The following is a 42,144-nucleotide window of genomic DNA, read 5'->3' as shown; positions in this document are numbered from 1 at the left end:
GGCACCTGCGAGTTCCTGGTCGGGCAGGACGGCACGATCTCCTTCCTGGAGGTCAACACCCGTCTGCAGGTCGAGCACCCGGTGACCGAGGAGGTCGCCGGGATCGACCTGGTCCGCGAGATGTTCCGGATCGCCGACGGCGAACCACTCGGTTACGGCGACCCGGAGCTGCGCGGTCATTCCTTCGAGTTCCGGATCAACGGGGAGGACCCGGGCCGGGGCTTCCTGCCCGCTCCGGGCACCGTCACCCGCTTCGACGCGCCCTCGGGTCCCGGTGTCCGCCTGGACGCGGGCGTGGAGGCCGGCAGCGTGATCGGCCCCGCCTGGGACTCCCTGCTGGCCAAGCTGGTCGTCACCGGCCGCACCCGCGCCGAAGCGCTCCAGCGGGCCGCCCGTGCGCTGGACGAGTTCCAGGTCGAGGGCATGGCCACCGCGATCCCCTTCCACCGCGTCGTCGTCCGCGACCCGGCGTTCGCTCCCGAGCTGACCGGCTCCGAGGACCCCTTCACGGTCCACACCCGCTGGATCGAGACCGGGTTCGTCAACGAGATCAAGCCCTTCGCCGCCCCGGCCGACGCCGAGGCCGAGGAGGACAAGGACCGCGAGACGATCGTCGTCGAGGTCGGCGGCAAGCGCCTGGAGGTCTCCCTCCCGGCCGCCCTGGGCATGACCCTGGCCCGCACCGGCCTCGCCGCCGGCGCCAAGCCGAAGCGCCGCGCCGCCAAGAAGTCCGGCCCGGCCGCCTCCGGCGACACCCTCGCCTCGCCGATGCAGGGCACGATCGTCAAGGTCGCGGTCGAGGAGGGCCAGGAGGTCAAGGAGGGCGACCTGATCGTCGTCCTGGAGGCCATGAAGATGGAACAGCCCCTCAACGCCCACAAGGCCGGCACCGTCAAGGGCCTCGCCGCCGAGGTCGGCGCGTCCCTCACCTCCGGCGCCGTGATCTGCGAGATCAAGGACTGACGCCACCCCGCATCGCATCGCCCGGCGAACGTCAACCGACCGTTCGCCGGGCGCCCGACTTTCTGGAACGCCTATGCGCGCCGACGCCCGCCGCAACCACGACCGGCTGCTGGCCGAGGCCCGCGCCGTGTTCGCCGAGCACGGCACGGACGCCTCGCTGGAGGATGTGGCCCGGCGGGCCGGCGTGGGCATCGGCACCCTCTACCGCCACTTCCCGGACCGGCACGCCCTGATGAGCGCGGTCTTCGAGGACGCGGTGGACGAACTCCTTGCCAGGGCCGACGCGTTGCAGACGGCCGCGCACCCGTGCCAGGCCCTGCTGACCTGGCTGCACGAGGTGGTCGTCCACGCGGCGGCCTACCGGGGCCTGTCGAGGGCCCTGATGTCGGCCTCCCCGGCCTCGGCCCTCTCCCGCTGCGGCACCCCGATACGGGAGGCGGGCGCGGCCCTGCTGACCCGGGCTCAGAAAACGGGCACGGTACGCCCGGACGTACAGATCACCGATCTCCTCCGACTCACCCACGCCATCGCCCTGGCGGCGGAGGAGTCACCGGAAGACCCGGCCCTGGCGGACCGCTTGCTGACCCTGACTCTGAACGGACTCAAGCCGGAGAAACCCAGGGGCGCGGGGAACGGCGCGACCAGCCACAGTGGACCGGCACCCGCGCAACGACCGAACCCCCACGGCGCTTAGGCGCTGAAGCCCCTCACCGCCGCCGCATGTCAGCAACCCGCCCCCGCTCGGCCCCCGTCGGCGGCTCCCCCTGGAGCATCGACGCCGAGCGCAGTCCCGACGCCCCCGGCCCCTGACTCCGGCGCGGCCCCGGCAGGGCGACGTCCCGACGCTGGTGATGCTGTTGCCGCGCCGGGACCTGGTCACCCCCCGGGCTTCCCGACGCCCCGGCCACGGCGATCTGCACCCCCTGATCGGCAAGGGCCTGCAGCTCGGTGAGGGCACGGTCGTCGTGGCCCGGCGGCTCGTCCGTGACCAGCCGGGTGATGACATCGGTCGGCACGGTCTGGAACATGGTGTCCGTACCGAGCTTGGTGTGGTCGGCGAGGATCACGACCTCCGCGGCGGCCTGCACCAGCGCCCGGTCGACGGACGCCGACAGCATGTTGGACGTGGACAGCCCCCGCTCGGCCGTCAGGCCGCTCCCGGACAGGAAGGCCTTCGACACGCGCAGCCCCTGGAGGGACTGCTCCGCACCGGAGCCGACGAGCGCGTAGTTGGAGCCCCGCAGGGTCCCGCCGGTCATCACGACCTCGACCCGGTTGGCATGGGCCAAGGCCTGCGCCACCAGCAGTGAGTTGGTGACGACGGTGAGGCCGGGCACTCTGGCCAGCCGGCGGGCGAGCTCCTGGGTGGTGGTACCCGCACCGACCACGATGGCCTCGCCCTCTTCGACGAGGCCCGCGGCGAGATCGGCGATGGCCGTCTTCTCGGCGGTCGCGAGATGAGACTTCTGCGGAAAGCCGGACTCCCGCGTGAACCCGCCCGGCAGTACCGCACCGCCATGCCGGCGGTCGAGGAGTCCTTCTGCCTCCAGCGCGCGCACGTCCCGCCGTACGGTCACTTCGGAGGTCTGGACGACGCGGGCGAGCTCACGGAGCGACACGGCCCCGTTCGCTCGCACCATTTCGAGGATCAATTGGCGACGTTCTGCAGCGAACACGAAACTGACAGTAACCCCAACGACCGTCTGCTTTCAGCAGTTTGCGCCGAATAGCAGAAGTTGTTCGCACAGCAGGGTCAGGAGTGGTATAGGGCCCATCCCGCCCGACTATGCCGCTCGCATGTCCGACAACTCCCCGTGACCAGCGGGGAGTCGGTTCCGGCCGTCAGAGTTCGCTGCCGGTCTTCCGGGTGTGCAACTGCCGCGCCACCTCCGCGATCGACCCCGAAAGAGAGGGATACACCGTGAAGGCGTTCGCGATCTGTTCGACCGTCAGATTGTTGTCGACGGCGATCGAGATCGGATGGATCAGCTCCGAGGCCCGCGGCGAGACCACCACACCGCCCACCACGATCCCCGTCCCCGGCCGGCAGAACATCTTCACGAAGCCGTCCCGGATGCCCTGCATCTTGGCGCGCGGGTTCCGCAGCAGCGGCAGCTTCACCACCCGGGCGTCGATCTTCCCGGCATCCACGTCCGCCTGCGTGTACCCCACGGTGGCGATCTCCGGATCGGTGAAGACGTTCGAGGACACCGTCTTCAGGTTCAGCGGGGCCACCGCGTCACCCAGGAAGTGGTACATCGCGATCCGCCCCTGCATGGCGGCCACCGACGCCAGCGCGAACACGCCCGTCACGTCACCGGCGGCGTACACCCCCGGAGCCGTCGTCCGCGACACCTTGTCGGTCCAGATGTGCCCGGAGTCGCGCACCTTGACGCCCGCCTCCTCCAGCCCGAGCCCCGCGCTGTTCGGAATGGCGCCCACGGCCATCAGACAGTGCGACCCGCTGATGACCCGCCCGTCCGCGAGCGTGACCTCGACCCGGTCCCCCACCCGCTTGGCCGCGGCCGCCCGCGACCGCGCCATGACATTCATCCCACGCCGCCGGAAGACGTCCTCCAGCACAGCCGCCGCGTCCGGGTCCTCACCGGGCAGCACCCGGTCCCGCGACGACACCAGCGTGACCTTCGAGCCCAGCGCCTGGTACGCCCCCGCGAACTCGGCACCGGTCACACCCGACCCGACCACGATGAGTTCCTCGGGCAGCTCGGTCAGGTCGTACACCTGGGTCCAGTTCAGGATGCGCTCGCCGTCCGGCTGGGCGTCGGGCACCTCCCGCGGATGACCACCGGTGGCGATGAGCACCGCGTCCGCGACGAGAGTCTCCTCACTCCCGTCCGCCGCGCTGACCACGACCTTCCGCGACCCGTCCAGGGCCTGCATGCCCTCCAGCCGCCCCCGCCCCCGCATGACCCGCGCACCCGCACGCGTCACCGAGGCGGTGATGTCGTGCGACTGGGCGAGCGCGAGCCGCTTCACCCGCCGGTTGACCTTCCCCAGATCGACGCCGACCACCCGCGCGGCCTGCTCCAGCGGCGGGGTGTCGTCGGCGACGATGATCCCCAGTTCCTCGTACGACGAATCGAAGGTCGTCATGACCTCGGCCGTAGCGATAAGGGTCTTCGACGGCACGCAGTCGGTCAGCACCGACGCTCCGCCCAGACCGTCGCAGTCGACGACGGTCACCTCCGCGCCGAGCTGCGCGCCCACCAGCGCCGCTTCATAGCCGCCGGGTCCGCCACCGATGATCACGATCCGAGTCACGTACTCCATTGTCCCGCACGCTTCAAGGTGCTACTGCCCGGGGGCGCCACCCGGTGCTCCCCGGGACGGGAGTGACCACCGTGACGCCTGCCGTACCCTCTCTCCATGTCGTCGCTCTACGCCGCGTACGCCGGCAATCTCGACGCGCGGCTGATGTCCCGCCGCGCCCCGCACTCGCCCCTGCGCGCCACCGGCTGGCTGAACGGCTGGCGGCTGACCTTCGGCGGCGAGCAGATGGGCTGGGAGGGCTCCCTGGCGACGATCGTCGAGGACCCGATGTCCCAGGTCTTCGTCGGGCTCTACGACCTCGCCCCGATGGACGAGGAGTCCATGGACCGCTGGGAGGGCGTCGCGCTGGGCATCTACCGCCGCGCCAAGGTCCGCGTGCACACCCTGGAGGGCGAGGAGACCGCCTGGCTCTACGTCCTCGACGGCTACGAGGGCGGTCTGCCGTCCGCCCGCTACCTGGGCGAGATCGCCGACGCGGCCGAGTCCGCGGGCGCCCCGCACGACTACGTGATGGAACTCCGCAAGCGCCCCTGCTGAGCCCCAAGACGCACAGACCACCCACAGCCCGCCCAAAAGTAACCCGCGTCACACCCCTTCATCGGAAACGACAAGACAACGATCGCAATCCCATGAGCTCCGTCATCTACGCGCGTAGGCCCAGACCGGCTACTCTCATGCGCGTGAACGCATCTCTCCTTCCGGACGACATCCAGGGCGACCCCCACGCCGCCGCCGACGCGGCCGCCGCCCGCCTGCGCGAGCTCACGGGCGCCGAGACCCACGACGTCGCCCTCGTGATGGGCTCCGGCTGGGCTCCGGCCGTCGACGCCCTGGGCGCGCCCGACGCCGAGTTCCAGGTCACCGAGCTGCCCGGCTTCCCGCCGCCGGCCGTGGAGGGACACGGCGGCACGATCCGCTCGTACTCCTCCGGTGACAAGCGCGCGCTGGTCTTCCTGGGCCGTACGCACTACTACGAGGGCCGGGGCGTCGCCTCCGTGGCCCACGGCGTGCGCACCGCCGTGGCCGCCGGCTGCAAGACGATCATCCTCACTAACGGCTGCGGCGGCCTGCGCGAGGGCATGCGCCCCGGCCAGCCGGTCCTCATCAGCGACCACATCAACCTGACGGCGACCTCCCCCATCATCGGCGCCAACTTCGTCGACCTCACCGACCTCTACTCGCCCCGCCTGCGCGCCCTGTGCAAGGAGATCGACCCCAGCCTCGAAGAGGGCGTCTACGCGCAGTTCCCCGGCCCGCACTACGAGACCCCGGCCGAGATCCGCATGGCCCGCGTCATCGGCGCGGACCTGGTGGGCATGTCGACGGTCCTCGAAGCGATCGCTGCGCGCGAGGCGGGGGCCGAGGTCCTGGGCATCTCCCTGGTGACGAACCTCGCCGCGGGCATGACCGGCGAGCCCCTCAACCACGAGGAGGTCCTCCAGGCGGGCCGCGACTCTGCGGCACGCATGGGCGAACTGCTGGCGCAGGTACTGGGCAGGCTCTGAGGCCGCCATCCGGGTTGCCGCGCGCGGTCCGAGTGCGTCCGCGGGTCCGCCGCGGCTGGTCGCGCAGTTCCCCGCGCCCCTCACGGGGCGCTGCAGTCACCCAAGCCGGAACCGCGACGGAGTGCTGCAACCACCCGCGCCACGCCCGCCACGGAACGACGCTCCGCCACCCGCGCCACAGCCTGGACGGGACGAAGCACCGCAGTCACCCGTGCCAGGATCGGGACGGCCGCCGAAGCCGCCGTCCGTCGCGAGTGATCGCGAGTGATCGCGAGTGATCGCAAGGGGACGGGGCGGGGAGTTTCCGCCCGCAGTGGCCGGCGTTCGTCGGCCTGGACCGTACGAGAGACAGCGCCGCCGGTCCGAGGACGGAGACTCCCCGCCCCGGCACCGACCCACCCCGAACCGTAGGCGCCACGCGCACCCCCACCGAAGCCGCGCATGCGCCGCAGGCACACCACGAGAGGTTGGACGACGACCGTGCACGACGATCTCATCGCCCGGGCCAGGACCTGGCTCGCCGAGGACCCGGACCCGGACACCCGCGACGAGCTGGCCAAGCTGATCGACGCCGGCGACCTCCCCGAACTGTCGGCCCGCTTCAGCGGCACCCTCCAGTTCGGCACCGCCGGCCTGCGCGGCGAACTCGGCGCCGGCCCGATGCGCATGAACCGCTCCGTCGTCATCCGCGCCGCCGCCGGCCTCGCCGCGTACCTGAAGAACCACGGCCACGCCACCGGCACCGTCGTCGTCGGCTACGACGCCCGCCACAAGTCCGCCGACTTCGCCCGCGACACCGCCGCCGTGATGACCGGCGCCGGCCTCCGCGCCGTCGTACTCCCCCGCCCCCTCCCCACCCCCGTCCTGGCCTTCGCCATACGGCACCTGGGCGCGGTCGCCGGCGTGGAGGTCACCGCCAGCCACAACCCGCCCCGCGACAACGGCTACAAGGTCTACCTCGGCGACGGCTCCCAGATCGTCCCGCCCGCCGACGCGGAGATCGCCGCCGAGATCCAGGCAGTCACCACCCTGCACGACGTCCCCCGCCCCGACACCGGCTGGGAAACCCTCGACGACACCGTCCTGGACGCCTACCTGGCCCGTACGGACGCCGTCCTCTCCCCCGCCTCCCCGCGCACCGCCCGCACGGTCTACACGGCCATGCACGGCGTCGGCAAGGACACCCTCCTCGCCGCCTTCGCCCGCGCCGGCTTCCCCGCCCCCGTCCTCGTCACCGAACAGGCCGACCCCGACCCCGACTTCCCGACCGTCGCCTTCCCCAACCCGGAAGAGCCCGGCGCGATGGACCTCGCCTTCGCGAAGGCCCGCGAGACGGACCCCGACCTGATCATCGCCAACGACCCGGACGCCGACCGCTGTGCGGCGGCCGTCAAGGACAACGGCGCCTGGCGCATGCTCCGCGGCGACGAGGTCGGCTCCCTCCTCGCCGCCCACCTGGTCCGCCGCGGCGCGCGGGGCGTCTTCGCCGAGTCGATCGTCTCCTCCTCCCTCCTCGGCCGTATCGCCGAGAAGGCGAACCTCCCCTACGAGGAGACCCTCACCGGCTTCAAGTGGATCGCCCGCGTCGACGGCCTGCGCTACGGCTACGAGGAGGCCCTCGGCTACTGCGTCGACCCCGACGGCGTCCGCGACAAGGACGGCATCACCGCGGCCCTTCTGATCACCGAACTGGCCTCGGTCCTCAAGGAGGAGGGCCGCACCCTCCTCGACCTCCTCGACGACCTCGCCGTGGAGCACGGCCTGCACGCCACCGACCAGCTCTCGGTCCGCGTCGAGGATCTCTCCGTCATCGCCGACGCGATGCGGCGCCTCCGCGAGCACCCCCCGACCGAACTCGCCGGCCTCCCCGTCACCAGGGCCGAGGACCTCACCCGGGGCACGGACCGGCTGCCCCCCACCGACGGCCTCCGCTACACCCTCACCGGCGCCCGCGTCATCGTCCGCCCCAGCGGCACCGAGCCCAAACTGAAGTGCTACCTGGAAGTGGTGGTCCCGGTGACCGACCACACCGGCCTGCCCACGGCCCGCACCACCGCGACCACCCTGCTCACCGCGATCAAGCGGGACCTGTCGGCGGCGGCCGGCATCTGACCGCGCCGAGGGGTGCCCCCGTTCCCCGGGGCACCCCCACCCACGGCCAGCCCACCCTGCACGCGACCGCGAACCGGTCCACCTCCGCCCCCGAGGCCGCCGGAGGCCGCCGGAGACCGGCAGCGGCCGGCGAATACCGACTGGACCAAACCTTTTCGTTGACCCATGTACGGGTCCGTGGCACCCCATCGGGTGATTTACCGACCGCAGTTGACGCGGGCTCCATGCGCCACCCCGGCGGCCGGGCAACGGTGAACGGGTAACACCCGCCGAAACAGCCGTCGTACTGGAGCCGCCGCCGTGTCCTCGACCGCCCCCGACACCGCTCCCCGCGGGCACATCCCGGGCACCCGACGACCCCACCACCCCACCGCGACCGCCGCCCCCCGGCACGCCCTGCGCCGGGCGGCTCCCGCGCTCGCCGCGTACCTCGCCGTACGGCTCACCGGGCTGGTGTTCCTCGCGGTGTGGGCGCACCGGCGGCACCACGGGGTGTGGCCGATGCTGGCGACGCAGTGGGACTCCCGCTGGTACCTGGGCATCGCCGACCACGGCTACACCCACACCCTCGGCATCGCCTACGACCACAACAACCTGGCGTTCTTCCCGCTGTATCCGCTCCTGGTCAAAGCGGTCGCGGTGCTGACCCCGGGCACCCGGGCCAGCACCGGCCTGGCGCTCGCCTGGCTGGCGTCGCTGGTCGCGGCCTGGGGCGTGTTCGCGGTGGGCGACCGGCTGGCCGGCCGCCGGGTCGGCGTCCTGCTCACCGTGCTGTGGGCGGCGTACCCGGTCGGACTCGTCCAATGGATGGGCTACACCGAATCCCTGTTCACGGCGTTCGCCGCGTGGACGCTGTACGCGGTGCTGACCGAGCGCTGGCTGTCCGCTGCGGCCGGCTCGGTACTGGCCGGGCTGACCCGCCCGACAGGCATCGCCCTGGCCGCCGCCGTGACGGTCACCGCGCTGCTCGCCCTGCGCATCCGCCGCTCGCCCCGCGTCCTGACGGCGGCTCTGGTGGCCCCCCTCGGCTGGTGCGCGTACGTCGGCTGGGTGGGCGTCAGACTGGGCCGCTGGGACGGCTACTTCGCCGTGCAGCGGATGTGGCACAACGAACTGGACGGCGGCGCGGAGACCCTGCGCTGGCTACGGCACCTGTTCGGACAGGTCTCGCGGCCGGAGCTGTTCCTGGTGGTGGTGAGCCTGACGATGCTGGTCTCCGTCGTCCTGTTCGGGCTCTCCGCGGCGGACCGCCAACCGCTTCCGCTCCTGGTGTTCAGCGCGGTCCTGCTCCTGATCGTGACGGCCAGCGGCGGCGTCTACTTCCCCCGGGCCCGGTTCCTCCTGCCCGGCTTCCCGCTGCTGCTGCCGGTCGCCGGGTACCTCGCCCGAGCCTCGGCACGCGTCCGCGTCCTCGCCCTGACGGCGGCGATCGCGGGCTCGGCGTACTTCGGGGCGTACATGCTGCTGGTGTGGCCGAGCGCGCCGTGAGCGGTCAGTCCCGCACGAGGTAGCTGAACCCCGTGTCCGGCCCCACGCACGACTGCAGGGTGAGGTCGCCCCAGTAGAGCCCGGCGGCCGGCGCGCCGCGGCCCGGTGTGACGTAGTGGGCGTACACGGTGTACGACCAGGTGCCGCGCGGGGTGCCGACGGTGACCCGGGTGCCGACACGAAGGGTGGCGAACAGGTCGAAGCCGCAGTAGTCGTGGCCGACGATCACGACGGTCCGCATCGCGTAGCCGTCCTCGGTGCCGATGTCGGGTCCCGCCCACTGCACGGCGTCCTGACAGGCGTCCACCTCGTCCTGCCCGCCGCGGATGACGCCCGCGGACCAGCCACCGATCCGGATGGTGGTGCCGGCCGACCGCTGGACCGCACCCGCGGCGGCCCTCGGTGCGGGGGACACGGCGGTGGCGGAAGTGCTCGGACGGCGGGACGACGTGACCGGCACCCGGCGGGACAGGTCCGGCCCGGGCACCCGGCCGCCGTCCGCGCTCACGGACGGGCTTGCCCTGCCGGGCCGTGCGGTACGGCGTACGGGCGGCGCGAGGGAGGCCGGCACGGCGGCGGACGTCGCGGGAGCCGCAGGAGCCGAGGGAGCCGCCTGCGACGACGGCGACGACGTCACCGGGGCCGGATCCCCCGGTGTCCGGTCCGCGGTGTCCGACGCCCCCGCTCCGGCCCCGCACCCGGCGACGAGCAGCACCGCCACCAGCGCCCCCGCGCCCCGGCCGACAGCCGGCCACCGCCGCGCCGTCACCCGAAGCGTCCGTTCACGTAGTCCGAAGTCCTCTCGTCCTGGGGCGAGTTGAACATGGCATGGGTGCCACCGTGCTCGACGATCACACCGGGTGTGCCGTGCGCGGCGAGGAAGAAGGCGCAGTTGTCGGAGACCCGGGCGGCCTGCTGCATGTTGTGGGTGACGATGACGATCGTCACCTCGTCCCTGAGGTCGTGGATGGTCTCCTCGATACGGCGGGTGGACGTCGGGTCGAGCGCCGAGCACGGCTCGTCCATCAGCAGCACCCGCGGCCGTACCGCGAGCGAGCGCGCGATGCACAGCCGCTGCTGCTGACCGCCCGACAGCGCCCCGCCGGGCTGCCGGAGCCGGTCCCGGACCTCCTTCCACAGGCCCGCCTTGGTGAGGCACTCCTCGACCAGGTCGTCCTTGCCCTCGCGGCCGGTCCTGATGGCGTTGAGCCTGAGACCGGCGACGACGTTGTCGTAGATGGACATGGCCGGGAAGGGGTTGGGCTTCTGGAAGACCATGCCGATCTCGCGGCGGGCGTGGGTGATGCGCCGCCCGCGGTCGTAGATGTCGACCTCGTCGAGCAGCACCCGCCCGGCCAGCGAGGCCGAGCCGATCAGTTCGTGCATCCGGTTGAGGATGCGCAGGAAGGTCGACTTGCCGCAGCCGGAGGGGCCGATGAGCGCGGTGACCTGGCGGGCGGGCATGGTGAGCGAGACCCGGTCGAGGACCTTGTGGTCGCCGAACCAGGCGGAGACGGCGTCGGCGCGCAGGGTGGCGGGGCCGTCGCCGAAGCGGGGTCCGCCGCCCCGGCCGTCCTCGACGGGCGGCTGGACGGCGGTGTCGACGAGATCGGTGTTCTCGGACATGCGGTGGGTCAACTCCGTTGGGTGGCCGGTGGTGCGGAGCGGGTTCAGAGCAGGTTCGGCAGCAGTGCCGTGAGGGACTGGGAGTCGGCGAGGCCCAGCGCGAGCAGCAGCGGGCCGGCGCAGATCCAGGTCTGCCAGCGGCCCCAGACGCGGAAGGAGACCACCGTGAGCAGCGCGGCGAGCAGCAGGCCCTGGGTCCACAGGAAGACGCCGAGCCAGGCGCCGGAGTCGGTGCCGAGGGCCTGCTCGGAGTCGGCGATCCAGCCCGCCCGCAGGTCCCGCGGCGGGTTGGGCTGCACGGCCGTGACCAGCCTGGCGTCGACCCGGAGCACCCCGTTCGGGGTGTACGGCGCACCGGTCGCGGTGATGAGGGTGAGTCGGCCCTGTCCCGCGGCGACCGGGGCGGGCAGTTCGTCGCCGGCCCGGCGGATACCGGTGACCTCGTAGACCGCCCTGCCCTGGCCGGTGGTGATCTCGACGCGGCTGCCGACGGGCAGCAGGCGCAGGTCGTGGAAGGGGCTGCCGTACCCCCACTGCCGGCCCATGATCACCGCGGTGCCGGCCTGACCGGGCAGCGGGGTGTCCCTCCGGTGCCCCGGTCCCGCCATGAGCACCTCGGGGGTGGTTCCCTCGGCGACGACCTCCTTGAGGCCGAGGGCGGGGATGCGCAGCAGGGCGACGGGCGCGCCCGGCCCGAGCAGCTTGCCCTCGTAGTCCCGCTGGCCCACGGGGGCGGTGCCCAGGGCGAGTTCCTTGCGCAGTTCGTCGTAGGCGGTCTGCTGGTCGCGGGCGTGCTGGAGGTGGCCGACGACGGTGAGGTTCGCGGCGAAGCCGAGGAGCACGGCGGCGAGAACGCACAGGGCCGCCCCGGCGAGTGCGAGCCCGGGGCGGGCGGGGGGCCGCGGGGTCTCGCGGCGCGGCTCGGTGGTCGGCGGGGGCGGTGGCGGTGGCGGGGCGGGCGGTCCGCCGACGGGCGCCGACGCGCCGGCCGAGGGCGGGGCGAGGGTGGTCACGGGGTGCGCTCCTCGAAGCGGAGGGTTCTCTACGGCTTCCTGCGGGGACGGGGCGGGCCCGGGGGCACGTCGGCGTGCGCCCCGGGCGGCCCGTCGGCCGATCGGTCCGGGCGGCCGGACCGGCCGCCCGGCCGGTCAGTGGTGCTGCGGGGTGTCGCCGCCGAAGGTCAGCAGGCCCTTGCGGCGCATGTGGAGCACGAGCGCGCCGCCTGCGGACAGGAAGGCGAGCGAGGCCAGGCCGAGGGCGCCGATCCGGGCGCCGGTGGCGGCCATGGAGCCGCCGGTGCCGGACCCGCCGGTGCCGCCGCCGGTGGTACCGCCGTCGTCCGAGCCGCCGCTGCCGGTGCCGCCCGTGTCCGTGCCGCCGCTGTCCGAGGCGGAGGCGCTGGGCTCGGGGGACTGGCTGGGGTCGTCGGAGCCGGTCGTGAACGCGAAGTCCACGCTGTGCCCGTCGGTCCTGTCCTCGGCCAGCGTCAGCGTGTGGTCGCCGTCCGCGAGGTCCTTCGGGACCGTGAACGCGTACTTCTGCACGGTGCCGTCGGAGTCCGCCTCGGCGTCGTCGAACTTCGCGTCGCTGCCGGCGAGGGCGACCTTGACCGCGGCGCCCGCGGTGTAGCCACGGGCGGTGATCCTGACCTTCTGGCCGGGTTCGAGGTTCGGGTCGGCGTCGAGGGTGTTGCCGTCCTCGTCGGTGACGGTGAGGTCGGGGTTGTCGGACGGGCTGGGGCTGGAGGTGTCCTCGTCGGTGCTGACGAAGGCGAACTCCGCGCGCGAGCCGGAGACCGTGAAGAAGAGGCTGTGCGCGTCGTTGCTCAACGCGTCGGGCACGGTGAACGAGTAGTCCGCGACGGTGCCGTCGGTGTCCGCGCTCACGTCGGCGAAGGTCGTGTTGGACCCGGAGACGCTGACCTGCGCCGTGGCCCCCGCCGCGAAGCCGTCGGCCGTCACCTTCACGGTCTGGCCCAGATGCAGGGTGGGCTTGTCGGCGAGGACGTTCCCGTCGGCGTCCTTGGCGGAGACGACGTAGGCGATGGCCGTGGGCGCGGTGGCCTCGGACGCGGCGTAGGCGTCGGCGTCGGCCGGGGTGAAGACGGCGTCGTAGGTCGTGTTGCCGGCGATCGCCGGTGCCTTGACGGTGAGTTGGGCCGAGCCGTTCGTGACCTGCGCCGTGCCGAGCGAGGTGTCGCCGTGCCTGAACTCCACGGAGCCGGCCGCGGCGGGGGTCACCGTGGCCGTCAGCTTGAGGTCGCCGCCCACGGCGACGCCCGTGTCCGCGGTCAGGGCGAGCGTGGTGGGCTGCTGTTCGAGCAGGGACCAGGTGTCGCCGGTGACCCGGACCTTGGCGAGGAAGACCGGCACGTCGGTACCGCCGCCGCAGCCCAGACCCAGGGTGTAGGTGCCGTCCAGGGATCCGTCGGGGATCCAGGTGCGCAGCCGCGTCTCCAGGCTCTTCGCGGCGGCCAGGGTCGTGATGTCCATGGTGAAGGGGCCCGAGCCGGCCACGATCTTGGTGGCGCCCTGGCCGAGGGTGGCCTGCGTGGTGTCGCTCGTGGGGTTGAACACCTTGAGGACGGCCGCCTTGCCCGCGGTGTCGTCCGGGCAGCCGGCGGTCGTCGTCACCGATGTGATCATGGGGTAGGTCGAGATGCTGCCCGTGGTGGGCGTGATCGTGAACTTGCCGAGCTGGGTGGCGGCATGGGCCCGGCCGGAGAAGGCGAGGACCCCGGCCAGGGCGGCGCACAGCAGGGCGACGCCGGTCAGCAGCGCCACCGGTGATCTGAGTGGTGCGAGACGGATGTTCATAGGGTGGTCCCCCCGCGGGGTCTCGGTCGTGGATGAATACGCCGACAGGGCCGGACACCCGTGGGGTGCCCGGCCGTTGCACGGCTATGGGACGGTGATCAGCTCTCGCCCTTGAGGGTCGTGCTGCCGCAGTCGCTGCCGAGGGTGCCGAAGCCGTAGTCGGTGATGGTGCCGGTGTTCGTGCAGACCTTCGAGCCGGTGCCCACGAAGGTGCTCGCGATCAGCGAGTCCGACAGCTTGGCGGTCGGGACCACGTTGTAGACGTTGCGCAGGTAGGGGAAGGAGAGGTTCAGCGAGAGGTCGTCCTCGTTGCGCGGGACCTGGCCGTTCACCGAGCCGAGCACGGCGTCACCGCGGCGGTCGTCCACCACGGAGGTCTCCTGGGCGGTGTACTGGGCCACGGAGTACGGGAAGACGTCGCCCGCGCTGTCGACGATCGAGCCGTCGTTCTCCTGGACGGTGGAGTCCGAGGTGACGCAGGAGCCGGGGGTCGTCACGCCGATGGAGCTGAGGAAGAAGGCGCGGGTACCGGAGGCCGACTGCGGCAGGATCGGCGTGATCGTGACACCGTTGAGCGAGGTCAGGGTGCACTCGTAGATGGCCTTGAGCTGGGCCGTGGTCAGGTCGTCCGGCAGGGCGCTGCCGTCCTGCTTCACCCAGGACACCGCGTCCTTGGCGTACGGGATGAAGGTCAGGTCCGTGGTGGTGGTGTTGTTCGGGCCACGCGAGGAACGGGCGAAGTCCACACAGCCGGTGGAGCCGTCCAGGGCGGTGTTCAGCGCGGTGATGCCGGCGCCGGAGCCGTCGGGGCGGGTGATCGTGCAGCTGCCGGTGGCCTTGGTCGTGATCGGGCCGGCACCCGTGGCGTTCCAGGAGGCGATGACCTTGCCGTTGCTGTTCGTGATCGCGTTGCCCAGAGCGTTCATCACGTCCTGGGTCGTGTCGGAGCCGACACCGGCCAGCTGACGGTAGTCGGTGGCCGAGCTCGGGTCGGCGTGGGCGGCGGGGGCGGCCAGGGCACCGAGGCCCAGGGCGGCCGTACCGACAGCGGCACCGATACGCACGCGGGACTTGACGTTCACTTGATTTCTCCTCCGTTGAAACGGATCAAGCAATGGACGTGCAAGAAATCCGGATTCCGTTTTCGCCACCGACCCGTCGACCGGCCACGCAGAACAATTCCGCAGAGCCGCACCCCCGGCCACTAATTCCGGCCGGTCATCAGGTTACGAATCTCTTACCTAGGTGAATCCAAGGGAACCCACCCGGCGGTGCGCGAATTCCCGGGGCCCGAATACACCCCGACAACGGGAATCCGGCGATTACTCGATTTCTCCGCCATGGACATGCGTCGAGGCCGCCCCGCGCACCGAGAACCGCAGCATCACCGGCCCCGCGAGCGCGGCGGCTCCGCCGGCGACGAGGACCCCGAGCAGCACCCAGCGGATCAGCCCGAGCACCTCCGACGGGGTGTGGCCGCCGGACTGGGCCACGTTCTGCCCGGCCGGGTCGGTCCCGCTCGGGGCGGCGGACGGCTTGGGGGTGTCCGACGCGCCGGTACCACCGGCCGCGGCGCCCGACGTCCCGGCGGAGCCGCCGCCGGTCGCGCCGGTGCCGCCCGACACGCCGCCGCCCGCCGCGCCGCCGCTGCCGGTGCCGCTCAGGTCGTCGCCGCCCGAGGACGTGCCGCCGGGGGACCCGTCGCCGGCCGACGCGCCCTTCTCCAGCCGGTCGGCGGCCTGCCTGGCCTGCGTACGCATCGCGGCGGGCAAGGGGGCGTAGCCGTAGGGCAGTTCACCCTTCGCGGTGCCCTGGGTCTGCCCCGCGCCGGCCGCGTAGCGCATCACCTTGGCGTAGTCCTGGCGGGCGGCCTCGGCCTGGTCGAGCGAGGAGGCCGCGTAGACCACGGCGGTCAGCGGATAGGCACCGTCCTTCATCTTCGCCGGGGCGGGCGCCTTGACACCGGCCACGTCCGAGTCGGGCATCTCGGCGACGGCCTTGAGCAGGGACCCCTCGGTCGGCGTGACGTAGTCGCCGTCGGCGTTCGCCAAGGCGGCGGCGCCCAGTTGGTAACGCACCGCGGACGCGTTGTCCACGACACCGAACTGGCGCTGCCTGGTCGGAATCGGACGGCCCAGCGGTGCCAGTTTCGCCATGTTGTCGACGACGACGCAGTCATACGCGGTGCCGATGTCACCACGGCGCACCTTCAGCGCCCCGTCGTGCATGTCGTTGACATAGGGAACCACGTCCAGCCCGGTGTACGTGGTGGTGACGGTGCTGCCGCCCCCGCAGTCCGGCGTCCTGGGCGCGATGTCCGCCTTGGGGAAGAAATCCAGGGAATCCGAGACGACCCCGTCCTCGTACGCGGGGTTGACCTTCATTCCCCAGGGATCCGCCTTCCCCTCGATGAACTCCCGCGCGTCGGTGTTCGCCAGAATGTATTTCCACACGATGTTGGCGGAGTCCGTGTTTGCCAGGCTCACGGCCAGACCCAAGGGGGCATTGCCGGCCGCCTGTCCCGCGAGATCCGGATTGAGCCGCAGGAATTCAGGGTCCTTGACGAGGGAGTCCGGGTTGCCGGAGAGGTAGTCGGGCACCTTGTCGGCCGGCTTGACGACGCTGAAGGGGTAGGACTGCGTGAGCGCCTTGGCCAGCAGTCTCTGGTTGAGCCTGAGCTTCGTCAGCGGTCGGGTGCCGTCCGTCGCGTCGTACATCCAGACGAAGCCGATCGTCAGCCCCGTCACCGCCACGGGCGCGTGCACCACCTGGGCCGCCCCGGCGACCGGTTCGACGGGATCCACCGTCATGGCCAGCCCCGCCAGCGCGTCACCCGAGGTCACGGCGGACCGGGCCTGCTGCTCACCGGACTGGGTGAAGTTGAACCGGTAGGTTCCGGTCCTGCACAGGGCGCTCTGCCAGGACGTGATCGCGTCGGTGGCCAGCTCGGACCCCATGATCCCGCGCTCGGGCTTGTCCGCGTCGCAGTTGTCCGTGACCGGCGCGAAGCCGAGCCGGAACACGATGCGCTGGTCCCAGTTGGACCGGCTGATCGAGGAGGTGACCTGGGCGCCCCCGGTGTGTGCCTGCCCGTTGGGGTCGTGGGTACCGCGGGGCACGACCACCAGCCAGCACGGCTGGATCTCGCCGGCCGACGTGGTGCGGGCGCCGCAGCCCAGAGCGGGTTGTTCCACGGCGGACTTCAGCTCGAACGAGATGTCGCCACCGCCGTCCCCGTCGTTCGGCATGAACGGGTCGGCGTTGGTGTCCCCATCGGTGAAGTACGTGGTGTCGGTGGGGCCCGCGGTGGCGTCCCCCTGCCCCTCGACCGGCCGGAACGGCACATAGTGGGTGCCGTTCTTGTCGACCGGGGTCGAGGAGTCGGCTTCCAGCGGGTCATGGCCCGAGGTGTCACCCCGGTACACGGCCCGGCCGTCCCCCTTCTGCCCGCCCGCCGCCAGCCCGAACTCGCACTGCGTACGGTCCGGTCCGGAGTCCGCGTCCCCCCAGCACTGCATGATCGACAGGAAGTTCGTCTCGTCGTTGCCGGACGGCACCCCGCCCGTCCATGTCACCCGCACGCCCTGCCCGGTCAGGTCCTTCGTCTGATGCACCGTGACCTCGAGATGCGAGAAGTCGTCCCCGTACACCCCCTTCGCCCCGCTCCTGGTCACCGCCGAGCTCCCGGCCGTGGCCGCCCGCGCCTGATCCGCGCCCCGGGGCAACGGCAGCACCGCCAGCACCAGGGCGGACAGCAGGCACCCCACCCCGGCGGTGACCCGGCGCCGGCCGGGTGACATCCGCACCCTCATCGACCGTCCCGTCACAGCTCCCCCTTACGACGACGCGGGCGTCCCGCGAGGAGCCGCGCGGTGAGCGGTGGCCCGACGACCACCGCGACGAGCAGGACGGCCGACAGGGCCATCAGGGCGCCGCGCATCCCGAGACCGTTGTCGGAGGCGAGGGCGACGGGGTTGGCGGCCACGTTCGTGTCTCCGGTGCCCGCCCCGTCACCGCTGACCACCTCGCCGGTGTCGGGGTCGACGGTGCCCCCCGAGGTACCGCCTGCGGCGGCACCGGCGCTCGCGTCGGGCTTCCCGTCACCGTTCGTGTCCGTGCCGCCCGTGCCGCTGCCGCCCGTGGCGGAGGAACCGCCGGACGACGAACCGCCGGACGAGGACCCGGAGCCGCCCGAGGAGCTGCCGCCCGTCGCGCCCGGCTTCACCGGGGTGTCGGTGCCCGCGGCACCCGCCGTGCCGGTGGTGCACTGCGTCGGCCCCTTCTTGTCACAGGACTTGGGGTACGGGGCGTTCTTGATCAGGGTGTTGACCCCGCCGGAGAAGGTGGGGTTGCGGCAGGTGTTGATGTCGATGGAACTGGTGGGTGCGCCGGGGACCTTGCGGAGCTGGTCGAAGCCCGCCTGGACGAGGTTCTTGGGCAGCGGCGAGTAGCCGAGGTCGTCCGCCTGTTGCTGGCCGTCGCAGAGGAAGTAACGGCCGAACGTGCCCAGCGAGTTGCCCTTGGCCGTGGTGAAGCCCGACTCCACCTTCGTCGGCAGGATCATGTAGCTGTAGCTGGACAGCGGGTAGGTGCGGGCGTCGGCGTTGGTGTAGACGCCGTCGAGGATCTGGGTGAGGTAGTTGACCGACGACGCGTTCTCGTTGATCGCGGCCTTGGTCAGCGCCACCGCGACGCTCGCGGCGGTCGGCTCGACGTAGTAGCCGTCCTTGTTGAGCACCTTGGCCACCGGGAAGCCGGTGTTCTTGGCATAGGAGTACTCGACGTAGGTGATGGCGCCCTCGCCGGAGGGCTGGCGGACATGGCCGGAGACGCCGAGCGAGCCGGACTTGGCGATCATCGTGGAGCCGCTGAGCAGTGGGTAGTTGGAGGTCATGCCGCAGTTGCCGCTGCCGCGGCCGGTGCGGGAGCAGTAGTCGGCCCACAGGGCGCCGTACTGCTTCGACATCCACAGGGTGAACTGGGCGCTGGTGCCGGAGCCGTCGGAGCGGACGACCGGGACGATCGCGCGAGCGGGCATGTTCAGGCCCGGGTTGTCGGCGGCGATCGCGGGGTCGTTCCAGCGGGTGATCCTCCCGGTGAAGATCTTGGTGACGACGTCCCCGGAGAGCCGTAGGTTGGTCACCGACCTTCCGTTGATCTTGAGGTTGTACATGAACGCCGTACCGCCGGCCACGATCGGCATGTAGGCGTAACCGCGGCTCGGCGGCGTGTCGGTGACGCCCTGTTCCTTGAGGCCGTAGGGGATCTCGGAGACCGCGAAGTCGACGGTGTTGTTCTTGAACTGCTCGCGGCCCTGGGAGGAGCCGTTGGCCGTGAAGTTGACCGTCATGCCGTAGTTGGCCTTGACGTTGCGGACCCACTGCTGGACGGCGTTGGAGCTCCAGGTCGAACCGGAGCCGGTGATCTTGGCGTAGGAGGCCGCCGCGGCGGGCGGCTGGACGGCGAGCAGCGCGCACAGCAGTGACAGCACGGTGGCCGCCAGACGGAAACGAGTGGCGGGTTTCACGACGAACTCCCCGATTCGGATTCGGATTCGGATTCGGATTCGGATTCGGCAGGGATGGTGACGAGGTCGGCCGTCCGGCGGCGCTCGGCGAATCGACGCGCGTCGCGCCGGGACGCGAGGACGCGCCGGTGTTCCTGACGGCGCGTGAGGTGGCCGGGGCCGCGGCCGCCGAGGATGCGGGCGGCGACGAACAGCAGCAGCACCAGCGCCATGAGCAGGGCCGCCGTGCCGAAACCGTGCGAGATCATGTTCGGCTCCGGCGACTTGACGAACTCGAAGGTGACCAGCGGCAGCGAGACCATCGGGTCGTGGAGGGGGTTGAGGTTCAGCTCGTTGGTGAAGCCCGCGGTCAGCAGGACCGGGGAGGTCTCGCCGATGCCCCGCGCGGTGCCGAGGATGACGGCGGTCGTGAGACCCGAGCGACAGGTCGGCAGGACCACGTGCCAGACGGTCCGCCAACGGCTCGTGCCCATCGCGTAACTGGCCTCGCGCAGGGTGCCGGGCACCAGCCGGATGACGACGTCGGCGGCCCTGATGATGATCGGCAGCATCATCACCGAGAGGGCGAGACCGGCGGCGAGACCGGACTGGTCCAGGCCCAGGCCCAGGATCACGGTGGCGTAGATGAACAGACCGGCGACGACCGACGGCAAGGCGGTCATCGCCTCGACGATGGTGCGCACGAACCGGGCGTAGGCGCCGGGCACCTCGTTCAGGAACACCGCGCAGACCAGGCCGGCCGGCACGGTGATCAGCAGCGCGATGGTGATCATGATCAGGGTGCCGGCCGCCGCGTGCAGGGCGCCGCCCACGCCGAGCGGCTGCAGCGGGCCGGCCAGCTCCATGCTCTGGGTGAAGAAGTTCAGGTGGACCAGTGCCTTGCGGCCCTGGACGAGCGCGTAGACCACGACGAACGCGAGGATCACCACGAGCAGCAGACCCATCGACCGTACGACCGCCGCCGCGATCCGGTCGACGATCGCGGGCCCGTCCTCGTCGAAGGAGACCAGCAGGGCGTACACCAGCAGGAAGAGGCCGTACGCGATGACGACGAAGCCGACGGCGCCGTTGAAGGGCAGCAGCCGGCGGAAGAGCAGCCACGTCATCGAGAGCGCGGCGGTGGCGGCGCCGACCATGGCGTACACGTCGGTGGCGTGCAGCCGCGTCAGGGCGCGGCGGCGCTCACCGGCCGGGTCGGCGCCGCGGGCCGGCAGCGTGGTGCCCGGTCGTCCGGTCGCCTGACGCGCGCCGGGCGCTTCGGGGGCAACGGTCATGGTCGCTCATTCCTGTGTGGCGTACCTGTGTGGCGTACCTGTGTGGCGTGGCGGGCTTGCGGGCGCCGTGGAGGGGGCGGCGACACCGGGAACGAAGGGCTCGTCAGGCGTCGCTCGTCGCGCCCGAGCGGGAGCGGGCGACGATGGACGAGGCGGCGAAGTTGACGATCAGCGTCATCACGAACAGCGAGAATCCGGCCGCCATCAGCGCGGACATGCTGAACTCGCCGGCCTCGCCGTAGCGCAGGGCGATCAGTGAGGAGACCGAGCTGGTGCCGGACTGCAGGATGTGCCACTGGACCTGGAAGGTCACCGAGATGATCATGAAGACGGCGATCGTCTCGCCCAGGGCGCGGCCGAGCCCCAGCATCGTGCCGCCGATCATCCCGCCGCGCCCGAAGGGCAGCACCACGCTGCGGATCACGCCCCAGCGGGTGGCGCCGAGCGCGTAGGCGCCCTCGCGCTCACCGGCGGGGGCCTGCGAGAAGACCTCGCGCATGATCGAGCAGATGATGGGCGCGATCATCATGCCGACGACGAGTCCCGCGATGAACGTCGAGGAGGTGTAGATGCTCTCGGGCGCGAGCGGGTCGCCGGGGTCGGCGCCCTGGACGTCGAGGACGGGGATCCAGCCGAGGTAGGTGGAGATCCAGCGGGCGACCGGCAGCACCTTGTCCTGGAGGAAGAAGACGCCCCACAGGCCGTACACCACGGACGGCACGGCGGCCATCAGGTCGACGACGCTGATCAGCGTCCGGCGCAGCCGGGGCGAGGCGTACTCGGAGATGTACAGCGCGGCGCCGGTGGCGAGCGGCACGGCCACGAGCACCGCGACGGTCGCGATGAGTATCGTCCCGACGATGACGGCCGCGATGCCGAACTTCCCACTGCCGGGCTCCCATGCGGCGGTGGTCAGGAACGACCAGCCTGCCCGATCCAGCGCCAGCCAGGCGCGGTAGAGCAGGAAGCCGCCGACGAGCAGCATCACGGCCAGCACGAGACCGCCGCCGGAGCGCAGCACCGCGCGGAACACCCGGTCGGGCAGACCGGGGTCGGCGTACAGCCGTCTCCGCACGTCGGCGTCACCGACGTCGGTTTCGGCGGAGCCGACGCCCGCGATCACGGGCTGCGGCTGTCTGGTTCTTCTCAGCGAGGGCACGGTCCCGACACTCCGTGTCATCGGTTGACATGCACATCCTGAGGTGTGAACTACGCGTTCCCTAAGGGCAACATCGGCCCCCGCCGCACAGGCACGCCTCACCCCCGGCGCGGGCCGCCGCCGCCCAGGCCGGCCCGGGGCTCAGTCCATCCTCACTCGCCCCATAACTCCGGCCCGGCATATACCAGTTCGGCGATCGTCGCGCGGAACCGGTCGTAGGACGCACGGCAGGTGGCATGCCTCTCGTACGTCCGCGCCGAGCCCGCCAGATGACGGCCGGACTCGTCCCAGACCACCCACACCCAGCCGCCGCCGTCGGAGCCGTGCTGCACCCCGCCCCCGGTACGGGAGTGCAACGCGCACATGCGGTGGAACGCGGCGCGACACCGGGCATGGCTGTCGTGCGAGGTGAGCGACACCGCGACCGATCTCCCGTTCGGCGCCACCAGACGCCAGCCGAACCTGCCCTGCCCGTCGATGTCCACCTGGCATCTCATGCCCGCTGCCCCGGCGGCAGGTCTTGCCGCCCTCTCGGACCGCTCCATGTCCCCACCCCCGCCGCCCAATAGGTAAGTAAAATCCGCAGGTACGGCAGTCTGGGGCGGCAGCAGCAATCTACTGAGACGTGGGTGACACCGCCCGGACAAAACTGCCTGCCGCGGCCACGCTTCACGTAGAGGTATCCCCTAGGTAACCCGTAGGCAAGACACAGGGAAAGCGCTCCCACCCGGACCGGGACAACGTTGCCAATTGGGACGCCGGTGCAACTTGCCGCGTCACGCGCCCGCTTCGGACCAGAGCAGCTTTCCGGCCCCGCGATCCAGCGCGGCTCACCGGAGGGGCGGCGAGGCACGGACGACCGTCCCGGGCCCCGGTACGCGGACACGACTCCAGGAACCCGACCGCTCCCCACCTTTCGCGCACGGCTCCGGCCCCGGCGGCTCCTTCAGGCCCTGGACGCCGTGGATCCCACGAGGTCACTGCCCAGCCAGTCGCGCCAGCCACGGATGCACGGGATCCAGGCGCGCCAGCCACCCGCCGAGAGCGTCCCGCCGGGCCCGGCTCAGCAGCGGCAGGATCCCGTCGAAGTCGGCGTGGTCCTTGGGCCGTGTCCCCTTCGCCTTGAACAGCAGCACCAGTTCCGGCACCAGGTAGGGGATGCCGCCCGCGGTTCTGTCGATGATCGTGTCGTACGGCAGCCGCAGGCTCTCGTCCAGGCGGCAGATCCAGGTCCCGCCCTCGTGGGGCTCGCGAAAGACGTCGAAGAGGAACCGACCGCTCGCCGGATCCCGCACCCACGTCTGGCGCGTCGCCGCGAGCACCTCGTCCCCGGCTCCTGGCCAGACACGCCCCGAGCCCACCGCGTCGAACACGTACTCGGGGAAGCAGTCGCGAACCTCCGTGAACCCCGCCACGGGCACGGCGATCTCCAGATCACCGTGCGGCCGCGACTGCCCGCCGCGGAACAGGTCCAGCGCCCACCCCGCCACGACGCACCAGGGCACCCCGACCCTGCCCAACCGCTCCGCGACCTGCTCCGGCCGCCAGGCGTCCGCCCAGCGGGCGGTCAGCTCGTCCGGGTCGAGAACCACGCCGTCGTGCTCGTGCTCGGCGAGCAGGACGGAGCCCTCCTCCAGGAACGCGGAGACCGCCTCGGTGAACGCCTCCGGTGCCGTGCGGTGGATCAGGTGTCCGACCGGGACGGTGACCACCCGGCCGCCGGGGACGCGACGGGCGAGTTCGGCGACGCCGTCCTGGGGGACATGGCTCCGTGGGCCGCCGGCGAGTACGAGGGTCTCGGCGGTGATCCGGCCCAGCCGCTCCAGCCACCTGGGATCGGGCCGGTCGATCTGCCGCCTGACGGCCGCCACCACCTCCCAGTCGAAGGTCAGGACGCCGTCCGGCCGGGCCGGGACACCCGGCTCCCGGGGACGGGGGACCGGCACGTCCTCCAGGACGAGCCGGCTCACCCGCTGCGGATGGTCCGCCGCGAGCAGGTAGGCCACGACCCCGCCCATGGAGTGCCCGATCAGGTCAACCGGTCCGAGTCCCAGTACGTCCAGGAACCGGAGCACATCGGCCCGCATGAGTTCGAGTGAGTAGTCCCCCGGCCAGTCGCTCCGGCCGTGACCGCGAAGATCGAGGGCGTACACCCTTCGGCTCCGGGCCAGGGCGGGCAGAACCGCCTCCCAGTCGGTGGCGTCCTCGCCCAGCGCGTGCAGCAGGACCAGCGGCGGGGCATCCGCAGGACCCGACGTCCGATAAGCCAGCCGGATGCCGCCGACGTCGACCGAGCGTGGCTCAACCATGTCCGGAGGATATGCGGACGGGTCCTGCCCCGGCTCGGCGTTCACCGGTTGCCGAATCACCGGACGTGTCCCCGAACCGGGCGCCGCACACCCCACCCCGTCCACTCGGACGGCAGTACCTCCCGCTTTCTGGACTTGCCGGTCCGTTTTCCCCGGCGCGCAGTGGACCACTGCTCCGGAGCTCAGCCGGCGAAGAGGGTGCTGGCCAGCGCCACGCTGACGACGGTGCCGGCGATGATGCTCAGCAGGGCGTTGCGGCGCCACAGGTGCAGCCCGACGGTGACGGCCAGCGCGGCCAGCGGCGCGGTGACGCGGGGCTCGGCCAGCGGCAGGTCGCGCAGGCAGTACACGAACAGGATGACCATCACACCGGCGGGCATCCGGGCGCCGAGATAGCGCACGGTCCCGCTGGCCCGCAGCGAGGCCAGCACGGTGAAGGGCAGGGCGCGCAGCGCCCAGGTGACGGCGGCCGAGACGGCGACGGCCGACAGCAGGTAACGGGTGTCAGGCACGGGACCTCTCCTTGCGGCTGCGGATCAGCAGCGCGGCGGTGAACAGCGTGAACGCGGCCAGCAGCAGCTGGCCGGGCAGGACCAGCCGCGCGACCAGGGCGCTCAGCAGCGCGAGCGCCGGGGTGGGCAGGTCGCCGCGGCGCTCCCGGACGGCGTCCAGGGCGAGTACGGCGAACAGGGCGGTCATCGCGAAGTCCAGCCCGGCGACGCTGTCGGGCACCGCCGAGCCGAGCAGGGCACCGGCGGTGGCGCCGCCGACCCAGTACGACTGCATGAACAGTTGCAGCCACAGGATGCGGGCACCGGACCAGGACCGGGCCCGGCCACCCGCGGTCAGGGCGTACGCCTCGTCGGTCAGCGCGAACGTGGCGTACGCCTTGCCGAGCGGTCCCCGGACGCGGTCGAGCGGGAAGGACAGCGCGTAGAACACGTGCCGGACGTTGACCAGGAACGCGGTGAGCGCGACCGTCGCCAGCGGGGTGACCGCGACGGCCAGGCCGACCAGCAGGAACTCGAACGAGCCGGCGTAGATGACGGCGGTGAACAGGCTCGCGCACCACCAGGGCAGACCGGCGTGGGTGATGACCACCCCGAAGGCCAGGCCCAGCGGGAGCAGACCGAGCCCCACGGAGGCGGAGTCCTTGAGGGCGGCGAGAGCCTCCGACCGGGGGGAGGCCGAGGGCGGCGCGACCAGAACCGTATGCATGCTGAAATTTTAGGAGGTTTGTCGCTACATATGGTTTCCAATAATTCCCATAAGCTGATGCCATGGGCAATGAAATGCACCTGGACGCCATCGATCGGGAAATTCTGTTCCACCTGCGCCAGGACGGCCGTCTGACCAACGTCGAGCTGGCCAAGCGGGTCGGTCTCACCCCGCCGCCGTGCCTGCGCCGGCTGAAGCGGCTGGAGGACGCCGGGGTCATCGCCGGCTACCGCGCCGTCATCGACCCGAAGGCCGTCGGCCGGGGCCTGGAAGTCATGATCGACATCGAGGTCTCCGCGAACGACCTCAAAACCATCGAGAACCTGGAGAAGACCCTCGCCTCCTACGACGAGGTCATCGAATTCCGCCGGATGTACGGCCGCCCCGACTACTTCCTCCGCGTCGCCGTCGCCGACGACGCCGCGTACAACACCTTCCTCACCGGCAGACTCACCGGCCTCCCCGGCATCCTGCGCGTCGAGTCCCACCTCACCATGAAGAAGATCAAAACCGACGACTGACAGCGACAGACGCCCCCCCCCACACGCCCAAAACCCTCCAGCGCACAGCCCCGACACCCCCCTCACGCACACCCAGAACTCTCCAGCGCACGGCCCCAGCAACCCCCCAGGGGCGCGGGGAACTGCGCAAACAACCCACCCACCCGCACCCGCACAACCACCCGCGCCCCCTCCCAACGGCCCTACCCCACCACCAGCAAAATCGCCAGCAACACCGCCCCCGCCACCGCCGGCGCAGCCACCTCGTACGCCCATCGCACCGTGATCTCGCCCTGTGCCGACTCCGCCGGCCCCCGGCTCTCCAGCATCTCCCGCAGGTCGTCCATGACCTTGTCCGTCTCCGCGCGCACCGGCCCGGCCGCCGCGTGGTCGGGCGCGATCTGCCCACCGAACCCACCGAACCCACCGAGCCCGCGCCCGGCACCCCCCGGCCGCCCGCCCCGCGCGTCCGCCTGCGCCTTCGCCTGCCGACGGGCCGCCTTCTTGCGGCTCCGCAGGGACACCGGGATCGCCCACAGCTGGTACTTCGCGCCGGACTTGACGATCACCTCGTTCGAGTAACCCGACCGCAGGGAGGCGATCTCCCCCCACGGCAGCGTGATCACCCGGAACGGGTTCCGCACCCGCAGCCGGTCCTCGCCCGCGAACACCGCGGGGCGCAGGGTGAACGCGACGGCCAGCGGCACGATCAGGATGAGCGCGGCGAGGGCCAGCCAGGGGGTACGGCCGTGCCCCCGGAACAGCGCGTCGATGCCGAGCCAGCCGACGATGGCGAGGAGCAGTACGCCGCCGATCAGCGCCTGGGGCGAGCGGTAGATTCGGTCCTTGACGAGGGGCGTGGTCATGCGCCGATTCTGCCTCAGCCGTGCGCCCCGGCGCCGTGGGGGCCGACCGGCGTGCGCGAGCGCAAGCCGTACAGGGCCGGGCCGCGCGCTTGCCCACGCTCCGTACAGGGCCGAGCCGCCCGCTTGCCCACGCTCCGTTCAGGGGCGCGGCGCCACCGCCCGCCAGAAGAAGCACTCCCTCGGGGTGTACAGCCGCTACGCGCGTAGATATGCTCGGCTGGTGACCATGCCCACCACCGCACCCCACGCACTTGCTGACGTCACCGCGTCCGACAGCACGCTGCGCCGCTTCCTCCACGGGCTGCCCGGCGTCGACGCGGTCGGCCTGGAGGCGCGTGCCGCCTCGCTCGGCACCCGTTCCATCAAGACCACCGCGAAGGCGTACGCCATCGACCTCGCCATCTCGATGGTCGACCTGACGACGCTGGAAGGCGCGGACACCCCGGGCAAGGTCCGGGCGCTCGGCGCCAAGGCGGTCCACCCGGACCCGACGGACCGTACGACCCCCGCCACGGCCGCCGTCTGCGTCTACCCCGACATGGTGGCCACCGCGAAGGAGGCCGTCGCCGGCTCGTCCGTCAAGGTCGCCTCGGTCGCCACCGCCTTCCCGGCCGGCCGCGCCGCGCTCGACGTCAAGCTGGCCGACGTACGCGACGCCGTGAGCGCCGGCGCCGACGAGATCGACATGGTCATCGACCGCGGCGCGTTCCTCGCGGGGAACTACCTGAAGGTGTACGACGAGATCACCGCCGTGAAGGAGGCCTCGGGCGCCGCCCGTCTCAAGGTCATCTTCGAGACCGGCGAGCTGTCCACGTACGACAACATCCGCCGGGCGTCCTGGCTGGGCATGCTCGCGGGCGCCGACTTCATCAAGACGTCGACCGGCAAGGTGGCGGTGAACGCCACCCCGGCGAACACCCTCCTGATGCTGGAGGCCGTGCGCGACTTCCGTGCGCAGACCGGTGTCCAGGTCGGCGTGAAGCCGGCCGGCGGCATCCGGACCAGCAAGGACGCGATCAAGTTCCTCGTCCTGGTGAACGAGACCGCGGGGACGGACTGGCTGGACAACCACTGGTTCCGGTTCGGCGCCTCCTCGCTCCTGAACGACCTGCTGATGCAGCGTCAGAAGCTGGCCACCGGCCGCTACTCCGGCCCCGACTACGTGACGGTGGACTGATCACCATGGCCAAGGAAAAGATGACCACCGCATTCGAGTACGCGCCGGCGCCCGAGTCCCGCTCCGTCGTCGACATCGCCCCCTCCTACGGCCTCTTCATCGACGGCGAGTTCACCGACGCCGCCGACGGCAAGGTCTTCAAGACCGTCAGCCCGAGCACCGAGGAGGTCCTCTCCGAGGTCGCCCGAGCCGGTGCCGAGGACGTCGACCGGGCCGTGCGGGCCGCCCGCAAGGCCTTCGAGAAGTGGTCCGCGCTGCCGGGCTCCGAGCGCGCCAAGTACCTGTTCCGGATCGCCCGGATCATCCAGGAGCGCAGCCGTGAGCTGGCCGTCCTGGAGACCCTGGACAACGGCAAGCCGATCAAGGAGACCCGCGACGCCGACCTCCCCCTGGTCGCCGCGCACTTCTTCTACTACGCGGGCTGGGCCGACAAGCTCGACCACGCCGGCTACGGCGCGAACCCGCGGCCGCTCGGCGTGGCCGGCCAGGTCATCCCCTGGAACTTCCCGCTCCTGATGCTGGCCTGGAAGATCGCCCCGGCGCTCGCCACCGGCAACACGGTGGTCCTCAAGCCCGCAGAGACGACCCCGCTGTCCGCCCTCTTCTTCGCGGACATCTGCCGCCAGGCGGGTCTCCCCAAGGGCGTCGTCAACATCCTCCCCGGCTACGGCGACGCGGGCGCCGCGCTCGTCGCCCACCCCGACGTGAACAAGGTCGCCTTCACCGGTTCCACCGCCGTCGGCAAGGAGATCGCGCGCACGGTCGCGGGCACCCGCAAGAAGCTCACCCTGGAACTGGGCGGCAAGGGCGCCAACATCGTCTTCGACGACGCCCCGATCGACCAGGCCGTGGAGGGGATCGTCACCGGCATCTTCTTCAACCAGGGCCAGGTGTGCTGCGCGGGCTCCCGCCTCCTCGTCCAGGAGTCGATCCACGACGAGTTGCTGGACTCCCTGAAGCGCCGGCTGTCCACGCTCCGCCTCGGCGACCCGCTGGACAAGAACACCGACATCGGCGCGATCAACTCCGCCGAGCAGCTGGCCCGCATCACCACGCTCGCCGACCGGGGTGCGGCGGAGGGCGCCGAGCGCTGGTCCCCGGCCTGTGAACTCCCCTCCGCCGGCTACTGGTTCGCCCCGACTCTCTTCACGAACGTCACCCAGGCGCACACCATCGCCCGCGACGAGATCTTCGGCCCCGTGCTGTCGGTCCTGACCTTCCGCACCCCGGACGAGGCGGTGGCGAAGGCCAACAACACCCAGTACGGCCTCTCCGCCGGCATCTGGACCGAGAAGGGGTCGAGGATCCTGGCCGTCGCGAACAAGCTGCGCGCCGGCGTCGTCTGGTCCAACACGTTCAACAAGTTCGACCCGACCTCGCCGTTCGGCGGGTACAAGGAGTCGGGCTTCGGCCGCGAGGGCGGTCGCCACGGCCTGGAGGCGTACCTCGATGTCTGATCGCAGCACTGACCGTCTGAGCGTCTTCAAGACCTACAAGCTGTACGTCGGCGGGAAGTTCCCGCGTTCCGAGAGCGGCCGGGTGTACGAGGTGACGGACTCGAAGGGCAACTGGCTCGCCAACGCGCCGCAGTCGAGCCGCAAGGACGCCCGGGACGCGGTCGTGGCCGCGCGCAAGGCGTTCGGCGGCTGGTCCGGGGCCACGGCCTACAACCGCGGGCAGGTCCTCTACCGCGTGGCGGAGATGCTGGAGGGCCGCCGGGACCAGTTCGTGCGCGAGGTCGCGGAGGCCGAGGGCCTCGGCAGGTCCAAGGCCGCCGCGGTCGTGGACGCGACCGTCGACCGCTGGGTCTGGTACGCGGGCTGGACCGACAAGATCGCCCAGGTGGTGGGCGGCGGCAACCCGGTCGCGGGCCCCTTCTTCAACCTCTCCTCCCCCGAGCCGACGGGCGTCGTCGCCGTCCTGGCCCCGCAGGAGTCGTCCTTCCTGGGTCTGGTGAGCGTCCTGGCCCCCGTGATCGCCACGGGCAACACGGCGGCGGTGGTCACGAGCGAGAAGTCCCCGCTCCCGGCCCTCTCCCTCGCCGAGGTGCTCGCCACCTCGGACGTCCCCGGCGGAGTCGTCAACGTGCTCTCCGGCCGTACGGCGGAGATCGCGGCGCCGCTCGCCGCCCACCAGGACGTCAACGCGATCGACCTCGCGGGCGCCGACGAGGTGCTGGCCAAGGAGCTGGAGATCGCTGCGGCCGACAACCTGAAGCGCGTCCTGCGTCCACAGCCTGTGGACGACTGGACGGCGGCGCCGGGGACGGACCGTATGACGGCGTTCCTGGAGACGAAGACGGTCTGGCACCCGACGGGGGCGCTGGGCGCTTCCGGTTCTTCGTACTGATTCATCCCTCCGGCTGGGGAACTGCGGGCCGTCCGTGGCTGGTCGCGCAGTTCCCCGTGCCCCTACGGGGCGCTCAGTGCACCGAGCCCAGAAGCTGTCCCACCACCGGAAGCGCCCCGATCGACGGCGCCTGTGCCAGCGGCCCCGTCAGCATCTTCGACGTCAGCGGCTTGAAGTCGGCCAGCTGGGTGCCCACCCCGTTGTCCAGCGGGTCGACACCGGTCCCGGCAAGGGGGTTGGGCTTGAGTCCCGCCACCGGTCCCGTGACGTACGGCAGTACGCCGCCCAGCGCCTGCATGCCCGCCTGCGGGTCGATCTGGCCGAGCGAGGTGGGCCGGGTGCGCACCACGTCCAGCACGGGCTGGGTGTCCGCGGCGGCCGTCGCGGCGCCCGCCCCGAGCGCCACACCTGCCGTGGCGAGGGCGGCCAGGGCGCGCCGAGCGGACGGGGTCGGGGAGGACGCGTGTCGGGACATCGCTGGTGCCACCTTCTGGTGCGCAGGGTAATCGTGTCGGGACACAGGGTAGTTGAGGTGTGACTCACGCTCCAAAGCCGACCCGCGGGGTCGGCAGGAGGCCCTCCATACGTCAAACTGGTGTTCCGTGAGCATTCATCCCCCGTCCCCCGCCCGTGTAGTGCTGCTGTGCGGCCCCTCGGGCTCGGGCAAGTCACTCGTCGCCGCCCGTTCCGGGCTGCCCGTCCTGCGCCTCGACGACTTCTACAAGGAGGGCGACGACCCGACGCTGCCCTTGGTGGCGGGGAGTTCGGACATCGACTGGGACCACCCGGAGTCCTGGGACGCGGCGGTCGCGGTCGAGGCCATCGCACGGCTGTGCGCGACGGGTTCGGCGCCCGTACCGGTGTACGACATAGCGCTGAGCGCCCGTACCGGCGCCGAGACGCTGGACATCGGCCGCACCCCGCTGTTCATCGCCGAGGGCATCTTCGCCGCCGAGATCGTGGACCGCTGCCGCGAACTGGGGCTCCTGGCCGACGCGCTCTGTCTGAGCCGGGGCCCGGTGAAGACGTTCCGCCGCCGTTTCCTGCGCGATCTCCAGGAGGGCCGCAAGTCGGTGCCGTTCCTGCTGCGGCGCGGCTGGCGACTGATGCGGGCGGAGCGCACGATCGTGGCCCGCCAGGTGTCGCTCGGCGCGCATCCGTGCGACCGGGACGAGGCACTGGGCCGGATGGCGGCGGCCGCGGTGGGCCGGCCGGCCCACGACCGGACACCGGCCGCCTGACCGCACCGGCCACCCGGCCGCGGTGGCGGACAGAAAAAGCGGGGCGGACAGAAAAAGCGGGACTGGATGGACCCCCCGGCCCTCCAGTCCCGCTTCCCCCGTCGCTCCGCCGAACACCCCCGTGTCCCCCGTGGCGGAGCTCCCCCGTGCTTCCCCCCGGGTCCCCCCGGACCCGTTTTCCCCCGTGTTCCCCGTGAGTCCCCCCGGACCCTCCCCCAGGTCCCCCGTTTCCCCCGGTTTCCCCCCGTCAGGATCCCCCCGGATCCCCTTACCTTCAGGCGACAAGCTCCCCGAAGGCGTTCTCCTCGTCACGGCCGAAGCTGAGGACCTCGTCCTCGCGCAGCCGGCGGAGCGACCGCCAGATGCTGGACTTCACCGTGCCGACACTGATGTCGAGGATCTCCGCGATCTCCGGGTCCGTGCGGCCCTCGTAGTAGCGCAGGACCAGCATGGTGCGCTGGAGTTCGGGGAGCCGGGACAGCGCCTGCCACAGGACCGCGCGCAGCTCGGTGCCGCTCATCGCGTCCGTGTCGCCGGGCGTCTCCGGCAGTTCCTCGGTCGGGTACTCGTTGAGCTTGCGGCGCCGCCAGGCGCTGATGTGCAGGTTGGTCATGGTCCGCCGCAGGTAACCGCCCACGGCCGCCTTGTCGCTGATCCGGTCCCACGCCCTGTAGGTGGAGAACAGCGCGCTCTGCAGCAGGTCCTCGGCCTCGTAGCGGTCACCGGTCAGGTGGTAGGCGGTCGCGTACAGGGAGGCGCGGCGCTCCTGGACGTAGGCGGTGAACTCCGCCTCGGTCAGCGAGCGGTGCTCGCCGGTGTCCTCCCGGTGCGCGGTTCCCCCGTGCGCGTCCCCCGTGCGGCCGTCGACCACCGTCATATAGGCGGTGTGCTGGCGTCCGGTGCCGCGAGCGCACCCCCGCCCGCTCACGACACCGGACTTCTCGGAACCCCGGTTCACGTCGTGCAGACGCGTGATCACTGCGCTGGTGCTGTGACCGATCAGCGTGTTCATCTCGCGCCCCCCGTCGTGGACTTCCGGTAGTTCGGCTTGCTCGGGCCGCTCGCTCGTTCCCGCCGCTCGCCTGCCCGTGCCGAAAAGACTGCCGGGCCACCTTCACGGCCGTATCCGCCGACTGTCACAGACCTGTCACAGGGGTCCGGCACAGAGCGTCCACAGGAGGTGCACAGGTGGTGGCGCTACCGAGGTTTACGGGAGGCCGCGTGCCGCACAGGTCGTACGACAGGCCCTGCATGGGCCAGAATGAGCCCGTGCCTTCCCTGTTGCTGATCGAGGACGACGACGCCATCCGTACGGCCCTGGAGCTCTCACTGACGCGCCAGGGACACCGGGTGGCCACCGCTGCGACCGGTGAGGACGGTCTGAAGCTGTTGCGTGAGCAGCGGCCCGATCTGATCGTCCTCGATGTCATGCTGCCCGGCATCGACGGTTTCGAGGTGTGCCGGCGGATCCGGCGCACGGACCAGTTGCCGATCATTCTGCTGACCGCGCGCAGTGACGACATCGACGTGGTGGTCGGGCTGGAGTCCGGCGCCGACGACTATGTGGTCAAACCCGTCCAGGGGCGGGTGCTGGACGCCCGGATCCGGGCCGTACTGCGCCGCGGGGAGCGGGAGTCGACCGACTCGGCGACCTTCGGCAACGTCGTCATCGACCGCAGCGCGATGACCGTGACGAAGAACGGCGAGGATCTCCAGCTGACGCCGACCGAGCTGCGGCTGCTCCTCGAACTGAGCCGGCGGCCGGGGCAGGCGCTGTCCCGTCAGCAGCTGCTGCGGCTGGTCTGGGAGCACGACTACCTCGGTGACTCGCGGCTCGTGGACGCGTGTGTGCAGCGGCTGCGCGCCAAGGTGGAGGACGTGCCCTCGTCGCCGACCCTGATCCGTACCGTGCGTGGTGTCGGCTACCGCCTGGACGCCCCTCAGTGACGGACGTGCAGGGGGGTTTCCGCGGCTGGGCCGCGGACCGCAGGGGAGCCATGTCCCGGCTGCGTTTCACCAGTCTGCGGCTGCGGCTCGTCGTCGTCTTCGGGCTCGTCGCGCTGACCGCCGCGGTGTCCGCGTCCGGCATCGCGTACTGGCTCAACCGCGAGGCCGTGCTCACCCGTACCCAGGACGCGGTGCTGCGCGACTTCCAGCAGGAGATGCAGAACCGGGCCGGCGCGCTGCCGGTCCACCCGACGCAGGACGAACTCCAGCGCACGGCCGGGCAGATGGCCAACAGCAGCCAGCGGTTCAGCGTGCTGCTGGTCGGTGACGACACCGACGGCCGGACGGTGTACGGCAGTTCGGACGGGCTCAGCGCGTTCGCGCTGGACGACGTGCCGACCTCGCTGCGCAAGGCCGTCGACAAGCGGCAGAAGGTGACCGACAGCAACAAGTCGGCGTACCACCTGTACTGGCAGCGGGTCGTGGACCACGGCACGCCGTATCTCGTCGCCGGGACGCGGTTGATCGGCGGCGGCCCGACCGGCTACATGATGAAGTCCCTGGAGCCGGAGGCGAAGGACCTCAACTCGCTGGCCTGGTCGCTGGGGATCGCCACCGGGCTCGCCCTCATCGGTTCGGCGCTGCTGGCGCAGGCCGCCGCCACCACCGTGCTGAAGCCGGTGCACCGGCTGGGCGTGGCCGCACGGCGGCTCGGCGAGGGCAAGCTGGACACCCGGCTGCGGGTGTCGGGCACGGACGAACTCGCGGATCTGTCACGGACGTTCAACGACGCGGCCGAGGCGCTGGAGAAGCGGGTCGACGACATGGCCGCGCGCGACGACGCGTCACGGCGGTTCGTCGCCGACATGAGCCACGAACTGCGCACCCCGCTCACCGCGATCACCGCCGTGACGGAGATCCTGGAGGAGGAGCTGGAGGCGGAGTCCGGTTCGGTGGACCCGATGATCGAACCCGCCGTCCGCCTGGTCGTCAGCGAGACGCGCCGCCTCAACGACCTCGTCGAGAACCTGATGGAGGTCACCCGCTTCGACGCCGGTACGGCCCGTCTCGTCCTCGACGACGTCGACATCGCCGACCAGATCACCGCCTGCATCGACGCCCGCGCCTGGCTGGACGCGGTGGACCTGGACGCCGAGCGCGGCATCCACGCCCGCCTCGACCCGCGCCGCCTCGACGTCATCCTCGCCAACCTGATCGGCAACGCGCTCAAGCACGGCGGTTCACCGGTGCGGGTGTCGGTGCGGATCGAGGGCGAGGATCTGGTGGTCGCCGTACGGGACCACGGGCCGGGCATCCCGGAGGACGTGCTCCCGCACGTGTTCGACCGGTTCTACAAGGCCAGTGCCTCCCGGCCGCGTTCGGAGGGCAGCGGTCTGGGCCTGTCCATCGCGACGGAGAACGCCCGTATCCACGGCGGCTCCATCACGGCCGCGAACTCCCCCGAGGGCGGTGCGGTGTTCACCTTCCGGCTGCCCCGGGACGCCTCGCGGCTGACGGAGGAGAGCAAGGACGCCGGGGACGCGGGGGATGCCGGGGACGCCGGGGACGCCGGGGAGAAGAGCGCCTGATGCACGTACGAAGAATCCTGGCCGTCGCCGGACTGGCGCTCGCGCTCTCCGGGTGCGGGATCCGGGCCACCGAGGTGCCGACCGACTTCGGCGGGGCGCCCTCGCGGGTGCCGTGCTCGTTGAACCAGCCGGACCTGTCGTCGCAGGACGAGCACGGGGTGCCGGTGCAGGTGTTCCTGCTGTGCGGTTCCTCGCTGGTGACGGTCGACCGGGAGGTGCGGGTCCCCGACGGTTCGGCGGACGCCAAGCGGCGGGTGACGGTCGCCCAGGGGCTGCTCGACCAGCTCGCCGAGACGCCGTCGGCCGCCGAGAAGGAGGCCGGTTACACGACGTACGTGCGGGGCGGGATGAGCGTCTGGGGACCCCGGGCCGGGGACCCCGACGACACGCTGCGGCTGAGCACGTCACCGCCGCAGCTGACGTCGTACGCGCTCGCCCAGATCGTGTGCACGCTGTCCGACTCGGCGGCGGCCGAGGGGGACGGGTCGGTGATCCTGGGCGGGCCCGGGACGGAGGAGCTGCGGCGGTACGAGTGCACGGACGCCGTCCGGAACGCGCCGAGCGGGACTCGGCCGCCGTCCACCGAGGTGGCTTCCGGCTGAGGGCCGTCCGGGCGCCTCATGGGGTGCCCGGACAGGCCGCACGGCGAGTGCGGCCCGGTGGGGGCGGATCGCGCAGTTCCCCGCGCCCCTGACGGGGGCGCTGTCGGCGCCGCACGCCGAAACCGCCGCACACCTCCCCACGCCCGAACGGGGCACCGCCAGCGCCGTGGGGCGAGTGCGGCCCGGTAGGGGCGGACCGCGCAGTTCCCCGCGCCCCTGACGGGGCGCTGTCGGCGCCGCACGCCGAAACGACCCGGGGGGCCGTCGCGCGCTTCCGCGCGCCCCGGTGTGTTCGAGGCCTCATTCGGCTATCCGGAACCGATCGTGCACACGGGGGCGTCTTGGGGAGCGTGCAGCGTCAAGGCTCCATCGGCGGCAGCGCCGCGAACCGCGTCCGTGTGGCAGGGGGTGTCCTCCTTGTCGCACACCTCGCGTTCGTCGCCTGGCTGATGCTGCGGCCGCTGAACGTGCCCTGGGTGATGCCCGCCAACCTGCACCCCTTCGCCGGTATCCGCGCCGACCTGACGCTCGGCTGGCGCGAGGCCGCCCACCGGATCGGCGAGGGTCTCGCACTGCTCGCGCCGCTGGGTGTGCTGCTTCCGATGGCCCATGGCAGGCTCCGGGTCTCCCCGCTCGCCTCGCTGATCAGTTCGGCCGCCGCGGGTGCCCTGGTCTCGCTGGGCATAGCCCTGCTCCAGACCGGGGTGCCCGGCCGGGTGGTGGATGTCGACTCGGTCCTGCTCAACACGGCCGGCGTGGTGATCGCGCATCTCGCGGTGGTGCCGGCGGCCCGCGCCCGGCTGCGGCGCCGGGGCGAGCGGCGACGGCCCGCTCCCCTCCCCCAGGAGGAAGCGGCTCAGGGTCGTACCCCGACGATTCCCAGGGTCGGGATCGCTCCGTAGAGCGACGCTTCGACCCGGTTCGTCTCCGTAGCGTGGAGCACGACAGACGAGGGGCCGCACGGGCCGCCTCGGACCGGATGCTCACGAAGGAGCCGCGGATGTCCAGCCTCGCCCGCCCCACCCATGGCCGCATGATCGGCGGAGTGTGCGCCGCGCTGGCCCGGCGCTTCGGCACCTCCGCGACGACGATGCGGGTGATCTTCCTGCTGTCCTGCCTGCTGCCTGGACCGCAGTTCCTGCTCTACCTCGCGCTGTGGATCCTCCTCCCTTCGGAGGAGAAGGCCACCGCCTGGTAGCCCTCCCGCGCCTACGACAACGCCGTTGGGGCGCTCCGGTGGATACCGGGGCGCCCCAACGGCGTTGCCGATCGGCCGGGGAGAGGTCAGCCGAGCGGAATTCCGTTGACCGGCAGGCCGTGCGTGGGCAGGCCCTGGAGCGGCAGTCCGCCGAGCAGGCCGGCGACGGGCTTGGTCGGGCCGCCGGCGAGGACCTGCGTGAGGGCCGCACCGGCGCCCGGCAGGGCGTTGGTGACGTTCCCGGCCGGAAGTGTCTTGGTGACGGTACTCAGGGCCTGCGGGGCGTCCGGGACGGCCGGGGCCGCGTTGGCCGCACCCGCGCCGGCGGCGGCGAAGGCGGCACCGAGGGCGGCGACGCCGAGGGTCTTGGCAGCAGACTGCTTCATCGTTAGTGCGTCCTTGGAATGCGGAGACGGGATCGATAACACGCTGAGCGGTCCTCGACCGTAAACATGCCGGACCGCCGCCCGCAAACACCGAAATACGGACGGACGGTGAAGGGCCGTCCGCGTCCCGCTCCCCGCCCGGATGCCCGATCAGCCCTGCGCGTCGACAGATCCGCTGGTGGAGGCGGTCTGCTGGAACAGCCATTCGGATTTGAGTTCCGCATAACCCGGCTTGACCACGTCATTGATCATCGCAAGCCGTTCATCGAAAGGAATGAACGCTGATTTCATCGCATTGACGGAGAACCACTGGAGGTCGTCGAGCGTATAACCGAACGCCTCGACGAGATGCTCGAATTCCCGGCTCATACTGGTCCCGGACATCAGCCGGTTGTCGGTGTTCACGGTGGCCCGGAAGTGGAGCCGGCGCAACAGCCCGATCGGGTGCCCGGCATAGGAGTCGGCGGCCCCGGTCTGGAGGTTGGAGCTGGGGCACAGCTCCAGCGGGATCCGCTTGTCGCGGACGTAGGACGCCAGCCGGCCAAGCTTGACCGTGCCGTCCTCGTGGACCTGGATGTCGTCGATGATCCGCACCCCGTGCCCGAGCCGGTCCGCGCCGCACCACTGGAGCGCCTGCCAGATGGACGGGAGCCCGAAGGCCTCGCCGGCGTGGATGGTGAAGTGGTTGTTCTCGCGCTTGAGGTACTCGAAGGCGTCGAGGTGCCGGGTGGGCGGGTAGCCGGCCTCGGCCCCCGCGATGTCGAAGCCGACCACCCCCAGGTCCCGGTAGCGGTTGGCGAGCTCGGCGATCTCCAGGGAGCGGGCCGCGTGCCGCATGGCGGTGAGCAGGGCGCCGACCCGGATCCGCCGGCCGTTCTCGCGGGCGAGGGCCTCGCCCTGCCGGAAGCCCTCGTTGACGGCCTCGACGACCTCTTCGAGGGTGAGCCCCTGCTCCAGGTGCTGCTCGGGGGCGTACCGCACCTCGGCGTAGACGACACCGTCCTCGGCGAGGTCCTCGGCGCACTCGCGGGCGACCCGGACGAGGGCGTCCCGGGTCTGCATGACACCGACGGTGTGCGAGAACGTCTCCAGGTACCGCTCCAGCGAGCCGGAGTCGGCGGCCTCGCGGAACCAGATGCCGAGCTTGTCCGGGTCGGTCTCGGGGAGCTGGGCGTACCCGGTCTCCCGGGCGAGGTCGGCGACGGTGCCCGGACGCAGGCCGCCGTCGAGGTGGTCGTGCAGCAGAACCTTCGGCGCCCGGCGGATCTGCTCCGGCGTCGGGGTGTTCGCGGTGCTCTGGCTCGTCATTTCCGCACTGTAACTCCTACGCGCGTAGATCGCTCGGTACTCGGAGATTTCCCTTTCCGCCGATACGCAATGGTGACCGCACGGACGGGTCGCGTACAGCGCGTCTTCTGACACTGTTCTGTCATGGCACAGCAAGCGACGCCGGTCCGAACGGCCAGCCTGAGCAGGGCAGTCGGCCAGGAGCCGACGACGGCGACCGGAGCGGTCCTGCTCCTCCCCGGCGGGGAGGAGATCTCCGCGCGCAAACCGTCCCCCGTATGGGCGACGGCCTTCGTCCGCGCCCTCGGCCGCCGGCTCGCCCGTGACGGCCGCGGCGAGGGACTGGCCGCGCACGTCGTCCACTACCGCTATCGCGGCTGGAACGGCAGCGAGGCGCATCTCGCGGGGGACGCCAGCTGGGCGGCGGACGAGGTGGTACGACGGTACGGCGATGTGCCGGTGTGCCTGCTCGGCGTGGGGATGGGCGGCCGGGCCGCGCTGCACGCGGGCGGCCACGAGGCGGTCAACTCCGTTGTCTCCATCGCGCCCTGGCTGCCCGAGACGGACGTGGCGGCGCCCGAGGAACCGGTTCGGCAGCTGGTGGGGCGGCGGGTGCTGATCGTGCACGGCACGAACGACGAACGGACCGACCCGGAGCTGTCGTTCCGGCTGGCGACGCGGGCGAAGAAGGCGAACCGGGAGGTGTGCCGGTTCGAGGTGCACTCGGACGGGCACGGGTTGCACCAGCACCGGGACGAAGTCCTCGCTCTCGCTTCGGACTTCGTCATGGGGGCGTTGTACGGGCACACGGTGTCGCGGCCGGTCGAGGACGCGCTTGCGGCGCCGCCGCCGATCGGGTTGCGGATGCCGTTGGCTGCGGGGTTCGGGAAGTCGTTGCGGAGGGGTTGAGCTCCGTTTCAGAGTGCAGGTGCGTCGTGGTTGCTCGCGCAGTTCCCCGCGCCCCTGAAGGGGCGCGCTGTCCCTAGGCCGGGAGCAGGTTGCCCCTTCTCGAGAGCAGGAATCTCTTGAAAGCCGCCACCGGTGGGGTGTCCGGACGGCCCTCCAGCCAGGCCACGCCGATCTCTCTCGCCGCTCTCGGGGCCGTGACCGTCAGTTCCACGACTCCCGGGCGGGGAAAGGCGGGTGGCGGGAGCAGTGCCACCCCCAACCCGGCGGCCACCAGGCCCCGCAGGGTCTCCGCCTCCTCCCCCTCGAAGGCGATGCGCGGCCGGAAACCGGCGTCCTTGCAGAGGTCGTCGGTGATGCGGCGGAGGCCGTAGCCCGGTTCCAGGGTCACGAAGGTCTCGTCGGCCGCTTCGGCGAGGCGGACCCGTCTGCGGGACGCCAGCCGGTGGTCCGCCGGAACCACCAGGCGCAGCTTCTGTTCGTCCAGGCGGCGGGCGGCCAGGTCCGGGGCGTCCGGTACCGGGGAGGTCAGGCACAGGTCCAGCTCGCCCGCCCGGAGCTTCTCGATCATCGCCTCGCCGTAGTTCTGGACGAGGCTGAAGCGGATGCGCGGGTGGTCGGTCCGGAACGCCTGGAGCAGGCCCGGGACCGTCTCCGCGCCCATGGTGTGCAGGAACCCGAAGGCGACCTTGCCGGTGGTGGGGTCGGCGTCGGCGCGCACCTCGTCGGCGGCGCGCCGCACCTCGCCGAGGGCACGCTCGACCGAGGTGAGGAAGGTACGGCCGGCGGGGGTGAGGGAGACGGTGCGGCCGTGCCGGGTGAAGAGGTCGACGCCCAGGTCCTGTTCCAGGCGGGCCATCGCGCGGGAGAGGGTGGACTGCGGGACGCCCAGCTCCTGCGCGGCCCTGGTGACATGCTCCGTGCGGGCCACGCCGGCGAAGTACGCGAGACGGGGGGCCAGCAACATCGTCATGTCTTCCGTGTCACTGTACGGTGACAGACGCTCCGCTGACCTCTGCTGATGCTCCATGGGAACGATTATGACGATTCCGTGCATTGGACGGATCAGCGTGCGAGTCCTACGTTCGAAGCATGTCTCCCGCCAGTACCGGGGCGTCCACCCTCATGGGCGCCGTCTCGTCCGTCCCCGCTCCCGACTCCCGGCTGACCCCGGGCGGTCCCGGATACCGCCGGATGAGCTTCGCGCTCTTCCTGGCCGGTGTCGCGACCTTCGCCCTTCTCTACTCCACGCAGGCGCTGCTCCCGCTGATCTCGGACGGCTACGGCGTGTCCGCGAGCGACGCGAGCTGGACGGTGGCGGCGGCGACCGGCGGACTGGCGCTGTTCGTGCTGCCGATGAGCGCCCTCTCCGAGCGCTTCGGGCGTCGTACGGTCATGACGGCGTCGCTGGCGGTGGCGGTGACCGTCGGGCTGCTGGTCCCCTTCGCGCCCTCCCTGGGCGTGCTGATCGTGCTCCGTGGCGTCCAGGGTGCGGCGCTGGCCGGTCTGCCGGCCTCCGCGACGGCGTACCTGGCCGAGGAGGTCCGCCCGAAGGCACTGGTCACGGCGATCGGACTGTTCGTCGCGGGCAACAGTGTCGGCGGGATGAGCGGCCGGGTCATCACCGGCTGGGTCGCGCAGGAGTGGGGCTGGCGGGTCGCCGTGGGCGTGATCGGCCTGGTCGCGGTCGGCTGCGCGATCGCCTTCCGGCTCCTCCTCCCCGCCCCGCGGCACTTCAAGGCGGGCTCGCTGCACCCGCGCCGGCTGCTCGGCACGGTCCGCGACCACCTGGCCGACCCGCTGCTGCGCCGCCTGTACGCGATCGGCGCGCTGTTCATGACCGTCTTCGGCGGCGTGTACACGGTGATCGGCTACCGCCTGACCGAGGAGCCCTTCTCGCTCCCCCAGGGTGTCATCGGCTCGATCTTCCTGGTGTACCTGGTGGGCACGGTGTCGGCGTCGACGGCCGGGCGTCTGGTCGGCCGCCTCGGCCGCCGGGGCGCTCTCTACCTGGGCGGTGGCACGACGGCCGCCGGTCTCCTGCTCTCCCTGGCCGACTCGCTCCCCCTGGTCCTGCTGGGCCTGGTCCTGATCACCGCGGGCTTCTTCGCGGGCCACGCGGTGGCCTCCTCCGCGGTCAGCAAGACGGCCACCCACGGCCGCGCCCAGGCCTCGGCCCTCTACCAGTCCGCCTACTACATCGGCTCCAGCGCGGGCAGCACGGTGGGCGCCATGGCCTTCCACGCACAGGGCTGGTCGGGCACGGTGAGCGTGGGCCTGCTGGCGATCGCGGGCGTGGTGACCATCACCCTCCTGGGCACGGTGGCAGCCCGCCGGCACATCCTGGCCAACGCCCACTGAAACTCCGTCAGGGGCGCGGGGAACTGCGCGAGCAACCACGACGGCGCCGCACCCGCCACCCCACCGCACCCCCCACCCCCTTGGGCGCCCCCCACCTCACCTGCACGTTTCCCCACTCCGGGGGCCATTGTCAGTCCCCTGCGATAGCTTCCGAAGTGCTGGAGCGCAACGGCGCGCGAACAGGAACGGCCACAGGGGTGGGTGGACGGCAATGACCGACGGCACGGCGACGGCGGACCTCGACGTCGCACTGGAGAAGTACCGGACCGAGCTGACCGGGTACTGCTACCGCATGCTCGGATCGTCCTTCGAGGCCGAGGACGCGGTGCAGGACACCCTGGTGCGGGCCTGGCGGAGCTACGAGAAGTTCGAGGGCCGTTCCAGTCTGCGGTCGTGGCTGTACCGGATCGCGACGAACGTGTGCCTGGACATGCTCAGCGCGAGCAG

Annotated in this window: 40 protein-coding genes and 1 pseudogene (1 of these 41 only partly in view); 19 read left to right on the top strand and 22 right to left on the bottom strand. The window is 71.6% G+C overall.

Going from position 1 to position 42,144, the window contains the following annotated elements; translation table 11 throughout:
* Both IEZ11_RS29110 and IEZ11_RS29105 read left to right on the top strand, forming a co-directional pair.
* Positions 1–963: biotin/lipoyl-containing protein (locus tag IEZ11_RS29110; protein ID WP_189265877.1), on the top strand; the 963-nt coding region annotated here is incomplete at its 5' end.
* Positions 964–1,036: 73 nt separating this feature from the next.
* On the top strand, positions 1,037–1,657 hold the full coding sequence (locus tag IEZ11_RS29105; RefSeq protein ID WP_189265876.1) for a TetR/AcrR family transcriptional regulator: 621 nt from the start codon (positions 1,037–1,039) through the stop codon (positions 1,655–1,657).
* Between the two features lie 13 nt (positions 1,658–1,670).
* Here IEZ11_RS29105 and IEZ11_RS29100 read toward each other — a convergent pair whose 3' ends face one another.
* The gene (locus IEZ11_RS29100) at positions 1,671–2,639 is read right to left on the bottom strand and encodes a DeoR/GlpR family DNA-binding transcription regulator (protein ID WP_189265875.1); all 969 of its coding nucleotides are present in this window, start codon (positions 2,637–2,639) and stop codon (positions 1,671–1,673) included.
* A gap of 166 nt (positions 2,640–2,805) precedes the next feature.
* Positions 2,806–4,254 carry an NAD(P)H-quinone dehydrogenase gene (locus IEZ11_RS29095; protein WP_189265874.1) on the bottom strand — a complete coding sequence of 483 codons (1,449 nt, stop codon included), beginning with the start codon at positions 4,252–4,254 and terminating at the stop codon, positions 2,806–2,808.
* A gap of 96 nt (positions 4,255–4,350) precedes the next feature.
* Here IEZ11_RS29095 and IEZ11_RS29090 point away from each other — a divergent pair, with 96 nt between their 5' ends.
* The 4 genes from IEZ11_RS29090 (at position 4,351) to IEZ11_RS29075 (ending at position 9,359) form a co-directional block, all read left to right on the top strand.
* On the top strand, positions 4,351–4,791 hold the full coding sequence (locus tag IEZ11_RS29090) for a gamma-glutamylcyclotransferase family protein (RefSeq protein WP_189265873.1): 441 nt from the start codon (positions 4,351–4,353) through the stop codon (positions 4,789–4,791).
* Positions 4,792–4,934: 143 nt separating this feature from the next.
* A complete protein-coding gene (locus IEZ11_RS29085) occupies positions 4,935–5,759 on the top strand; it encodes a purine-nucleoside phosphorylase (RefSeq protein WP_189265872.1) in 825 nt (274 codons plus the stop codon).
* Between the two features lie 480 nt (positions 5,760–6,239).
* Positions 6,240–7,871: a phospho-sugar mutase gene (locus IEZ11_RS29080; protein WP_189265871.1), complete on the top strand. Its 1,632-nt coding sequence runs from the start codon at positions 6,240–6,242 to the stop codon at positions 7,869–7,871.
* A 300-nt stretch (positions 7,872–8,171) separates the two neighbouring features.
* Complete coding sequence (locus tag IEZ11_RS29075; protein ID WP_189265870.1) at positions 8,172–9,359, top strand: putative hexosyltransferase; 1,188 nt, start codon at positions 8,172–8,174, stop codon at positions 9,357–9,359.
* A 4-nt stretch (positions 9,360–9,363) separates the two neighbouring features.
* On the opposite strand, the gene IEZ11_RS29070 is transcribed toward IEZ11_RS29075, so the two are convergent.
* The 14 genes and pseudogenes from IEZ11_RS29070 to IEZ11_RS29005 form a co-directional block, all read right to left on the bottom strand.
* The gene (locus IEZ11_RS29070) at positions 9,364–10,128 is read right to left on the bottom strand and encodes a hypothetical protein (protein ID WP_189265869.1); all 765 of its coding nucleotides are present in this window, start codon (positions 10,126–10,128) and stop codon (positions 9,364–9,366) included.
* Positions 10,125–10,985: a phosphate ABC transporter ATP-binding protein gene (locus tag IEZ11_RS29065; RefSeq protein WP_189265868.1), complete on the bottom strand. Its 861-nt coding sequence runs from the start codon at positions 10,983–10,985 to the stop codon at positions 10,125–10,127. The genes IEZ11_RS29070 and IEZ11_RS29065 overlap by 4 nt, the downstream gene beginning before the upstream one ends.
* A gap of 44 nt (positions 10,986–11,029) precedes the next feature.
* Complete coding sequence (locus IEZ11_RS29060; RefSeq protein ID WP_189265867.1) at positions 11,030–11,998, bottom strand: sortase; 969 nt, start codon at positions 11,996–11,998, stop codon at positions 11,030–11,032.
* A gap of 135 nt (positions 11,999–12,133) precedes the next feature.
* Positions 12,134–13,801, bottom strand: a complete 1,668-nt coding sequence (locus IEZ11_RS29055; RefSeq protein WP_189265866.1) for an Ig-like domain repeat protein — start codon at positions 13,799–13,801, stop codon at positions 12,134–12,136.
* 98 nt (positions 13,802–13,899) lie between these two features.
* A complete protein-coding gene (locus tag IEZ11_RS29050; protein WP_189265865.1) occupies positions 13,900–14,883 on the bottom strand; it encodes a substrate-binding domain-containing protein in 984 nt (327 codons plus the stop codon).
* 240 nt (positions 14,884–15,123) lie between these two features.
* On the bottom strand, positions 15,124–17,601 hold the full coding sequence (locus IEZ11_RS29045; RefSeq protein WP_189265864.1) for a hypothetical protein: 2,478 nt from the start codon (positions 17,599–17,601) through the stop codon (positions 15,124–15,126).
* A 23-nt stretch (positions 17,602–17,624) separates the two neighbouring features.
* Positions 17,625–19,328, bottom strand: coding sequence for a phosphate ABC transporter substrate-binding protein PstS (gene pstS, locus IEZ11_RS29040; protein WP_189265863.1), 1,704 nt, complete (start codon positions 19,326–19,328; stop codon positions 17,625–17,627).
* Positions 19,325–20,602 (bottom strand): phosphate ABC transporter permease PstA, encoded by a 1,278-nt coding sequence (pstA, locus tag IEZ11_RS29035; RefSeq protein WP_189265862.1) that lies wholly within the window; start codon positions 20,600–20,602, stop codon positions 19,325–19,327. The genes pstS and pstA overlap by 4 nt, the downstream gene beginning before the upstream one ends.
* A 103-nt stretch (positions 20,603–20,705) precedes the next feature.
* Positions 20,706–21,782 carry a phosphate ABC transporter permease subunit PstC gene (gene pstC / locus IEZ11_RS29030; RefSeq protein WP_189265861.1) on the bottom strand — a complete coding sequence of 359 codons (1,077 nt, stop codon included), beginning with the start codon at positions 21,780–21,782 and terminating at the stop codon, positions 20,706–20,708.
* 131 nt (positions 21,783–21,913) lie between these two features.
* Complete coding sequence (locus IEZ11_RS29025; RefSeq protein WP_189265860.1) at positions 21,914–22,246, bottom strand: hypothetical protein; 333 nt, start codon at positions 22,244–22,246, stop codon at positions 21,914–21,916.
* A gap of 492 nt (positions 22,247–22,738) precedes the next feature.
* Entirely contained in the window at positions 22,739–23,380 is a 642-nt protein-coding gene (locus IEZ11_RS29020) for a nucleotidyltransferase domain-containing protein (protein ID WP_189265891.1), read from the bottom strand.
* Between the two features lie 45 nt (positions 23,381–23,425).
* Positions 23,426–24,070: pseudogene (locus IEZ11_RS51145) on the bottom strand (alpha/beta fold hydrolase); the annotation flags it as partial.
* Between the two features lie 182 nt (positions 24,071–24,252).
* The gene (locus IEZ11_RS29010) at positions 24,253–24,582 is read right to left on the bottom strand and encodes a branched-chain amino acid transporter permease (RefSeq protein WP_189265859.1); all 330 of its coding nucleotides are present in this window, start codon (positions 24,580–24,582) and stop codon (positions 24,253–24,255) included.
* The gene (locus tag IEZ11_RS29005) at positions 24,575–25,288 is read right to left on the bottom strand and encodes an AzlC family ABC transporter permease (protein WP_189265858.1); all 714 of its coding nucleotides are present in this window, start codon (positions 25,286–25,288) and stop codon (positions 24,575–24,577) included. Before IEZ11_RS29005 ends, IEZ11_RS29010 begins: the two co-directional genes overlap by 8 nt.
* A gap of 62 nt (positions 25,289–25,350) precedes the next feature.
* On the opposite strand from IEZ11_RS29005, the gene IEZ11_RS29000 reads away from it, so the two are divergent.
* Complete coding sequence (locus IEZ11_RS29000; protein WP_189265857.1) at positions 25,351–25,809, top strand: Lrp/AsnC family transcriptional regulator; 459 nt, start codon at positions 25,351–25,353, stop codon at positions 25,807–25,809.
* Positions 25,810–25,991: 182 nt separating this feature from the next.
* Here the strand turns inward: IEZ11_RS29000 and IEZ11_RS28995 are convergent, their stop codons facing one another.
* Entirely contained in the window at positions 25,992–26,654 is a 663-nt protein-coding gene (locus tag IEZ11_RS28995; RefSeq protein WP_189265856.1) for a PH domain-containing protein, read from the bottom strand.
* Positions 26,655–26,880: 226 nt separating this feature from the next.
* On the opposite strand from IEZ11_RS28995, the gene deoC reads away from it, so the two are divergent.
* Genes deoC through IEZ11_RS28980 form a run of 3 tightly spaced genes read left to right on the top strand, consistent with a single transcriptional unit; the run spans position 26,881 to position 30,180 of the window.
* Positions 26,881–27,831 carry a deoxyribose-phosphate aldolase gene (gene deoC, locus IEZ11_RS28990; RefSeq protein WP_189265890.1) on the top strand — a complete coding sequence of 317 codons (951 nt, stop codon included), beginning with the start codon at positions 26,881–26,883 and terminating at the stop codon, positions 27,829–27,831.
* Positions 27,832–27,851: 20 nt separating this feature from the next.
* Positions 27,852–29,288 carry an aldehyde dehydrogenase family protein gene (locus IEZ11_RS28985; protein WP_189265855.1) on the top strand — a complete coding sequence of 479 codons (1,437 nt, stop codon included), beginning with the start codon at positions 27,852–27,854 and terminating at the stop codon, positions 29,286–29,288.
* On the top strand, positions 29,281–30,180 hold the full coding sequence (locus tag IEZ11_RS28980; RefSeq protein WP_189265854.1) for an aldehyde dehydrogenase family protein: 900 nt from the start codon (positions 29,281–29,283) through the stop codon (positions 30,178–30,180). Before IEZ11_RS28985 ends, IEZ11_RS28980 begins: the two co-directional genes overlap by 8 nt.
* Before the next feature lie 73 nt (positions 30,181–30,253).
* On the opposite strand, the gene IEZ11_RS28975 is transcribed toward IEZ11_RS28980, so the two are convergent.
* Positions 30,254–30,655: a hypothetical protein gene (locus tag IEZ11_RS28975; RefSeq protein WP_189265853.1), complete on the bottom strand. Its 402-nt coding sequence runs from the start codon at positions 30,653–30,655 to the stop codon at positions 30,254–30,256.
* A 127-nt stretch (positions 30,656–30,782) separates the two neighbouring features.
* Here IEZ11_RS28975 and IEZ11_RS28970 point away from each other — a divergent pair, with 127 nt between their 5' ends.
* The gene (locus IEZ11_RS28970; protein ID WP_229713417.1) at positions 30,783–31,421 is read left to right on the top strand and encodes a uridine kinase family protein; all 639 of its coding nucleotides are present in this window, start codon (positions 30,783–30,785) and stop codon (positions 31,419–31,421) included.
* Between the two features lie 274 nt (positions 31,422–31,695).
* Here IEZ11_RS28970 and IEZ11_RS28965 read toward each other — a convergent pair whose 3' ends face one another.
* The gene (locus tag IEZ11_RS28965) at positions 31,696–32,433 is read right to left on the bottom strand and encodes a SigE family RNA polymerase sigma factor (protein WP_189265852.1); all 738 of its coding nucleotides are present in this window, start codon (positions 32,431–32,433) and stop codon (positions 31,696–31,698) included.
* 257 nt (positions 32,434–32,690) lie between these two features.
* Between IEZ11_RS28965 and afsQ1 the strand changes: the two genes are divergently transcribed.
* From afsQ1 to IEZ11_RS28940, 5 genes are all read left to right on the top strand, one after another.
* On the top strand, positions 32,691–33,368 hold the full coding sequence (afsQ1, locus tag IEZ11_RS28960) for a two-component system response regulator AfsQ1 (protein ID WP_177232965.1): 678 nt from the start codon (positions 32,691–32,693) through the stop codon (positions 33,366–33,368).
* A complete protein-coding gene (locus tag IEZ11_RS28955; RefSeq protein ID WP_373294988.1) occupies positions 33,365–34,957 on the top strand; it encodes an ATP-binding protein in 1,593 nt (530 codons plus the stop codon). Before afsQ1 ends, IEZ11_RS28955 begins: the two co-directional genes overlap by 4 nt.
* On the top strand, positions 34,957–35,559 hold the full coding sequence (locus tag IEZ11_RS28950; RefSeq protein ID WP_189265851.1) for a hypothetical protein: 603 nt from the start codon (positions 34,957–34,959) through the stop codon (positions 35,557–35,559). The genes IEZ11_RS28955 and IEZ11_RS28950 overlap by 1 nt, the downstream gene beginning before the upstream one ends.
* Before the next feature lie 350 nt (positions 35,560–35,909).
* Complete coding sequence (locus IEZ11_RS28945) at positions 35,910–36,461, top strand: VanZ family protein (RefSeq protein ID WP_189265850.1); 552 nt, start codon at positions 35,910–35,912, stop codon at positions 36,459–36,461.
* Positions 36,462–36,559: 98 nt separating this feature from the next.
* The gene (locus tag IEZ11_RS28940) at positions 36,560–36,757 is read left to right on the top strand and encodes a PspC domain-containing protein (protein WP_189265849.1); all 198 of its coding nucleotides are present in this window, start codon (positions 36,560–36,562) and stop codon (positions 36,755–36,757) included.
* Positions 36,758–36,843: 86 nt separating this feature from the next.
* Here IEZ11_RS28940 and IEZ11_RS28935 read toward each other — a convergent pair whose 3' ends face one another.
* Both IEZ11_RS28935 and IEZ11_RS28930 read right to left on the bottom strand, forming a co-directional pair.
* On the bottom strand, positions 36,844–37,143 hold the full coding sequence (locus IEZ11_RS28935; RefSeq protein ID WP_189265848.1) for an ATP-binding protein: 300 nt from the start codon (positions 37,141–37,143) through the stop codon (positions 36,844–36,846).
* A 150-nt stretch (positions 37,144–37,293) separates the two neighbouring features.
* Complete coding sequence (locus IEZ11_RS28930; protein WP_189265847.1) at positions 37,294–38,451, bottom strand: adenosine deaminase; 1,158 nt, start codon at positions 38,449–38,451, stop codon at positions 37,294–37,296.
* Between the two features lie 123 nt (positions 38,452–38,574).
* Here IEZ11_RS28930 and IEZ11_RS28925 point away from each other — a divergent pair, with 123 nt between their 5' ends.
* Positions 38,575–39,339, top strand: a complete 765-nt coding sequence (locus IEZ11_RS28925; protein ID WP_189265846.1) for an alpha/beta hydrolase — start codon at positions 38,575–38,577, stop codon at positions 39,337–39,339.
* A gap of 73 nt (positions 39,340–39,412) precedes the next feature.
* On the opposite strand, the gene IEZ11_RS28920 is transcribed toward IEZ11_RS28925, so the two are convergent.
* Complete coding sequence (locus tag IEZ11_RS28920; protein WP_189265845.1) at positions 39,413–40,366, bottom strand: LysR family transcriptional regulator; 954 nt, start codon at positions 40,364–40,366, stop codon at positions 39,413–39,415.
* A 62-nt stretch (positions 40,367–40,428) separates the two neighbouring features.
* Between IEZ11_RS28920 and IEZ11_RS28915 the strand changes: the two genes are divergently transcribed.
* The gene (locus tag IEZ11_RS28915; protein WP_189265844.1) at positions 40,429–41,697 is read left to right on the top strand and encodes an MFS transporter; all 1,269 of its coding nucleotides are present in this window, start codon (positions 40,429–40,431) and stop codon (positions 41,695–41,697) included.
* Between the two features lie 211 nt (positions 41,698–41,908).
* Positions 41,909–42,144, top strand: partial view of a sigma-70 family RNA polymerase sigma factor gene (locus IEZ11_RS28910; RefSeq protein ID WP_189265843.1) — the start only. Its footprint extends 778 nt past the window's final position; only the first 236 of its 1,014 coding nucleotides appear in the window; it begins with the start codon at positions 41,909–41,911; its stop codon lies beyond the right edge, outside the window.

Origin of the sequence: Streptomyces fuscichromogenes, from assembly GCF_014645815.1 — a bacterium.
Classification (GTDB): Bacteria; Actinomycetota; Actinomycetes; order Streptomycetales; family Streptomycetaceae; genus Streptomyces; species Streptomyces fuscichromogenes.
This window is presented reverse-complemented; position numbering and strand designations above follow the sequence as displayed.

What these genes read in the sequence shown, in the direction of transcription:
- IEZ11_RS29000 (WP_189265857.1), top strand. Translation starts at nt 25,351, where the DNA reads ATGGGCAATGAAATGCACCTGGACGCCATCGATCGGGAAATTCTGTTC.
- deoC (WP_189265890.1), top strand. Translation starts at nt 26,881, where the DNA reads ATGCCCACCACCGCACCCCACGCACTTGCTGACGTCACCGCGTCCGAC.
- IEZ11_RS29065 (WP_189265868.1), bottom strand. Translation starts at nt 10,985, where the DNA reads ATGTCCGAGAACACCGATCTCGTCGACACCGCCGTCCAGCCGCCCGTC.
- IEZ11_RS29095 (WP_189265874.1), bottom strand. Translation starts at nt 4,254, where the DNA reads ATGGAGTACGTGACTCGGATCGTGATCATCGGTGGCGGACCCGGCGGC.
- IEZ11_RS28935 (WP_189265848.1), bottom strand. Translation starts at nt 37,143, where the DNA reads ATGAAGCAGTCTGCTGCCAAGACCCTCGGCGTCGCCGCCCTCGGTGCC.
- IEZ11_RS29045 (WP_189265864.1), bottom strand. Translation starts at nt 17,601, where the DNA reads ATGTCACCCGGCCGGCGCCGGGTCACCGCCGGGGTGGGGTGCCTGCTG.
- IEZ11_RS29105 (WP_189265876.1), top strand. Translation starts at nt 1,037, where the DNA reads ATGCGCGCCGACGCCCGCCGCAACCACGACCGGCTGCTGGCCGAGGCC.
- IEZ11_RS28950 (WP_189265851.1), top strand. Translation starts at nt 34,957, where the DNA reads ATGCACGTACGAAGAATCCTGGCCGTCGCCGGACTGGCGCTCGCGCTC.
- IEZ11_RS28985 (WP_189265855.1), top strand. Translation starts at nt 27,852, where the DNA reads ATGACCACCGCATTCGAGTACGCGCCGGCGCCCGAGTCCCGCTCCGTC.
- IEZ11_RS28975 (WP_189265853.1), bottom strand. Translation starts at nt 30,655, where the DNA reads ATGTCCCGACACGCGTCCTCCCCGACCCCGTCCGCTCGGCGCGCCCTG.
- IEZ11_RS28920 (WP_189265845.1), bottom strand. Translation starts at nt 40,366, where the DNA reads ATGGAGCATCAGCAGAGGTCAGCGGAGCGTCTGTCACCGTACAGTGAC.
- IEZ11_RS29090 (WP_189265873.1), top strand. Translation starts at nt 4,351, where the DNA reads ATGTCGTCGCTCTACGCCGCGTACGCCGGCAATCTCGACGCGCGGCTG.
- pstA (WP_189265862.1), bottom strand. Translation starts at nt 20,602, where the DNA reads ATGACCGTTGCCCCCGAAGCGCCCGGCGCGCGTCAGGCGACCGGACGA.
- IEZ11_RS28930 (WP_189265847.1), bottom strand. Translation starts at nt 38,451, where the DNA reads ATGACGAGCCAGAGCACCGCGAACACCCCGACGCCGGAGCAGATCCGC.
- pstC (WP_189265861.1), bottom strand. Translation starts at nt 21,782, where the DNA reads ATGACACGGAGTGTCGGGACCGTGCCCTCGCTGAGAAGAACCAGACAG.
- IEZ11_RS28940 (WP_189265849.1), top strand. Translation starts at nt 36,560, where the DNA reads ATGTCCAGCCTCGCCCGCCCCACCCATGGCCGCATGATCGGCGGAGTG.
- IEZ11_RS28995 (WP_189265856.1), bottom strand. Translation starts at nt 26,654, where the DNA reads ATGACCACGCCCCTCGTCAAGGACCGAATCTACCGCTCGCCCCAGGCG.
- IEZ11_RS28980 (WP_189265854.1), top strand. Translation starts at nt 29,281, where the DNA reads ATGTCTGATCGCAGCACTGACCGTCTGAGCGTCTTCAAGACCTACAAG.
- IEZ11_RS28915 (WP_189265844.1), top strand. Translation starts at nt 40,429, where the DNA reads ATGTCTCCCGCCAGTACCGGGGCGTCCACCCTCATGGGCGCCGTCTCG.
- IEZ11_RS28925 (WP_189265846.1), top strand. Translation starts at nt 38,575, where the DNA reads ATGGCACAGCAAGCGACGCCGGTCCGAACGGCCAGCCTGAGCAGGGCA.
- IEZ11_RS29055 (WP_189265866.1), bottom strand. Translation starts at nt 13,801, where the DNA reads ATGAACATCCGTCTCGCACCACTCAGATCACCGGTGGCGCTGCTGACC.
- IEZ11_RS29005 (WP_189265858.1), bottom strand. Translation starts at nt 25,288, where the DNA reads ATGCATACGGTTCTGGTCGCGCCGCCCTCGGCCTCCCCCCGGTCGGAG.
- IEZ11_RS28965 (WP_189265852.1), bottom strand. Translation starts at nt 32,433, where the DNA reads ATGAACACGCTGATCGGTCACAGCACCAGCGCAGTGATCACGCGTCTG.